This is a genomic window from Nocardioides potassii, from assembly GCF_021648885.1.
Classification (GTDB): domain Bacteria; phylum Actinomycetota; class Actinomycetes; order Propionibacteriales; family Nocardioidaceae; genus Nocardioides; species Nocardioides potassii.
Genome location: NZ_JAKJHZ010000005.1, coordinates 897,810 through 954,693 on the forward strand (window position 1 = coordinate 897,810; position 56,884 = coordinate 954,693).

Annotated in this window: 53 protein-coding genes and 1 riboswitch (2 of these 54 only partly in view); of the genes, 23 read left to right on the plus strand and 30 right to left on the minus strand. The window is 71.8% G+C overall.

Annotation, left to right across the window (positions count from 1 at the left end; translation table 11 throughout):
* Together L2K70_RS08865 and L2K70_RS08870 are read right to left on the minus strand one after the other, a co-directional pair.
* A protein-coding gene (locus L2K70_RS08865; protein WP_236401401.1) for a type IV toxin-antitoxin system AbiEi family antitoxin domain-containing protein crosses the window boundary here: on the minus strand, positions 1-142 show its start. It extends 818 nt beyond the left edge of the window; the window shows 142 of its 960 coding nt (coding positions 1-142); its start codon is at positions 140-142; its stop codon lies off the left edge, out of view.
* 212 nt (positions 143-354) lie between these two features.
* Entirely contained in the window at positions 355-1,821 is a 1,467-nt protein-coding gene (locus L2K70_RS08870) for a KamA family radical SAM protein (RefSeq protein ID WP_236401403.1), read from the minus strand.
* Positions 1,822-1,963: 142 nt separating this feature from the next.
* On the opposite strand from L2K70_RS08870, the gene kdd reads away from it, so the two are divergent.
* From kdd to L2K70_RS08905, 7 genes are all read left to right on the plus strand, one after another.
* Positions 1,964-3,043: an L-erythro-3,5-diaminohexanoate dehydrogenase gene (gene kdd, locus L2K70_RS08875; RefSeq protein WP_236401404.1), complete on the plus strand. Its 1,080-nt coding sequence runs from the start codon at positions 1,964-1,966 to the stop codon at positions 3,041-3,043.
* Positions 3,043-4,689: a lysine 5,6-aminomutase subunit alpha gene (gene kamD, locus L2K70_RS08880; protein WP_236401406.1), complete on the plus strand. Its 1,647-nt coding sequence runs from the start codon at positions 3,043-3,045 to the stop codon at positions 4,687-4,689. The genes kdd and kamD overlap by 1 nt, the downstream gene beginning before the upstream one ends.
* Positions 4,686-5,423 carry a lysine 5,6-aminomutase subunit beta gene (gene kamE, locus L2K70_RS08885; protein ID WP_236401409.1) on the plus strand — a complete coding sequence of 246 codons (738 nt, stop codon included), beginning with the start codon at positions 4,686-4,688 and terminating at the stop codon, positions 5,421-5,423. The genes kamD and kamE overlap by 4 nt, the downstream gene beginning before the upstream one ends.
* On the plus strand, positions 5,420-5,827 hold the full coding sequence (gene kal, locus L2K70_RS08890; RefSeq protein ID WP_236401411.1) for a 3-aminobutyryl-CoA ammonia lyase: 408 nt from the start codon (positions 5,420-5,422) through the stop codon (positions 5,825-5,827). Before kamE ends, kal begins: the two co-directional genes overlap by 4 nt.
* A 420-nt stretch (positions 5,828-6,247) precedes the next feature.
* Positions 6,248-7,795, plus strand: coding sequence for an apolipoprotein N-acyltransferase (gene lnt / locus L2K70_RS08895; RefSeq protein ID WP_236401413.1), 1,548 nt, complete (start codon positions 6,248-6,250; stop codon positions 7,793-7,795).
* 26 nt (positions 7,796-7,821) lie between these two features.
* A complete protein-coding gene (locus L2K70_RS08900; RefSeq protein ID WP_236401561.1) occupies positions 7,822-8,544 on the plus strand; it encodes a polyprenol monophosphomannose synthase in 723 nt (240 codons plus the stop codon).
* Entirely contained in the window at positions 8,541-9,086 is a 546-nt protein-coding gene (locus L2K70_RS08905; RefSeq protein ID WP_236401415.1) for an FxsA family protein, read from the plus strand. The genes L2K70_RS08900 and L2K70_RS08905 overlap by 4 nt, the downstream gene beginning before the upstream one ends.
* A 17-nt stretch (positions 9,087-9,103) precedes the next feature.
* On the opposite strand, the gene L2K70_RS08910 is transcribed toward L2K70_RS08905, so the two are convergent.
* From L2K70_RS08910 to L2K70_RS08920, 3 genes are all read right to left on the minus strand, one after another.
* Positions 9,104-9,484 (minus strand): RNA polymerase-binding protein RbpA, encoded by a 381-nt coding sequence (locus L2K70_RS08910; protein WP_236401417.1) that lies wholly within the window; start codon positions 9,482-9,484, stop codon positions 9,104-9,106.
* A 255-nt stretch (positions 9,485-9,739) separates the two neighbouring features.
* The gene (locus tag L2K70_RS08915; protein WP_236401419.1) at positions 9,740-11,098 is read right to left on the minus strand and encodes an MFS transporter; all 1,359 of its coding nucleotides are present in this window, start codon (positions 11,096-11,098) and stop codon (positions 9,740-9,742) included.
* Complete coding sequence (locus L2K70_RS08920; protein ID WP_236401421.1) at positions 11,095-11,904, minus strand: glycerophosphodiester phosphodiesterase family protein; 810 nt, start codon at positions 11,902-11,904, stop codon at positions 11,095-11,097. Before L2K70_RS08920 ends, L2K70_RS08915 begins: the two co-directional genes overlap by 4 nt.
* A 35-nt stretch (positions 11,905-11,939) precedes the next feature.
* Between L2K70_RS08920 and L2K70_RS08925 the strand changes: the two genes are divergently transcribed.
* Positions 11,940-12,200 (plus strand): TFIIB-type zinc ribbon-containing protein, encoded by a 261-nt coding sequence (locus L2K70_RS08925; RefSeq protein WP_236401423.1) that lies wholly within the window; start codon positions 11,940-11,942, stop codon positions 12,198-12,200.
* A gap of 17 nt (positions 12,201-12,217) precedes the next feature.
* Here L2K70_RS08925 and L2K70_RS08930 read toward each other — a convergent pair whose 3' ends face one another.
* Positions 12,218-13,741, minus strand: a complete 1,524-nt coding sequence (locus tag L2K70_RS08930; RefSeq protein ID WP_236401424.1) for a helix-turn-helix domain-containing protein — start codon at positions 13,739-13,741, stop codon at positions 12,218-12,220.
* A 70-nt stretch (positions 13,742-13,811) separates the two neighbouring features.
* Complete coding sequence (locus L2K70_RS08935; RefSeq protein ID WP_236401426.1) at positions 13,812-15,230, minus strand: SGNH/GDSL hydrolase family protein; 1,419 nt, start codon at positions 15,228-15,230, stop codon at positions 13,812-13,814.
* 88 nt (positions 15,231-15,318) lie between these two features.
* Between L2K70_RS08935 and L2K70_RS08940 the strand changes: the two genes are divergently transcribed.
* A complete protein-coding gene (locus L2K70_RS08940; RefSeq protein WP_236401427.1) occupies positions 15,319-16,335 on the plus strand; it encodes a zinc-dependent alcohol dehydrogenase family protein in 1,017 nt (338 codons plus the stop codon).
* Positions 16,332-18,122 carry an alkaline phosphatase D family protein gene (locus L2K70_RS08945; protein ID WP_236401430.1) on the plus strand — a complete coding sequence of 597 codons (1,791 nt, stop codon included), beginning with the start codon at positions 16,332-16,334 and terminating at the stop codon, positions 18,120-18,122. The genes L2K70_RS08940 and L2K70_RS08945 overlap by 4 nt, the downstream gene beginning before the upstream one ends.
* Here L2K70_RS08945 and L2K70_RS08950 read toward each other — a convergent pair whose 3' ends face one another.
* Positions 18,123-18,353, minus strand: a complete 231-nt coding sequence (locus tag L2K70_RS08950) for a hypothetical protein (protein WP_236401432.1) — start codon at positions 18,351-18,353, stop codon at positions 18,123-18,125.
* A gap of 122 nt (positions 18,354-18,475) precedes the next feature.
* On the opposite strand from L2K70_RS08950, the gene L2K70_RS08955 reads away from it, so the two are divergent.
* Positions 18,476-19,582 carry a DNA glycosylase AlkZ-like family protein gene (locus tag L2K70_RS08955; RefSeq protein WP_236401434.1) on the plus strand — a complete coding sequence of 369 codons (1,107 nt, stop codon included), beginning with the start codon at positions 18,476-18,478 and terminating at the stop codon, positions 19,580-19,582.
* Here the strand turns inward: L2K70_RS08955 and L2K70_RS08960 are convergent.
* From L2K70_RS08960 to L2K70_RS08970, 3 genes are read right to left on the minus strand one after another with little or no spacing between them, the layout of a single operon-like run.
* Positions 19,569-20,189, minus strand: a complete 621-nt coding sequence (locus L2K70_RS08960; RefSeq protein ID WP_236401436.1) for a CG0192-related protein — start codon at positions 20,187-20,189, stop codon at positions 19,569-19,571. The genes L2K70_RS08955 and L2K70_RS08960 overlap by 14 nt on opposite strands.
* Before the next feature lie 23 nt (positions 20,190-20,212).
* Positions 20,213-21,016: an SRPBCC family protein gene (locus L2K70_RS08965; protein WP_236401437.1), complete on the minus strand. Its 804-nt coding sequence runs from the start codon at positions 21,014-21,016 to the stop codon at positions 20,213-20,215.
* Positions 21,017-21,025: 9 nt separating this feature from the next.
* Positions 21,026-21,505, minus strand: a complete 480-nt coding sequence (locus L2K70_RS08970; protein ID WP_236401439.1) for a pyridoxamine 5'-phosphate oxidase family protein — start codon at positions 21,503-21,505, stop codon at positions 21,026-21,028.
* Positions 21,506-21,669: 164 nt separating this feature from the next.
* On the opposite strand from L2K70_RS08970, the gene L2K70_RS08975 reads away from it, so the two are divergent.
* Complete coding sequence (locus L2K70_RS08975) at positions 21,670-24,033, plus strand: ATP-binding cassette domain-containing protein (protein WP_236401440.1); 2,364 nt, start codon at positions 21,670-21,672, stop codon at positions 24,031-24,033.
* 11 nt (positions 24,034-24,044) lie between these two features.
* On the opposite strand, the gene L2K70_RS08980 is transcribed toward L2K70_RS08975, so the two are convergent.
* Positions 24,045-24,836 (minus strand): Fpg/Nei family DNA glycosylase, encoded by a 792-nt coding sequence (locus L2K70_RS08980; RefSeq protein ID WP_236401441.1) that lies wholly within the window; start codon positions 24,834-24,836, stop codon positions 24,045-24,047.
* Positions 24,837-24,898: 62 nt separating this feature from the next.
* Between L2K70_RS08980 and mmuM the strand changes: the two genes are divergently transcribed.
* On the plus strand, positions 24,899-25,804 hold the full coding sequence (gene mmuM / locus L2K70_RS08985; RefSeq protein WP_236401442.1) for a homocysteine S-methyltransferase: 906 nt from the start codon (positions 24,899-24,901) through the stop codon (positions 25,802-25,804).
* 42 nt (positions 25,805-25,846) lie between these two features.
* On the opposite strand, the gene helR is transcribed toward mmuM, so the two are convergent.
* Positions 25,847-28,024: an RNA polymerase recycling motor ATPase HelR gene (helR, locus tag L2K70_RS08990; protein WP_236401562.1), complete on the minus strand. Its 2,178-nt coding sequence runs from the start codon at positions 28,022-28,024 to the stop codon at positions 25,847-25,849.
* Between the two features lie 67 nt (positions 28,025-28,091).
* On the opposite strand from helR, the gene L2K70_RS08995 reads away from it, so the two are divergent.
* Entirely contained in the window at positions 28,092-28,526 is a 435-nt protein-coding gene (locus L2K70_RS08995; protein ID WP_236401444.1) for a PaaI family thioesterase, read from the plus strand.
* Between the two features lie 4 nt (positions 28,527-28,530).
* Here L2K70_RS08995 and L2K70_RS09000 read toward each other — a convergent pair whose 3' ends face one another.
* Positions 28,531-29,331: an alpha/beta hydrolase gene (locus L2K70_RS09000; RefSeq protein WP_236401446.1), complete on the minus strand. Its 801-nt coding sequence runs from the start codon at positions 29,329-29,331 to the stop codon at positions 28,531-28,533.
* A 22-nt stretch (positions 29,332-29,353) separates the two neighbouring features.
* On the opposite strand from L2K70_RS09000, the gene L2K70_RS09005 reads away from it, so the two are divergent.
* A complete protein-coding gene (locus tag L2K70_RS09005) occupies positions 29,354-30,592 on the plus strand; it encodes an MFS transporter (protein ID WP_236401447.1) in 1,239 nt (412 codons plus the stop codon).
* A gap of 6 nt (positions 30,593-30,598) precedes the next feature.
* Here L2K70_RS09005 and L2K70_RS09010 read toward each other — a convergent pair whose 3' ends face one another.
* The 3 genes from L2K70_RS09010 to L2K70_RS09020 all read right to left on the minus strand — a co-directional run bounded on the left by L2K70_RS09010 (position 30,599) and on the right by L2K70_RS09020 (position 32,355).
* On the minus strand, positions 30,599-31,300 hold the full coding sequence (locus L2K70_RS09010) for a 4a-hydroxytetrahydrobiopterin dehydratase (protein ID WP_236401449.1): 702 nt from the start codon (positions 31,298-31,300) through the stop codon (positions 30,599-30,601).
* 198 nt (positions 31,301-31,498) lie between these two features.
* The gene (locus L2K70_RS09015; protein WP_236401452.1) at positions 31,499-32,023 is read right to left on the minus strand and encodes an SRPBCC domain-containing protein; all 525 of its coding nucleotides are present in this window, start codon (positions 32,021-32,023) and stop codon (positions 31,499-31,501) included.
* 2 nt (positions 32,024-32,025) lie between these two features.
* Complete coding sequence (locus L2K70_RS09020) at positions 32,026-32,355, minus strand: ArsR/SmtB family transcription factor (RefSeq protein WP_236401453.1); 330 nt, start codon at positions 32,353-32,355, stop codon at positions 32,026-32,028.
* A gap of 64 nt (positions 32,356-32,419) precedes the next feature.
* Here L2K70_RS09020 and L2K70_RS09025 point away from each other — a divergent pair, with 64 nt between their 5' ends.
* On the plus strand, positions 32,420-34,129 hold the full coding sequence (locus L2K70_RS09025) for a cation:proton antiporter (protein ID WP_236401456.1): 1,710 nt from the start codon (positions 32,420-32,422) through the stop codon (positions 34,127-34,129).
* 3 nt (positions 34,130-34,132) lie between these two features.
* Here the strand turns inward: L2K70_RS09025 and L2K70_RS09030 are convergent, their stop codons facing one another.
* Positions 34,133-35,404, minus strand: coding sequence for a calcium-binding protein (locus tag L2K70_RS09030; RefSeq protein ID WP_236401458.1), 1,272 nt, complete (start codon positions 35,402-35,404; stop codon positions 34,133-34,135).
* A 105-nt stretch (positions 35,405-35,509) separates the two neighbouring features.
* On the opposite strand from L2K70_RS09030, the gene L2K70_RS09035 reads away from it, so the two are divergent.
* Together L2K70_RS09035 and L2K70_RS09040 are read left to right on the plus strand one after the other, a co-directional pair.
* Entirely contained in the window at positions 35,510-36,349 is an 840-nt protein-coding gene (locus L2K70_RS09035; RefSeq protein WP_236401460.1) for an aldo/keto reductase, read from the plus strand.
* A gap of 25 nt (positions 36,350-36,374) precedes the next feature.
* On the plus strand, positions 36,375-37,112 hold the full coding sequence (locus L2K70_RS09040; RefSeq protein WP_236401462.1) for a peptidylprolyl isomerase: 738 nt from the start codon (positions 36,375-36,377) through the stop codon (positions 37,110-37,112).
* Here L2K70_RS09040 and L2K70_RS09045 read toward each other — a convergent pair.
* Both L2K70_RS09045 and L2K70_RS09050 read right to left on the minus strand, forming a co-directional pair.
* On the minus strand, positions 37,099-37,566 hold the full coding sequence (locus tag L2K70_RS09045; protein WP_236401464.1) for an OsmC family protein: 468 nt from the start codon (positions 37,564-37,566) through the stop codon (positions 37,099-37,101). The genes L2K70_RS09040 and L2K70_RS09045 overlap by 14 nt on opposite strands.
* A gap of 47 nt (positions 37,567-37,613) precedes the next feature.
* Positions 37,614-37,757 (minus strand): hypothetical protein, encoded by a 144-nt coding sequence (locus L2K70_RS09050; protein WP_236401466.1) that lies wholly within the window; start codon positions 37,755-37,757, stop codon positions 37,614-37,616.
* A gap of 172 nt (positions 37,758-37,929) precedes the next feature.
* On the opposite strand from L2K70_RS09050, the gene L2K70_RS09055 reads away from it, so the two are divergent.
* From L2K70_RS09055 to L2K70_RS09075, 5 genes are all read left to right on the plus strand, one after another.
* A complete protein-coding gene (locus L2K70_RS09055; protein WP_236401468.1) occupies positions 37,930-38,769 on the plus strand; it encodes a formate dehydrogenase accessory sulfurtransferase FdhD in 840 nt (279 codons plus the stop codon).
* A gap of 64 nt (positions 38,770-38,833) precedes the next feature.
* Positions 38,834-40,030 carry an exonuclease SbcCD subunit D gene (locus tag L2K70_RS09060; protein WP_236401470.1) on the plus strand — a complete coding sequence of 399 codons (1,197 nt, stop codon included), beginning with the start codon at positions 38,834-38,836 and terminating at the stop codon, positions 40,028-40,030.
* The gene (locus L2K70_RS09065; RefSeq protein WP_236401472.1) at positions 40,027-43,023 is read left to right on the plus strand and encodes an AAA family ATPase; all 2,997 of its coding nucleotides are present in this window, start codon (positions 40,027-40,029) and stop codon (positions 43,021-43,023) included. Before L2K70_RS09060 ends, L2K70_RS09065 begins: the two co-directional genes overlap by 4 nt.
* A 22-nt stretch (positions 43,024-43,045) precedes the next feature.
* The gene (locus tag L2K70_RS09070; RefSeq protein WP_236401474.1) at positions 43,046-44,563 is read left to right on the plus strand and encodes a TldD/PmbA family protein; all 1,518 of its coding nucleotides are present in this window, start codon (positions 43,046-43,048) and stop codon (positions 44,561-44,563) included.
* Entirely contained in the window at positions 44,563-45,960 is a 1,398-nt protein-coding gene (locus tag L2K70_RS09075) for a metallopeptidase TldD-related protein (protein WP_236401476.1), read from the plus strand. The genes L2K70_RS09070 and L2K70_RS09075 overlap by 1 nt, the downstream gene beginning before the upstream one ends.
* Before the next feature lie 12 nt (positions 45,961-45,972).
* Here L2K70_RS09075 and L2K70_RS09080 read toward each other — a convergent pair whose 3' ends face one another.
* The 10 genes from L2K70_RS09080 to L2K70_RS09125 form a co-directional block, all read right to left on the minus strand.
* Entirely contained in the window at positions 45,973-46,254 is a 282-nt protein-coding gene (locus L2K70_RS09080; protein ID WP_236401478.1) for a hypothetical protein, read from the minus strand.
* Complete coding sequence (locus tag L2K70_RS09085; RefSeq protein ID WP_236401479.1) at positions 46,251-47,525, minus strand: hypothetical protein; 1,275 nt, start codon at positions 47,523-47,525, stop codon at positions 46,251-46,253. Before L2K70_RS09085 ends, L2K70_RS09080 begins: the two co-directional genes overlap by 4 nt.
* Positions 47,526-47,535: 10 nt before the next feature.
* Complete coding sequence (locus tag L2K70_RS09090) at positions 47,536-48,732, minus strand: SPFH domain-containing protein (protein WP_236401481.1); 1,197 nt, start codon at positions 48,730-48,732, stop codon at positions 47,536-47,538.
* Positions 48,733-48,830: 98 nt separating this feature from the next.
* Complete coding sequence (locus L2K70_RS09095; RefSeq protein WP_236401483.1) at positions 48,831-50,171, minus strand: glycoside hydrolase domain-containing protein; 1,341 nt, start codon at positions 50,169-50,171, stop codon at positions 48,831-48,833.
* A 35-nt stretch (positions 50,172-50,206) separates the two neighbouring features.
* On the minus strand, positions 50,207-51,496 hold the full coding sequence (locus L2K70_RS09100; RefSeq protein ID WP_236401485.1) for a serine hydrolase domain-containing protein: 1,290 nt from the start codon (positions 51,494-51,496) through the stop codon (positions 50,207-50,209).
* 37 nt (positions 51,497-51,533) lie between these two features.
* Entirely contained in the window at positions 51,534-54,359 is a 2,826-nt protein-coding gene (gene gcvP, locus L2K70_RS09105) for an aminomethyl-transferring glycine dehydrogenase (RefSeq protein ID WP_308195774.1), read from the minus strand.
* A 118-nt stretch (positions 54,360-54,477) separates the two neighbouring features.
* Positions 54,478-54,585, minus strand: a riboswitch (glycine riboswitch).
* 94 nt (positions 54,586-54,679) lie between these two features.
* A complete protein-coding gene (locus L2K70_RS09110; protein WP_443689303.1) occupies positions 54,680-55,264 on the minus strand; it encodes a MerR family transcriptional regulator in 585 nt (194 codons plus the stop codon).
* A 228-nt stretch (positions 55,265-55,492) separates the two neighbouring features.
* A complete protein-coding gene (locus L2K70_RS09115) occupies positions 55,493-55,960 on the minus strand; it encodes a bifunctional nuclease family protein (protein WP_236401487.1) in 468 nt (155 codons plus the stop codon).
* Between the two features lie 98 nt (positions 55,961-56,058).
* On the minus strand, positions 56,059-56,799 hold the full coding sequence (ftsR, locus tag L2K70_RS09120) for a transcriptional regulator FtsR (protein WP_236401488.1): 741 nt from the start codon (positions 56,797-56,799) through the stop codon (positions 56,059-56,061).
* 4 nt (positions 56,800-56,803) lie between these two features.
* On the minus strand, positions 56,804-56,884 hold the end of the coding sequence (locus L2K70_RS09125) for a zinc-ribbon and FHA domain-containing protein (RefSeq protein WP_236401489.1). Its footprint extends 444 nt past the window's final position; the window shows 81 of its 525 coding nt (coding positions 445-525); its start codon lies beyond the right edge, outside the window — the gene reads right to left on this strand; the stop codon is at positions 56,804-56,806.

Genomic DNA, 56,884 nt, shown 5'->3' on the forward strand with positions numbered 1-56,884 from the left:
CGTAGGCTCCGTAACGGATCCGATGGATGAGCCCGCTCCTCACCGCACGCGCGATGTCACGGTCTGTCCAGCCACTGGCGATGAGCTGTCGCCGGAGCTTGATGTCGTGCAGATCGATCGGGAAGGAGCTGGTCCGCGTCATGGACCCACCGTCGGCCCGCTCGGCGATGCTCGCGCGCCCTCGGGGCGAGTGCCTGTGGACGAGGTCGATCAGCGGCCGCTGTGGACGATTCGTGGCGCAGTTCTTGCCGTCGGAGCGTCCGGTAGGGGAAGTCTTGCGCGGACTAGCCGTTGCAACGCCCAGTCCGCGCAGGAGTCACCGCCCCAGCGGTGACTCCCGCATCCGGACCGGCCTCAGTAGGCCTGGAGGGCGGCGGTACGGCGGGAGGCCTCGGCCATCTCGGCGGCCTTGAGGGAGGCCTCGTCGAGGCGGCCGTGCTGCTCCCACCACTGCTGGCCGGACTCGGGGAGGGTGTGGATCGGGTCGTAGTACTCGTAGTAGCGCGACAGGGCCTCGGCGTCGTCGGCCTCGATGGACGTGCGGTAGTTCTTCGTCCAGTAGGAGATGCCGTGCTCAGTGTCGTAGTCGGCGTTCTGGTGCACCCAGCGCTTGCCGACGAACGGCACGTCGCACACGATGCGCGGCGTCGCGAAGCCCGGCAGGTAGCCCATGATGTGGTGCTGGAGGCGCTGGGCGTCGGCGAGCGAGACCCGCCAGTGCTCCGAGAACGGGATCATGTCGCACATGTAGAAGTAGTAGGGCATGATCTGCGCGCCGTCGAGGAGGCGGAAGCACAGGTCGAGGAGGGTGTGCGGGTCGGCGTTCACGCCGTTGAGCAGCACCCCCTGGTTGCGTACGTCGCGCAGGCCGGCGTCGAGCATCGCCCGGGCCGCCTCGGCGACGACCGGCGTCACCGAGTTCGCGTGGTTCGCGTGGGTGTGCATCGCGAGCGAGACGCCCCGCGAGCGGGCGACGGCGGCCACGCGGGCCACGCCCTCGACCACGTCGGGCTGCAGCCAGTGCTGCGGCAGGCCGATCAGCGCCTTGGTGGCCAGGCGGATGTCGCGGATGTTCTCGACCTCGAGGACCGACATGAGGAACGCCTCCAGGCGGGGCCACGGCATGTTGGCCACGTCGCCACCCGAGACCACCACGTCGCGGACCGACGGGGTGCGCTGGAGGTAGGCGATCATGTCGCCGAGCCGGTCGTTGGGCTTGCCGGCGAACTTCAGCTTCTCGATGACCGGGGTCGAGTTGCCGACCAGGTCCATGCGGGTGCAGTGGCCGCAGTACTGCGGGCAGGTCGGCAGCAGCTCGGCGAGCACCTTGGTGGGGTAGCGGTGGGTCAGCCCCTCGGTGGCCCACATGTCGTGCTCGTGGAGGGAGTCGCGCGCGGCGTGCGGGTGCGACGGCCAGTCGGTGCGACGGTCGCTGAAGACCGGCAGCATGTAGTGGCGCACGGGGTCGGCGTAGAACGCCTCCGTCAGCGAGCCGGGGCCGGCGGGGGAGAGGTGCGGCACCATCGTGTTCATCATCTGCGGCGGCACGAGCATGGACATGGTCGCCCGCTCGGCCTGGTCCCGCTCGAGGTCGGCGTAGAAGCGCTCGTCGAGCAGGTCGCCCATCAGCTCGCGCAGCTGCCTGACGTTCTTGACGCAGTGGGCGCGCTGCCACTGCACGGAGGCCCAGTCCTCGGCGGTGACGTCGGCCCAGCCCGGGAAGCGCGTCCAGTCGGGCTCGACGAGCTCGACCCGCTGGTAGGGGTAGGGCTGTCCGGTGGCGAGGGCGCCGTCCAGCTGGGTGGCGGTCTCGATGCTCATGGGCTCTCCTTGCAGGCATGACGGCGCGCCGGTTGTGTGTGCGGCGACACATCTGGGAGAGTACGCGGAGAACCTGCGGCGAGTCCAATGCCACGCCGCAAGATTTGCGGCTTTGCCCGCGTGAGCAAGAAGGATGACCTGCATGACCTCCCCCTCGGACATCCAGACGGACCGCCGGACCGGTGACCCCACCGGCCTGCACCGCGTCCTCGACGACGCCGCGGTCCTCCCGCAGGCCGCGCGGCGCCTCGACACCCGCGCCGAGCTGTGGCCCGACGAGGTCCGGGTCCGCGTCGAGCGGCTCAACCTCGACGCCGCGTCGTTCCGCCAGCTCGAGCGCGCGCACACCACCTACGGCGAGACCGACGGTGACGCCGTGCGCGCCGAGGTCCTCGACATCGTGGCCACCCGCGGCAAGATGCAGAACCCCGAGACCGGCTCCGGCGGCATGCTCGTCGGCACGGTCGAGGAGGTCGGTCCGGAGTCGCCCCTCGGCCTGCGGGTCGGTGACAAGGTCGCCACGCTCGTCAGCCTGACGCTCACCCCGCTCGTGATCGAGGACGGACTCGCCGCCTGGGACGGCCGCAGCGAGCAGGTCCCGTGCGACGGCTACGCCGTGCTCTTCGGCCGCTCCATCGCCGCCGTCATCCCCGACGACCTCGACCCCGCGCTCTCGCTGAGCGTGATGGACGTGTGCGGCGCACCGGCGCTCACCGCGCGCGTCGTGGGGGAGTACGTCGACCGGGGCAAGGCCCCGGTGGTCGTGGTCGTCGGCGGAGCGGGCAAGTCCGGCTCCCTCAGCCTGGCCGCCGCGCGCCAGGCGGGCGCGGCCCGCACCATCGGCGTCGTACCGCACGCAGGTGAGCACGAGCTGCTCACGGGGGCTGGCATCGCCGACGTCGTCACGATCGCCGACGCCCGTGACCCGATCGCGCTGCGCGACGCCGTCACCGAGGCAGGTGGCCCGGCCGACGTCACCGTCGTGTGCGTCGACGTCCCCGGCTGCGAGGGCGGCGCGATCCTCGCGACGGCGGAGGGCGGCACGGTCGTCTTCTTCTCGATGGCCACGAGCTTCAGCGCTGCCGCGCTCGGCGCCGAGGGGCTGGCCGCGGACGTGCGGATGCTCGTCGGCAACGGCTACGTCCCCGGCCACGCGGCCCACGCCATGGAGCTCCTCCGCGGCGACGCCGGGGTCCGAGGCCTGTTCGAGCGGAGGCTCTGATGGCCCTGACGAGGAACAAGCAGAGCCAGCTCGGCATCGACTCCGCCGACGTACGCCGGGCGCGCACCCTCGCCCGCCAGGTCGGCAAGCCGATCGTCGACCTCGCCACGCAGCACACGACGGTGAGCGTCGAGCGGGCGACCCTGCGTCTGGCCGGCCTCGGTGGCGCGGACCCCGACGGCACGCCGTGGGTCAACCGCCTCGCGGACGCCGTACGCGCCGACGTGGGGCTCGAGCACGGCGTCAGCCTCCCGGTCTGGGACGCGCTCCTGCGCGGCGAGGGCGACGACCTGCTGACCCTGGCCCAGAAGGCCGCCGCCGGCTCGGTCACGTTCCGCCTGCCCGAGGGCAAGGACGCGACGCGAGCCCGGACGGCCTCCCGCAAGGCGGTCGCCGCCGGGATCAAGCAGATCGACCGTCAGCGCGCGGCCCGCGAGAAGATGATCGCGAAGGTGGGCGACGCCCCGAGCAAGCCGTGGATCTACCTCATCGTCGCCACGGGCGACATCCACGAGGACATCCCGCAGGCCCAGGCCGCGGCGCGCGAGGGCGCCGACGTCATCGCGGTGATCCGCTCGACCGGGCAGTCGCTGCTCGACTTCGTCCCCGAGGGCGCGACGCGCGAGGGCTTCGCCGGCACCTACGCCACCCAGGAGAACTTCCGCCTGATGCGGGCCGCCCTCGACGAGACGTCGAAGGAGCTCGGCCGCTACGTCCGGCTCACCAACTACGCCTCCGGCCTCTGCATGCCGGAGATCGCGACGCTGGCCGGCCTCGAGCGGCTCGACATGATGCTCAACGACTCGATGTACGGCATCCTCTTCCGCGACATCAACCCGATCCGTACCTTCGTCGACCAGCGCTTCAGCCGCCAGATCCACGCGCGCGCCGGCATCATCATCAACACCGGTGAGGACAACTACCTCACCACCGCCGACGCCGTCGAGGCCGCGCACACGGTGACGACCAGCCAGCTGCTCAACGAGTACTTCGCCAAGGAGGCCGGGCTCGAGGACTGGCAGCTCGGCCTGGGCCACGCCTTCGAGATCGACCCGGAGGTGCCGGACTCGTTCCGCCTCGAGCTCGCCCACGCGATGCTCGCGCGCGAGCTGTTCCCCGACGCGCCGCTGAAGTGGATGCCGCCGACGCGCCACATGACCGGCGACATCTTCAAGGGCTACCTCCTCGACGGGTTCTTCAACCTCGTCGGCGCCATGACCGGCCAGGGGATCCTGCTGGTCGGGATGATGACCGAGGCCGTCGTGACGCCGTGGATCTCCGACCGCGACCTGGCCCTGCAGAACGTCCGCTACGTGATGAACGCCGCCGGCAACCTGCACGAGGACTTCCACCCGTCGCCCGACGGGTTCATCGCCACCCGGGCCCGTGAGGTGCTCGGCCTGGCGGTCGGGCTGATGGAGGAGATCAAGGCCGACCGCAGCGTCCCGGGGCAGCCGCCGCTGTTGTCCGCGATCGCCGACGGCACCTTCGGCCTGATGAAGCGCCCCGCCGACAAGGGCCGCGGCCTGGACGGCGTCGCGAGGAAGTCGGCCGACTACTACAACCCCGCGACCAAGATCCTGGAGTCCCCGTTGGTCGACGAGCGAGCGCTGCGAGTGTCTCGAGACCGAGGAGCGAAGCGATGAGCCTGATCAGGCCCTACGGCGACACGACCGGCGACGGCATGGTGCAGCTGTCCTTCACGCTGCCGATCGCCCACTCCAAGGTGGCGGAGGGCGCCGCGGTGCAGCTCGCCAACAAGATGGGCATGGACCCCGCACTCGTCGTGCACTCCAAGGCGATGGGGGAGGGCTTCACCTTCTTCGTCGTCTACGGCCGGGTCAACCACCTCGTCGACCCCAGCACGGTCGAGGTCGTCGAGCGCGACTACCCGCTCCTCACGCCGAAGGAGGCCAACGCCGCCATCAAGCGCTCGCTGCGCCGGCGCCTGGTCGTCGTGGGCGGCTGCATCGGCACCGACGCGCACACCGTGGGGATCGACGCGATCCTCAACATCAAGGGCTTCGCCGGCGAGAAGGGCCTGGAGTACTACCGCGAGCTCAAGGTGGTCAACCTCGGCGCCCAGGTCTCCGTGCCGCAGCTCGTCGAGGCCGCCCGCGAGGAGAAGGCGGACGCCGTCCTCGTCTCCCAGGTCGTCACCCAGCGCGACGCCCACCTGCTCAACACCCGCGAGATGTCCGCCGCGTTCCGCGAGGCCTACCCGGCGGCCAAGCGGCCGCTGCTCGTCGTCGGCGGGCCCCGCTTCGACGAGACCATGGCGGGCGAGCTCGGCGTCGACCGCGTCTTCACCCGCGGTACGACGCCCGGCGAGGTCGCGTCCTACATCGTCCACCGACTCACGAACAGGACCGCCTCATGAGCGACGGCTCCAGCACGTCTCGCGTCGGCACCGTGGTGACCCACCGCCGCTACGTCCCCTACTCGCACGCCCACTACGCCGGCAACCTCGTGGACGGCGCCTACAGCCTCGGCCTCTTCGGCGACGTGGCGACCGAGATGTGCATCGTCCTCGACGGCGACGAGGGGCTGTTCGCGTCCTACTCCGACGTCCAGTTCAAGGCCCCCGTCCGGGCCGGCGACGTCCTCGAGATCACTGCCACCCTGGTCCGGGAGGGCACCCGGAGCCGGGTGATGGACTTCGCGGTGCGCGTGGTCGGGCGCGGTGCTCCGACCGAGGCCGCACCCGGCGCCGCCGAGGTGCTCGACCCGCCGGTGGTCGCCACGACCGCGACGGGAACGGTCGTCGTACCCCCCAGGCCCTGATCCCATACGCCACACCGTCGGCGTGTCCTCGGCGACACGCCGATGTCCGCGGAATTTGAACGAGAAAAGTGGCCCCGACTCGCGGCGCTGTGACCTGCGATTACGCACATCGTCGCAGGTCAGGAGCGTGTTGACACTGTCGCCGTGCGGAGAGAGGGTTCCGGGGTCCGCCTGTGCAGCTCGTGGGTGGCGCCTTCGACAGTGGGAGGTCAGACGTGGGGTACGCCGAGCCAGCGATGCCCTCCGTCCGACGTCGGGTCGAGCGCGCCCCGCGGGAGCCGGATGCGGGAGGAGCCACGCGGCCGTAGACAACTTCGCGTCATCACCAGCCAGGTGGTCGCGCGTCGGTCCGAAGCCGCGGCGCTCCTCCCGCACCCTGCAGGTCCGGGGCAGGAGGCCCGGTCGGCTACGGTCTGGGTCGTGCCGCTCCGCTGCCTCGTCGCCCTCGTCGGCGGCTTCGTGCTGGCGGCGGCCTTCGAGCCCGTCGGGTTCGCGTGGCTGATGCCCCCGGCGATGGCCGCCCTCGTCCTCGCGGTGCGCGGCCTCCGCCCGAGCCGCGCCTGGTTCCCCACGCTCCTCTTCGGCATCGCCTTCACCTACGCCGTGATGGTGTGGATGCGCTCGGTCGGGACCGACGCATGGATCGCGATGTGCGCCCTCGAGGCATCGTTCTTCGTGCCGCTCGGGGTCGGCCTGGCCTGGGCGATGCGGTTGCGCGCGTGGCCGCTCTGGACGGCGGTGTGGTTCGTCGGCATCGAGGTGTGGCGCAGCGGCTTCCCCTTCAGCGGCATGCCGTTCGGCCGCCTCGCCTTCGCCACTGCGGACACCCCGTGGGCGCAGGCCCTGCCGTGGATCGGCGTCACGGGCGTGAGCCTGCTCGTCGCCCTCACCGGTACGTCGCTGGCCTGGGTGGTGCTGCACCTGCGCGCTGCTCGGCGGCAGGCCGTGCTGGTCGTGGCCGGGCTCGCCGCCGTCACGGTCGCGCCGGCGCTCGTGCCCTTCCCGGTCACCGAGACCGGCACGACGACCGTGGCTGCCGTCCAGGGCGACGTGCCGGGCGACGGCCTCGACGTGGTCGCGCACCACCGCGAGGTGACGGCCAACCACGTCCGCCTCACCGAGGAGCTGGCCGACGCGGTGGCGGCGGGGGACGAGCGCCGACCGGACCTCGTGGTCTGGCCCGAGAACTCGACGGCCGTCGACCCCTTCCTCGACGAGGGCGTGCACGCCGGCATCATCGCCGCGTCCGACGCGATCGGCGTGCCGATCATCGTCGGCGGGGTCTCGGGCGACCCGCTCGACGAGACCCGCGTCCTCAACCAGGGCATCGTCTACAACCCGGGAGTGGGCGGTGGCGACCGCTACACCAAGCTCCACCCGGTGCCTTACGGCGAGTACATCCCGTTCCGCGGCAGCCTCATCCCGGCGACCTACGGCAAGCTCACGATGGTGCCGCGCGACATGGTCCGCGGCACCAGCCTCGAGCCGATCCGGGTGGGGGACCTCCTCGTCGCCGACGCGATCTGCTTCGACGTGGCGTACGACGACGGCATCGGCGGGCAGGTCGCGCGCGGCGCGGAGCTGGTCACGGTGCAGACCAGCAACGCGATGTTCAGCCGGACGGGCCAGCTCGCGCAGCAGTTCGAGATCAGCCGGCTGCGCGCGCTGGAGACGGGTCGCTGGGTGGTGGTGGCGGCCGTCAACGGCATCTCCGGCGTCGTACGCCCGGACGGGGACGTGGTCGCCTCGGTCCCCGCCCGCGGCCAGGAGGTGCTGGTCGAGACCGTCGGGCTGAGCACGACGATCACACCGGCGGTGCGGCTCGGTGTCTGGCCCTCACGCGCCGTGCTGGCGTTCCTCGTCCTCCACACGGTCGCCGTGCTCATCACCTATCGTCGTCGCCGACGGGGCGACCGCGCCGTCGGTGCCGGTAGCAGACCTGACCATGGGCGGGGTGGAGCAGCGTGAGCGTCGAGGGCCTCGGCCGTGTGGTGATGGTGATCCCGACCTACAACGAGTCGGACAACCTCGAGTGGATCGTCGGCCGCCTCCGCAAGGCGCAGCCGGGCGTCGACGTGATGATCGTGGACGACAACAGCCCCGACGGCACCGGCGACATCGCCGACCGGATGGCAGCCGACGACCCGGCGGTGTCGGTGGTGCACCGCACCGAGAAGGCCGGTCTCGGCGCCGCGTACCTCCACGGCTTCGACGTCGCCCTGCAGGCCGGTTACGACGTGATCGGCGAGATGGACGCCGACGGCTCCCACCAGCCCGAGCAGCTGCACCGCCTCCTCGACGCGCTGCGCACCGCCGACCTGGTGATCGGCTCGCGCTACGTCCCCGGCGGCTCGGTCGTGAACTGGCCGCTGCAGCGGCTCGCGCTCTCGCGCGGCGGCAACCTCTACGTCCGCCTGCTGCTCGGCATCAGGGTCAAGGACGCCACGGCCGGCTTCCGCGTCTTCCGGCGCGCCACGCTCGAGGCGATCGACCTTGCCTCGGTGCTGTCTACTGGATACGTGTTCCAGACCGACCTCGCCTACCGCACGGTGACCCGCGGGCTGACCGTCCGCGAGGTCCCGATCGAATTCATCGAGCGAGTGCGCGGCGACTCCAAGATGAGTGGGCAGGTGGCGAGCGAGTCCCTCAAGCTGATCACCCGCTGGGGCCTGTCGGAGCGGCGCGCGCAGCTCCGCAGGCGTTGGGCACGGTCGTGAGCCACCCCGCGGGACCCGGGCGGGGGATGGGCCGTACGCCGACGCGCCGGCGCGCGTGGGTGCGCCCGGCGCTCGTGGTCGCCTTCGTGGTGGTGCCGCTGGTCGAGATCTGGGCGATCCTCCAGGTCGGCCGGCTCGTCGGGCCGTGGTGGACGATCGCGCTGCTCGTCCTCGACTCGATGATCGGGGCGTGGCTGATCAAGCGCGAGGGCGGTCGTGCGTGGCGCGCGCTGCGCGAGGCGCTCCAGCAGGGACGGATGCCGGCGAAGGAGATCGCCGACGGAGCGCTCATCCTGATCGCAGGGACGCTGATGCTGAGCCCCGGGTTCGTCCTCGACGTCGTCGGGCTCCTGCTGCTGCTGCCGTTCACGCGTCCCGTAGCGCGCCGGCTGCTCACCACCGCGGTCGAGCGGCGGCTCGTCGTGGGGCCGGCGTTCGGAGCCTTCGGCGGAGCGTTCGGCGGGCCGTTCGGGCCGGGAAATGACAGACGCCCCGGAGCCGGGCCTGATGGCCCGGTCGTCCGGGGCGACGTGGTCGACTGAGACGAGCCCAGCCTGCCTCAGCTGACCCGCTTCTTGCGGTTCGCCCGGTGCAGGTGTGCCGGACCGATCTCGCCGCCTCGCAGCAGCTCGAGGCGCTCCTTGAGGATGTCCTCGAGCTCCTTCTCCGAGCGGCGCTCCAGGAGCATGTCCCAGTGCGTACGGGCCGGCTTCTCGACCTTGGCCTCCGGCTCGATACCGGCCGTGCTGAGTGCCTCCGCCCCACAACGGGGGCACTCCCACACCGCCGGGATGTCGGCCTCGACCGACATCGTCACCTCGAAATCGTGTCCCTGCTTGCAGTGATAGCCGACCTGCTGACGAGCAGCGAACTCGATGCCGCGCTCGTCCTCAAAGCTCTGGCCACCGAGCCTCGCGCCACGCAGTGTGCGCTCCGCCACCGTGCCCACCTCCAAATGGGTTTGCTGACCCCGTTGCTTGTGTTCGGGTTGTCCATGAGACGGGCGAACTCGTGGTCCGTGACGCCGTAGGTGTCGGCGCGGCCCGCCTCCGTGATCTTTCAACCGTAGCGAAGGTCCCCGAATTCCGGGATTCGATGAGCATGGATCGGGCGCTCACGCGAGGACAACTGCACCCCTAGGGGTGCAGTGACCCACGGTCACGGGCCGCCGGCGCCGTGACCGGGATCACACCGGTCAGATGACTCGGGGGACGTCGTTCCCGGCTTCGCGGATGCCCCGCGCGGTGTCGACGCGGAGCAGCAGGGCGCCGCCCAGGACGAAGAACGCGATCAGCGCGAAGATCGCCGGGCGGTAGGAGTCGGTGAGCTGGTAGACGAGGCCGAAGACGAGGGTGCCGAACCACGACGTGCCGCGGTCCATCGCGTGGTAGAAGCTGAAGTACTCGGCCTCCTTGCCGCGGGGGATCAGCAGCGAGAAGTAGGACCTGGCCAGTGCTTGGGTGCCGCCCAGGACGATGCCGATCGCGACGCCGAGGACCAGGAAGGGGATCAGTCCCTTCTCCGGCAGGAAGAGCGCGGCGGTCACGATGAGCATCCAGATGACCAGGCCGCCGAGGATCGTGTGCTTGGCGCCGAAGCGCTTGGCGAGCCGCCCGAAGACCAGTGCGCCGCCGAACGCGACGAACTGGACGAGCAGGATCGTGCCGATGAGGACCGACTGGCCGAACCCCAGCTCCTCGGAGCCGTAGGTCGACGCCGACGCGATGACGGTCTGGATGCCGTCGTTGAAGAACAGGTAGGCGACGAGGAAGTTGAGGGCGACGGGGTACCTCGGGAGCTCACGCAGCGTCTTGGCCAGCTGGCCGAAGCTCTCGGCGAAGATCCCCTGGTTGCCGCCGTCCTTCTCGGCGAGCGGGATCGGCTCGTGGTCGTTGAGCCGGAGGTAGGGGATCAGCGTGAAGGCCGCCCACCAGATGCACGCCGACAGCATGCTGATCCGGGCGGCCTCGCCGGTGCTGAGCCCGAACGGCAGGATGGTGACGACGGCGAGGTTCACCGCGAGCAGGAGTCCGCCGCCGAGGTAGCCCCAGGCCCAGCCCCGCGAGGACACCCGGTCGCGGTTCTCCTCGTCGGAGATGAGCGGCAGGATCGAGTCGTTCACGACGAGCGAGGCGCCGAGGAAGATGTTGGCGAGGAAGAAGCCGACGGCTCCGACCTGCCAGTTCTCGCCGGTCGCGAAGAAGATCAGGGACCCGGAGGCCGCACCGAGCCAGGCGAAGACCGCCAGCATGCGCTTCTTGTTGGCCGTCCGGTCGGCGACCGGACCCATCAGCGGCAGCACGATCGCGGAGATGATGGTGGAGATCGTGACCAGGTAGGACGGCAGCGAGCCCGGGGCGACCGAGATGCCGAGGAGCGAGATGCGGTTGTCGACCGCCGCTTCCTTGGCGATCGCGATGATGTAGGGCGCGAACAGGACGGTGCTGACCGTGGTGACGTAGGCGCTGTTGGCCCAGTCGTACCAGTACCAGGCCTTCTGCTCCCGGGCCTGCTCGAGCGGCTTGAGGTTCGCGATGCCGTCCGTCGCGCTCATGCTTCGTCACCTTCCCGGCCGCCGTCGGCGCCGTGCCACTGTCCGCGGGCGCGGAGCACGTCCCTGAGTATGTCCGTGCGATCGGTCATGATGCCGTCGACACCACGGTCGAGGAGGGTGTTCATCTCGATCGGGTCGTCGATGGTCCAGACGTGCACGTGGACACCGGCCTCGTGCGCACGTCGTACGAGTCCCGGGGTGACCACCACCAGCCGACCCTGGCGGTGCGGCACCTGCAGGGCGACCGGACCGCGCCGCGTGAGCCAGCGCGCCAGGCGGCCGCTGGGCGAGAGCACGAACACCGCCACCTCGAGCGGGTGGGCGGACGTGGCCACCCGGCCGGCCGTACGACGTCGGAAGGCGCGCATCCGTGATGCGGAGAAGGAGCCGACGAGCACCCGGTCCCACGCCCGGCGGTCGTCGAGGAAGTCGGCCAGCGCGTCCACCGCGCCCTCGGACTTGAGGTCGATGTTGAAGCGCGCGTCCGGGAACGCGTCGAACAGCTCGGCCAGCGTGGGGACCGGCTCGCGACCACCGATCGTGGCCTGCTGCACCTCCGCGTAGGACGTCTCGGCGATGCTGCCGGTGCGGTCGGTGACGCGGTCGAGGACGGTGTCGTGGAAGGCGAGCAGCACGCCGTCGCTGGTGACGTGGACGTCGGTCTCGAGGTAGGTGTAGCCGAGGTCCACGGCGTGCCGGAAGGCCGCCAGCGTGTTCTCCAGGCCCTCGATCTCCGGGTGGTAGGCGCCGCCGCGGTGGGCGAAGGCGAGGGGGAGCGGGGAGTCGAGGTAGCCCGGGGAGTCCACGCGAGAAGTATGGGGCTGAGGAGTACCTTCGGGGCATGGAGAGCATGACGTGTCCCCGGTGCAGCGCGGAGATGGACGAGCGGAACCTCGGTGAGGCCACCGTCCACCAGTGCCCCGAGGGTCACGGCGTCTTCCTCTCGCGCGCCGACCTCGGCGTGCTCATCGAGGCCGAGACCGACTGGCACGCCCAGGCCGGCCAGCACACCGCCCCGATGCCGCGGATCACCGCCGACATGACGGCGCCGCCGGCCATGGGCAAGCAGTCGCGCGCCTGGGTGGAGACCCTCTTCGGCTGATCTCGACGCTGCGCGTCTCAGATGTCGCGGAAGGTCTCGATGTTGGCGCCGAGCTCGTTGAGGCGCTCGGCGAGGTCCTCGTAGCCGCGGTGGATGACGTACGTCGACCGCAGCACGCTGCGGCCCTTCGAGGCGAGCATCGCGATCAGCAGGACGACGGCCGGGCGCAGCGCGGGCGGGCAGACGATCTCCGCACCGGAGAAGTGCGTCGGACCCTCGACGAGCACGCGGTGCGGGTCCAGGAGCTTGACCTGGGCACCGAGCTTGTTGAGCTCGGTGAGGTAGATCGCCCGGTTCTCGTAGACCCAGTCGTGCAGGAGGGTCTGGCCCTCCGCGACGGCCGCGATCACCGCGAAGAACGGCAGGTTGTCGATGTTGAGGCCGGGGAACGGCATCGGGTGGATCTTGTCGAGCGGCGCGCGCAGCTCGGAGGGCTTCGTGGTGATGTCGACCAGGCGGGTCTCGCCGTTGAGCGCCGCGTACTCCTCGGAGCGCTCGTAGCGGAAGCCCATCTCCTCCAGGGTCGCGAGCTCGATCTCGAGGAACTCGATCGGCACCCGGCGGATGGTGATCGACGACTTGGTGACGATCGCGGCGGCGAGCAGCGACATCGCCTCGATCGGGTCCTCGGCGGGGGCGTAGTCGACGTCGACGTCGATCGACGCCTTGCCGGTGACGCGGAGCGTCGTGGTGCCGATGCCCTCCACCTCGACACCGAGGCGCTGGAGGTAGAAGCACAGGTCCTGGACCATGTAGTTGGACGAGGCGTTCCGGATCACGGTCGTGCCCGGGTGCAGCGCGGCGGCCATCAGCGCGTTCTCGGTGACGGTGTCGCCACGCTCCGTGAGCACGATCGGGCGCTCCGGCTCGATGCTCCGGTTGACCAGGGCGTGGTAGGCGCCGTCGGTCGCCTTGACCTCGAGGCCGAAGGGCCGCAGCGCCGACATGTGCGGCTCGACGGTGCGGGTGCCGAGGTTGCAGCCACCGGCGTAGGGGAGCTCGAACTCGTCCACGCGGTGCAGCAGCGGGCCGAGGAACATGATGACCGAGCGGGTGCGGCGCGCGGCGCCCTCGTCGATCTGCGAGAGGTCGAGGTGGGCGGGCGGGATGATCTCGAGGTCGTTGTCGTCGCCCACCCAGCGGGTCGCGACGCCGAGGGAGTTGAGCACCTCGAGCAGCCGGTTGACCTCCTCGATGCGCGCGACCTTGCGCAGCGTCGTACGCCCCTTGTTGAGCAGCGATGCGCAGAGCAGCGCCACACCGGCGTTCTTCGAGGTCTTGACGTCGATGGAACCGGAGAGCGTGGTCGGCCCGTCGACGCGCAGGTGCGTGGGGCCGGCACCCAGCGCGACGATCTCGGAGTCGAGGGCGGCGCCGATGCGCGCGAGCATCTCGAGCGAGAGGTTCTGGTGGCCCTTCTCGATGCGGTTGATCGCGCTCTGGCTGGTGCCGAGCAGCTCCGCGAGCTGGTGCTGGGTGAGCCCGCGGTGCTTGCGTGCGTCACGGATGAGGTTGCCGATGCGACCCTTGTAGTCAGCCATGCCGACCACGGTATCTCAGATATGAGATAAAGCCACCCAGCCCGTCGGCGTGTGTCCCGTCACCGCCCGGTCATCGCCGGACGCGGACCGTCACGCGCTGCGTCACGCTCGGGGCGACCCGGTCACGGTACGTCACAACGAGGCGGGTCCGGCCGACCCGGAGCCCGCGCACCCTGACCCGGGTCCTGCCGTCGGCGGACGGCCGCACGCGCTTGGCCTCGAGCACCGTGCGGTGACCGGCACGCCGTACGACGAGTCGACCCGCGGGCCGTGTGCCGTTGGACCGGACGACGCGGACGCGCAGCACGACCGCCCTGTCCCGGGCGACCGGGCGGCGCGGCGCGCGCACCCGGAGCTTCGCGGTGACGGCTGCGGGCGAGGTCGTGGGTCCCGCGCCCGCTCCGTAGCTTCCGCCGGCGAGGAGCAGCTCGGCGTAGGCCGCCTGGCCGAGGTCGTTGGGGTGGTACCAGAGGCTGATGTCGGGGCCGCTGAACGCCTCGTTGATCCAGGTCTGGGGGTTGGTGAGGCCCGCGTCGGGCTCGTGGCCGGAGAACTTCTGGGTCACCCCGCCGACGAAGACCATCTGGCCCGGGTGACCGACGTTGGCCGCAGCCGGGACAGTGGCGAGCTCGGCGGTGGCATCGGTGATGAGGCTGCGCACGGCATCACCCGCGGGGTAGGTGCCCGACGGGTCGGTGAGGGTGAAGCCGTTGTCGAGCTGGAGCCACGGGTAACCCAGCTGGACGATCCTGGCGTCCTCGCGCAGGCCACGGGCCCGCAGCGCGGCCACGTCGTCCAGCAGTCCCTGCTTGATCGCCGGCACCCGCGAGCGGGCGGTCTCGACGGCCGTCCTGCACGCCGAGGCGGTGCGCGTGGCGACGACGAAGCAGCTCTGGACGATCGAGGTGAAGCCGGCGTCGTTGCCGCCCATGGTGAAGACGACCAGGTCGGTGTCGGGGGTGACGAAGTCGGCCTGGGGCTTCAGGTTGCGGGTGCAGTCGTAGGTGATCGCGACGCCGGGGACCACGGCGGTCGCCTGGTAGGTCCAGAACTCCTCGGCCGGGAACTCCTTGGTGTTGCACGGGTCGCTCGCGCGGAGGTGGGCGTCGGCCTGTGCGGTGGTGGTGACGCCCGCCGGCGCGGGTGCCACCCGGCCGGACTGGGTGTCCATCACGCGCGGCGTGTGCACGTCCGGCGTACGACCACCGCTGCAGGCGTGGTTGGCAAGGTTGACCGTGAGCCCCTGGTCACGCAGGCCCTTGGCGTACCGCTCCGCCCAGCTCGTCCGGTTGCGGTAGCAGTCGGCCGGCCCGTAGGTCGCGCCGGTCGCGCCGTTGCCGGCGGAGTAGGAGTCGCCTACGACCAGCACGTCGAGGGTCTGGGCGGGCGCGGCGGGCGCTGCCTGGGCCGAGGGGACCGACAGCGCGGTGGCGGCCAGGACGAGCGCGACGAGAGCTCGAGAAACGAATCGGGCGGAGAGGTGGGTCACATCGACAATCAACGACTCGGCAACCGCTCCGTCACGATCCCGAAGGCGTGGGTTCGCCGGTTGTGCTCAACGTGGCAGGATCGCGACCATGCGAGCAACGACCATCCACGCCCCCGGTGACATCCGTTTCGAGGAGGTCCCCGACCCCACGATCGAGGAGCCGACCGACGCGATCATCAAGGTCGTCGCGGGCTGCATCTGCGGGTCCGACCTGTGGCCCTACCGGGGCGAGAACCCCATCAAGGCCGGCAGCACGATCGGCCACGAGTGCATCGGCGTCGTGGAGGAGGTCGGCTCGGCCGTCTCGCGGACCAAGGTCGGCGACTTCGTCATCGTGCCGTTCTGCCACTGCGACAACACCTGCGCGCACTGCGCGGCCGGGATGCAGTCGGCGTGCGTCAACGTCGGGATCACGCAGAGCGGTCAGGGCGAGTACGCCCGGGTCACGCAGGCCGACGGAAGCCTGGTCGCGACCGACGGCATGCCCGACGAGCACCACATCCCCTCGCTGCTGGCCCTCACCGACGTGATGGCGACCGGCTGGCACGCGGCGGTCGCCGCCGGGGTGAAGAAGGGCGACACCGCCGTCGTCGTCGGCGACGGCGCGGTCGGACTGAGCGGTGTGCTCGCCGCTGCCCAGCTCGGCGCCGAGCGCGTGATCGCGATGTCGCGCCACGAGCCGCGCCAGGAGATCGCACGGGCCTTCGGCGCCACCGACATCGTGGCCGAGCGCGGCGAGGAGGGCGAGGCGCGGATCAAGGACCTGACCGACGGTGTGGGCGCGGACGCCGTGCTCGAGTGCGTCGGCACGGACGGGGCGATGAAGACCGCCTTCGCCATCGCGCGGCCGGGCTCGACCGTCGGCTTCGTGGGCGTGCCGCACGGTGTCGAGCTCCCGATCCGCACGATGTTCTCCCAGAACGTCGGCCTCGCCGGCGGCATGGCGCCCGTGCGCCGCTACCTCCCCGACCTCCTCGACCGCGTCCTGACCGGTGCCATCGACCCGGGCAAGGTCTTCGACCTGACGCTGCCGATGTCGGAGTCCGCCGAGGGCTACCGGGCGATGGACGAGCGGCGCGCGATCAAGGTACTGCTGCAGCCGTGAGCGCGACCGACGACCTGCTCGTCCTCGGTCCGCTCCTGCGGTACGTCGACGACACCTCGGCCGCGGTGTGGGTCGAGACGAGCGACCGGGCGACCGTCAGCGTCACCCGCGGCACCGGGCAGTGGAGCGCGCCGACATTCGCCGTGCACGGCCACCACTACGCGCTCGTCGAGCTCGACGGTCTCGAGCCGGGCAGCACCGAGGCCTACACGGTCAGCGTGGACGGGCACACGGTCTGGCCGCAGGTCGCCTCGCCGTTCCCCGCTCCGGTGATCGCGACGCTCGAACCGGGGCGCCCGCTCCGGATGGCGTTCGGGTCGTGCCGCACGTCGGTGTCGCACGACGAGAAGGGCAATCGGACCCACGGTGTCGACGCGATGCGGGCCTGGGCGCTGGAGCTCGCGGGGCAGGTCGAGCCGGTGGACGCGGACGACGACGACCTCGACCCGTCGCGGGTGCCCGACCTGATGCTGCTCCTGGGCGACCAGGTCTACGCCGACGAGACGACCGAGGCGATGCAAGCCTTCATCGAGTCGCGGCGCGACATCGAGCAGCCGCCGTGGAAGGAGCTGCAGGACTACGAGGAGTACGCCCACCTCTACGCGCTCGCGTGGTCGGACCCGGCCAATCGCTGGCTCCTGTCCACCGTTCCGACGTCGATGATCTTCGACGACCACGACATCCGCGACGACTGGAACACCTCGCAGGAGTGGCGTCGACAGATGGAGGCCACGTCGTGGTGGCACGGGCGCATCGTGGCCGGTCTCGCGTCCTACTGGGTCTACCAGCACCTCGGGAACCTGTCGCCCGCCGAGCGCGCCCAGGACGAGATCTGGGCGCAGGTGCGCGCCCACGCCGGTGATGACGAGCACGACCTGGGCGAGGTGCTCGACGCGTTCGCCGACCGCGTCGACCAGCACCCGACGACGTACCGCTGGAGCTACACCCGCGACTTCGACACCCAGGCGCGCCTGGTGGTCGTCGACTCGCGGGCCGCCCGCGAGCTCGAGCCCGACTCGCGCGCCCTGCTGGACCGTGACGAGGCGGCGTGGCTGGACGAGCAGCTGCGCGGCGGGGTCGACCACCTGCTGGTCGGCACGTCGCTGCCGTTCCTGCTCGCCCGCGGGCTGCACCACCTCGAGGCCTTCAGCGAGGCCCTCGCCGACGGCGCCTGGGGCGAGCGCGGCGGCCGGTTCGGCGAGAAGGTGCGCCAGGCCGTCGACCTCGAGCACTGGGGCGCGTTCCAGAAGAGCTTCCAGGAGGTCGCCCACCAGGTGATGGAGGTCGCCGCGGGGGAGCGCGGCCCGGCGCCGTCGACGGTGACGTTCCTGTCCGGCGACGTGCACCACAGCTACGTCAGCGAGGCGCGACCGACCCGCCACGCGCGGCGCGAGCACCGCGACAAGCCGCTCAGCTCCACGATCCTGCAGGCCGTCTGCTCACCGATCCGCAACCCGCTCTCGCGCAACATGCGCTTCGCGACCGCGGTGCTGTCGTACGGCGTCGCTGGTCCGATCGGGCGGCTGGCGTCGAGGTCGACCCGGGTGCCCGACGCGCCGCTGACCTGGCACTACGCCGAGGGGCCGTGGTTCGACAACAACCTCGCGTGCCTGCAGCTGAAGGGGCCGAGCCTGCGGATGTGGTGGGTCACCGGCAAGGTGGTGGGCGGCGACCACGACCGGCCGCGGCTGGCGAAGGTGGCGCACTACGCGCTGGACGACGACGGCAACCCGCCGCCGAAGGAGGGCGTGGTCTCGAAGGCCACGCGCCGGTTCAGGAAGCCCTGATCAGACGGCGCTGAGCGCCCGGTCGTGCGTGCACGCGCACGTGTCGGAGCACGGCAGGTAGGTGTGCCGCGCGTGCCCGCACTCCGAGCACGGCAGGTCGTGCGACAGGTGCACCGACCCCCGACCGGTGTTGGTCTCGACGGTGTCCCACATGGTGATGCCCCCACTAGCCCGCTCGTCGGGCCGGCTCTCGGCCCGTTCGGTGATGTGACGTCGACGGTGCCACCGCATGACGGGACGCTTGGCCGGATTGACGAGATCTACCCGATTTCGTGAGCCAATGACCCGTTCGGGTCACGGGCCGGATGGCCCGATCGCCGCAGCCTGTCGGGACCGACACCTAGGATCGGGCCATGGCTGTCGTGCACGAGCTCACGCCACGACAGGCTCGCCGCATCGCCCTACGCGCGCAGCTGCTCGACGCGGAGCGACCGACCGACGCCCTCGACGTCGTACGGCACCTCGGGTTCCTCCAGGTGGACCTGACCCGCGTGGTCGCCGAGCACGCTCACCTGGCGCTGTGGACGCGCCTGGGCAGCCGGTACGACGCGGAGGACCTCGAGGAGCTCATCGGCGACGGGGCGCTCGTCGAGATCAGGGGTGTCCTGCGGCCCAGCGAGGACGTCGCGCTGTTCGCCGGCGACATGGCCGCGTGGCCGGGCGAGCCCCCGCTCAAGGAGTGGCAGGAGGACCTGCGCGACTGGGTGGCCGCCAACGACGGGTGCCGCCGCGACGTGCTGGCGCTGCTGCGCGCCGAGGGTCCGACCGCGGCACGGGACATCCCCGACACGTGCGAGGTGCCGTGGCGCTCCACGGGGTGGACCAACGACAAGAACGTGATGAAGCTCCTCGAGTGCATGGAGGCGCGCGGGGAGGTCGCGGTCGCCTCGCGCGAGGGGCGCGAGCGGCGGTGGGACCTGGCCGAGCGGATCCACCCCGGTGACCCACCGGTGCCGATCGCCGAGGCGCACCTCGAGCTGGCGAGGCGTCGCCTGAGGGCTGCGGGGATCGCGCGGCCGCGCGCGCTCGAGGACTACGAGGAGAAGCACGACGTCCGGGGAGTGGGCGAGGGGGCGCGGATCGAGGGCGTGCGCGGGGCGTGGCGGGTCGATCCTGCCTACCTCGACGACTACTTCGAGGGACGTACGGCGATCCTGTCCCCGCTCGACCGCCTGGTGTTCGACCGCAAGCGGATGGAGGACGTCTTCGGCTTCGACTACCAGCTGGAGATGTACAAGCCGGCGGCGAAGCGCCAGTGGGGCTACTGGGCGATGCCGGTCCTCGACGGGGACGAGCTGGTCGGGAAGGTCGACGCGACCGCTGATCGCGAGGGCGGCATGCTGATCGTCGACGCGGTGCACGAGGACGGCGAGTGGTCCGCCGCCCGTCGCCGCCGGGTGGACGCCGAGCTGGCCGCGCTGGGGGAGTGGCTCGGCCTCGAGGTCGTCAGGTCGTCCTGAGCACGGCGAGCGTCTCCTCGCCGTCACCGAGGGTCCCGCTGAGGTGGGGGCCCTCGCCCAGCGTCGTACCCACCACGCGGGCGACCACGACGACGAGGTCGCCGGCCCGGACGACGGTGGTGTCGCCGTCGTCGGTCACGTCGTCGATGCTGCTGACGGTGCGCCCCTCGGCGTCGGTGCCGCTCCCACGCACCTCCATCCGGGCGGGGATGTCGACGCGGTTGCCGTCGTCGTCCTCGAAGAACATCTGCGACTGCCGGCCACCGGTCACGATCGCCGTGGCGAGCGTGGACGCCCAGACCGGGTCCCCGCAGCCGTCGTAGACCCAGCGCTCGCCGAGCACCGAGTGCTGCGTGGTGGTGATCAGGTGGTCCTCCGCGCCGGCGAGCGGCTCGGCGCGATACGTCAGCGGCGTCTGGACCACGGCACCGTCGTCGAGGCGCCACAGGATCGTCTCGACGCCGACCTCACCCGCGGGGTCGTCGAGGCGGTACTCGGCGACCTTCTCCGCGATCGTGCGCCCCCGAGCCCACGCCCGGCTCGGCAGCCAGCCCTCGACGATCTCCTGCTTGGTCGGCGACAGCGTCGCGCGGTGCACGATTCCCATGTCCGGAGCCTAGGGCGTGGCGGCTAGACGTCGTATGCGATCGCGAGCGCGGCGGCGAGGCCGTCGGGGTCGGCCACCGAGAGCGTCGCGCCGGGGTGGGTGATCGTCGCGGTCGGGTCGATGGCCGGCACCGGCTCGTGGAAGCGCAGGCAGAGCGCGCGGTCGCCGTTGCTGGTGAACGACACCCCGCGGTCGCTGAACGACAGGTGTGGCGGGCCGGCCGTCTTGACGAAGGAGAAGTCGCCCGTCACCTCGGCGGAGGCGATGTTGCTGCGCGGGGTCAGCAGGCGCCACGGCCCGTAGCGGACGTAGAGCCACGTCGGGCCGAGCTCGACCGAGGTCGACCTCGGCGTGATGCCGAACGGGCGGCCCGCGATCGCGTAGGACCGGGCGAACGCGAAGTCGAAGACCTGGACCGGTTCCTCCTCGGCTGCGAGCCCGCTGCGGTCGCGCACCAGGCCGCGGAGCGCCGCGGCGGCTGGGACCCGGTAGGGCTGGAGCAGGGGAGCGGAGCGTCCGGGCACCCGCAGGAAGGCGCGGCTGCCGCCCCCGGCAGCGGGTACGACGTGGTGGTCCATGGTGACCGCGGCCGGACCGCGGCCCGCGCGCCAGGACCACGTGCGCTCGACCGGGTCGACGGCGGTCACCTCGAAGTCGACGGCCACGCCGGGAGGGCCGTGCACGCGACCGGTCGTGCCGACCGCGATCTCGTCGGCGGACGCCTCGACCGACCGGATCAGCGGCGCCCAGACGTGCCAGGTGGCCGGCGTGGTGAACCGCAGCCACGCGTCATCGGCGGAGGCGATCCCGCGGGCTTCGACGAGCACGTCCCGAGCCTAGAGCTGGACGGTGTCGTTGTCGCCGAGGTCGAGCTCGCTGTCGGTGACCAGGCCCTTCGCCATCTGTACGGCCGCCGCGACCTTGCCCGGGTTCTCCCAGTACTCGGCCGTGTCGCCCTCGATGCGCAGCAGGACGTTGTCGGGGTCCTCGGGGCCACCGGACATGAACGCCCCGGCGGAGGCGTCCCACAGCTCCTGGAGCTTGGCACGGTCGTCGCTGACGTGCGCAGTGCCGGAGAGCGAGACCCAGCCGGCCTTGCTGGAGTACGAGACGTTGACCCGCGGGTCCGCCTCGATCGCGCGCACCTTGTCGCTGCTGCGCTCGGTGATGAACCACGTGGTCGCCGGGTCCTCGAAGTCCTGCATGCCCATCGGCGTGGAGACCAGCGAGCCCTCGATCGACACGTAGGTCAGCACGGCGATGCGGGTCTCCTTCATGATCTCGGCAACGGTCCCTCGGTCGTCGTCAGTCGTCATGCCTCGACCTTGGCACGGTGGACAAACCTTCCACCCCATCCCTGCGGGCGGGCCCCCCTCACCCCATGTCACGTCCGCGCCTCGCCGTACGTCGTACTGGCAGGATGCGACGGGCCACCGCGAGGGGCGGGACAGTCGCCACAGCACAGGGGAGACGTACGAGCATGACCACCACACACCCAGCCGACGACCACGCGCTCATCCGGGTCGAGGGGGCCCGCGAGAACAACCTCAAGAACGTCTCGGTCGACCTGCCGAAGCGACGGCTGACGGTCTTCACCGGCGTCTCCGGGTCGGGCAAGAGCTCGCTGGTGTTCGCGACGATCGCCGCGGAGTCGCAGCGGATGATCAACGAGACCTACAGCGCATTCGTGCAGGGCTTCATGCCGTCGCTGGCGCGGCCCGACGTCGACCACCTCGAAGGCCTGACGACCGCGATCATCGTCGACCAGGAGCGGATGGGCGCCAACCCGCGCTCGACCGTGGGCACCGCGACCGACGCCAACGCCATGCTGCGGATCCTCTTCAGCCGTCTCGGCGACCCGTACGTCGGCCCGCCGACGGCGTACTCCTTCAACGTCCCGACCCGCAAGGCCAGCGGGATGATGACCACCGAGAAGGGCGGGCGCACCGAGCGCCGCATCGCCAAGCAGGAGGTCTACCTCGGCGGCATGTGCCCGCGCTGCGAGGGCATGGGCAAGGTCAACGACATCGACCTGACGGCGCTGTACGACGACGAGAAGTCGCTGAACGAGGGCGCCCTGACGGTGCCGGGCTACTCGATGGACGGGTGGTACGGCCGGCTGTTCGAGGGCATGGGCCTGCCGATGGACAAGCCCATCGGGTCGTTCACCAAGAAGCAGCTCGAGACGATGCTGTGGGCCGAGCCGACCAAGCTCAAGGTCGAGGGAGTGAACCTCACCTTCGAGGGCGTCATCCCCCGGATCCAGAAGTCGATGCTGTCCAAGGACCCGGAGGCGATGCAGCCGCACGTACGACGCTTCGTCGAGCGTGCGGTGACCTTCCAGACGTGCCCGGACTGCGACGGCACTCGCCTGACGCCCGAGGCGCGGAGGTCGAAGATCGACGGGAAGTCGATCGCCGACCTGTGCGAGATGCAGATCAGCGACCTCGCCGAGTGGGTCCGCGACCTCGAGGAGCCGTCCGTCGCGCCGCTGCTCAAGGGCCTGCAGCACCTGCTCGACTCCTTCTCCGAGATCGGCCTGGGCTACCTCTCGCTCGACCGGCCTGCCGGCACCCTCTCGGGTGGCGAGGCGCAGCGCACCAAGATGATCCGCCACCTCGGCTCGTCGCTGACCGACGTGACCTACGTCTTCGACGAGCCCACGATCGGCCTCCACCCGCACGACATCGAGCGGATGAACAACCTGCTCCTCCAGCTGCGCGACAAGGGCAACACCGTGCTCGTGGTCGAGCACAAGCCCGAGACGATCGCGATCGCCGACCACGTCGTCGACATCGGTCCCGCCGCGGGGTCCGCCGGCGGCTCGATCTGCTTCGAGGGCGACGTCGACGGACTGCGTCGCAGCGGCACGATCACCGGCGCGCACCTCGACGACCGCGCGTCGCTCAAGGACGCCGTGCGCACAGCGACCGGTCACCTCGAGGTGCGTGGCGCGAGCACCCACAACCTCAAGGACGTCGACGTCGACGTGCCGCTCGGCCTGCTCACCGTCGTCACCGGCGTCGCCGGGTCGGGCAAGAGCTCGTTGATCCACGGCTCGCTCGCCGGCCGCGACGAGGTGGTCGTGATCGACCAGGGCGCGATCAAGGGGTCGCGGCGCAGCAACCCCGCGACCTACACCGGTCTGCTCGAGCCGATCCGCAAGGCCTTCGCCAAGGCCAACGGCGTCAAGCCGGCGCTCTTCAGCTCCAACTCCGAGGGCGCGTGCCCGACCTGCAACGGTGCGGGCGTGATCTTCACCGAGCTGGGGCCGATGGCGACCGTCGAGTCACCGTGCGAGGAGTGCGAGGGCCGCCGGTTCAAGGCCGAGGTGCTCGAGCACACCCTCGGCGGCAAGGACATCGCCGAGGTCCACGAGATGTCGGTGGTCGAGGCGCTCGAGCTGTTCGGCGACGGCGAGGCGAAGATCCCGGCCGCCACGAAGATCCTCGAACGGCTCGCCGACGTCGGCCTGGGCTACCTCTCGCTCGGCCAACCCCTCACGACGCTGTCCGGCGGCGAGCGGCAGCGGCTCAAGCTCGCCACCCAGATGGGGGAGAAGGGCGACGTCTACATCCTCGACGAGCCCACCACCGGCCTGCACCTCGCGGACGTCGAGAACCTCCTCGGCCTGCTCGACCGGCTGGTCGACTCCGGCAAGTCGGTCATCGTCATCGAGCACCACCAGGCCGTGATGGCGCACGCCGACTGGATCATCGACATCGGCCCGGGCGCCGGCCACGACGGCGGCACGATCGTCTTCGAGGGACCGCCGGCCGACATGGTGGCGGCAAAGCGGCCGACGCTCACCGGCAAGCACCTGGCGGCGTACGTCGGTCGCTGACGCGACGGGCGTCAGGCCTGGCAGACCGGGCACCAGTAGAGCCGGCGCGCGGCGATCAGCGCGTCGAGCACCGGCGTGCCGCAGACCCGGCAGGGCAGCCCGGCCCGTCCGTAGACGTAGTGGGCATCGACGCGACGCGGACGCCCGGCGGGTCGTTCGCGGTCCTCCGCATGCGTCGTGATGATCCGCCCGGCACGGACTCCCGCTCGCAGGAGCACGACGAGGTCGTCCCACAGGGCGTGCAGGACCGTGGCGTCGTGGTCGCGACCGGGACGGTAGGGATCGAGGCGGTGCCGGAACAGCACCTCGGCGCGGTAGACGTTGCCGACGCCGGCGACGACCGACTGGTCCATCAGCAGGGTGGCGATCGGGGCGCGGCTGCGCATCACCCGGGTGACGAACGCGTCGACGTCGGGTCGCCGCCGCAACGGGTCCGGTCCGAGCCGGGCGAGCAGGACCTTCCGCTCCGCAGTCGTGAGCACCTCGCACGCGGTCGGCCCGCGCAGCTCGAACCAGTGGCCGTCGCCGACCAGCCGCAGCCGGAGGGCGCCCCGGGGCTCGGGAGCCGGGAGCAGGCCGTCGCGGAACTTGCCGTAGAGCCCGAGGTGGACGTGCAGCCAGAGGTCGTCGTACCGGTGGAAGAGGTGCTTGCCCCACGCGTCGGTCGCGCCGAGGACGCGGCCGTCGATCAGCCGGGCGCCGTCCTCGAACCTGCCCTGCGGGCTGTCGGCCGACACGTGCTGGCCCACCAGCAGCCGCGCGTGACGGCGAGCGAGGCGGTGGATGGTGTGTCCCTCTGGCACGCGGCGATCGTCGCCGACGAGACCAAGCGCCGGGCACACCCCTCGGGTGCCAGACTCGTCCCGTGACCCGCACCGACCTGAAGAGCGCCATCGCCGACCGCCCCGTCGTCCTCGACGGCGGGCTCGCCACCCTGCTCGAGCGGCACGGCCACGACCTGGCGTCCGACCTCTGGTCGGCCCGGCTGCTGCGCGACGACCCGGCGGCGGTCGAGCGGGCGCACCGCGAGTTCTTCGAGGCCGGCGCCGAAGTGGCCACGACGGCGTCCTACCAGGTGTCCTTCGAGGGCTTCGGCGCCGCCGGGGTGGACCGCGACGAGGTCGAGCTGCTGCTGCGGCGCAGCGTGGCGCTGGCGGCCGCAGCCCGCGACGCGGTCTCGCCGGACGGCTGGGTGGCCGCGTCGGTGGGACCGTACGGCGCCGTGCTGGCAGACGGCTCGGAGTACCGCGGCGACTACGACCTCGACGTCGCGGGGCTCCGCGCGTTCCACCGCCCGCGCCTCGACGTCCTGGCGTCGACGGTGGGGGAGGGGGCCGACGTCCTCGCGTTCGAGACGATCCCGTGCCTGGCCGAGGTGGAGGCGGTGCTTGCCGAGCTCGACGGCACCGGGGTCCCGGCGTGGCTGTCGCTGACGGCCGCCGACGGTCGCACCCGTCAGGGCGAGCACCTGTCGGAGGCGTTCGCGATGGCCGCGGACGTCGCCGAGGTCATCGCCGTCGGGATCAACTGCACGACGCCGCTGGACGCCCGCGACGCCGTACCGACTGCGGGGGCGGCATTCGGGACCGCCGTCGTCTACCCGAACTCAGGGCAGGCCTGGAACGCCGACGCGCGCGAGTGGGAGGGCGAGTCGGCCTTCCACGCCGACGACGTCTCTGCCTGGGTCCTCGCCGGCGCGCGCCTGGTCGGCGGGTGCTGCCGCGTCGGCCCCGAGGACATCACCGCCCTGCGCGCCACCCTCCGCGCCTGAGCGCGGGACGTCATGAGGGCCCGGGGTGCGAACCCGGAGATCTCATGACGTCAGCACGACGAGCTGCCGCGTGGCACGCGTCATGGCGACGTAGCGGTCGACCGCGCCGGTGATCCCGTCGCCGAACCGCTGGGGGCCGACCAGCACGACGAGGTCGAACTCGAGGCCCTTCGCCAGTGTCGGCGTGAGCGAGCGGACGCGGGCGCCGTGCTGGCCGTCGTCGTACGACGGATCGCCGATGACGACCGCCGTGCCCTCCGGGTGCTCGGCGAGCCAGCCCTCGATGATCGCGTCCCGCTCGGAGGCGGGGGAGTGGCGCACGGGAATGCCGCTCTCGCGGATCGAGGTCGGAACGTTGGCCTCCGGCAGGACCGCACGGATGACGGGCTCGGCCGCGGCCATCACCTCGGCAGGCGTGCGGTAGTTCACCGTGAGCGGCGCGACCGTCGCACCCGGGAGGCCGATGCGGTCGAGCCGCTGGGTCCACGACTCGGTGAAGCCGTGCCGGGCCTGGGCGCGGTCGCCGACGATCGTCAGGCTGTGCGCGGGGCAACGACGCAGCAGCATCTGCCACTCGGCGTCGGTGAGCTCCTGCGCCTCGTCGACGACGACGTGGGCGAACGGCCCCGCGAGCAGGTCGACGTCGGCCGACGGCAGCGCGGCATCGTCGACCAGCGCAGACCGGAGGTCGTCGTGCACGAGCATCGACACCAGTCCGTCGCCGAACTCGTCGGCGCCGGACTCGCGGGCGGTCGTCCGCAGGTCGTCGATGACGTCGGCCATGCGGGCCCGCTCGCGAGCCTCTGCCGCGAGGGTACGACGACGGCGCCGGGACGCCTCGGGATCACCGAGCCGCAGCCGTGCGGCGTCGAGCAGCGGCAGGTCGGCGTCCGTCCACGCTCCGGGGTCGGACCTGCGCAGCGCCTGCACCTCGTCGGGCTCGAGCCAGGGGGCGCAGTGGCGGAGGTACGCGGGGACGGTCCACAGGTCGCCGACGAGGTCGGTGTGCTCGATCAGCGGCCACGCACGGTCGAAGGTGTCGCGCAGCTCGCGGTGCCGCTCGAGAACGACCCTGAAGTCCTCCGCGGGCAGCTCGTCGGAGTCGAGCTTGTCGACAAGGATCGTCACGACCTCGTCCCAGACCTCGTCCCGTGCCAGGTTGTGGGGCGTGCCGGGGTCCGCGGAGCGGAAGGCCTCGGCCCACTCGGCGGCGGTGATCTCGACGTCCGCCCATGGCGTCTCGACCAGCAGCGGCTCGGTGGGCGGCTCCTCGTAGAGGGCCACCGCCGGCTCGATCGCCGCGACCATCCGCAGGTCGGCCTTGAGCGCCGCAGTGCGCTCGTCCTCCATGCTGACGGCCACCTCGGGCACGAGATCGCCGATCGTGCAGGTCTGCACGCCCTCCTCGCCGAGGCTCGGCAGCACGTCGCCGACGTACGCCAGGTAGGGCTGGTGGGGCCCGACGAACAGCACCCCGCCGCGCCGGTGGCCGAGCCGCGGGTCGGCGTACAGCAGGTAGGCGGTGCGGTGCAGGGCGACCACCGTCTTGCCGGTGCCGGGCCCGCCGTCGACCACGAGCGCGCCGCGCGAGCCCGCCCGGATGATCGCGTCCTGGTCGGCCTGGATGGTGCCGAGGACGTCGCGCATCCGCGCGGTGCGGGTGCCGCCGAGCGTCGCGATGAAGGCGGACTGGTCGTCGAGCGCGGCGGTGTGGGTGAGGCCCTCCTCGGTGAACGCCTCGTCCCAGAAGTCGACGATGCGGCCACCCGCCCAGCGGTAGCGGCGTCGGCTGACCAGGCCGTGCGGGCGGGCGTGGGTGGCGGCGAAGAACGGCTCGGCTGCGGGCGAGCGCCAGTCGAGCAGCAGCCGCCGGCCGTCCCGGTCGGCGAGGCCGAAGCGGCCGATGTACGTCGGCTCCGGCACGCCCTCGAGGACGATCCGGCCGAGGCAGAGGTCGAGGTCGTGGCGCCGCAGCGCGCGGAGGCGGGCGGTCAGCCGGTGGACCTCCTGGTCGCGCTCCAGGGCTGCCGTTCCGTATCGGGCGGTGCCCTTCCTGGTCTCGGCGAGGGACTGCTCGAGGTCCCCGATCGCCTCCTCGAGGCTGGTCGCGATCGCAGCGAAGTGGGCGCGGTCGGTGTCGATCAGGGCGGGGTCGAGCTTGTGGGCGAGGGCGTCGGGGAGGTCGAAGGGATGGGTGTCCTGGACGGGCTGGAGCGGCATCACGCCGTGCAGTGTGAGGGGCCCACGGGGCCTTGCGGCAAGCCCCCCGATGGCCTATACGTTGAGAGTGGAGGCAGCGCTGGGGTCGGTGCCGATCCTCGCCGCCATGGGCATCCGCCTCGTCGAGGTCGTCCCCGGCCGAGCGGTCGCCGAGCTCCCGCCCGAGCCCAACGTGAACCACTTCGGCGTCACCTACGCCGGCTCCCTCTTCAGCGTCGCCGAGATGCTCGGGGGAGTGCTGTGCCTGGCGACCTTCGACCTCGAGGGCGAGCTCGCCGGCTTCGTGCCGCTGGTCAAGGAGTCGACCATCCGGTTCCGGCGGCCCGCGCTGGGCGTCGTACGGGCCGAGGCGTCGCTGTCCGACGACGACGTCGCCCGGGTCCGCGAGGACGCGCTCTCGACCGGCAAGGGCGAGTTCGTCCTCGAGGCCACGCTCACCGACGCCCGGGGCGAGGTGGTCGCGTCCACGGTCGGCACCTACCAGCTGCGCCGCCTCGGCTGACGCGTCAGCGCCAGAGCCAGCGGAGCGCGTCGGGCAGCACGACACCACCGTGGTTGCCGTCGTGGGCGCCGTCCCCGACGACGAGTCGTACGTCGTAGCCCCGCCGCAGCAGCGCGGCCCCGAGCTCGAGGTTGGCCGCCACCCAGTTGTCGTCGACCTCGTCCCAGCCGAGGTCGCGGTGGCCGACCTGGAGGAGCACCCGGATCGGGCGGACCGGCTCGGACGCGACGAGACGCGGGTAGTCGGCGGCGACCTGCGGAAAGCTGGAGGAGAGCCCGATGACCTTGCCGAAGGCGTCGGGTCGCTGCCAGGCGGCCGTGAACGCCGCGCTGCCACCGCTGCTGAAGCCGCAGATCGCGCGGTCCTCGGGTCGGTCGCTGACCGGGACCAGCTCGCCGACGACCGGCAGCACCTCGTCGACCAGGAAGTCGGCGTACGTCGCGTCCGGAGCGTCGTACTCCGCGTTGCGGTTCCCGGGGTCCACGAAGACGCCGACCACCGGCGGGATCACGGCGGCCGCGACGAGGTTGTCGAGCACGACCGCGGCGCGCATCTCGTCGTCGGGGTCGAGGAAGCCGGCGCCGTCCTGGAAGACGACCACCGGCAGCGGACCGGTCGGCGCGGCTGCGGGCGCGTGCACCCACAGGCTCCTCGTGGTGCCCGGGAAGGCCCGCGAGCCGGTGATCGACAGCTGCGTCGTGCGTCCGCGAGGGACCGGCGAGAGGGTCCCGGAGTCCGGGCCGTGCTCGTACGTCACCTCCGTCTGGTCGATCGGGAGCGACGTGTACGGCACGCGGTGACCCATGCGTCGAACCTAGACTGCGGCCGTGGGCGACGGCGGGTTCTTCATCTCGCGGGCCTTCTCGTACTACTGGCGCGCCGATGCCGTGTCGGTGATGGGCACGTACGTCACCCTCTTCGCGCTGCAAGCACTCGTCGTCCTGACCCTCGACGGGACGGCGTCGGACGTCGGCTGGCTCAACGCGTCTAGGTGGCTGCCCTACCTGGTGTTCGGGCTTGTCATCGGGGCGCTGGTGGACGGTCGGCGGCGGCTGCCGCTGATGATCGGCACCGACCTCGTCCAGGCCGTGCTGCTGCTGGCGATCCCGCTGCTGTGGTGGCTCGACGCCCTGTCACTGGGCGTCCTGCTCGTCATCGTCTTCCTCTACGGCACGGCAGCGGTGGTCAACATGGCCGCCACGATGTCGTTCCTGCCACGGCTGGTGCCTCGCGACCGGCTCCAGCCGGCGCACGCCCGCATCGACGGGGCGGACGCTGTCGCCTCGATGGCAGGTCCTGCCATCGGCGGAGCGCTGGTCAGCGCGATCGGCGCACCGCTCGCCGTGCTCGTCGACTCGCTGACCTACCTCTACTCGGCGATGACGCTGCGCAGGATCAGCCTCGACGAGCCGTCCGCCCGCACGGGCGTCACGGTCCGCGGCGTGCTCGCCGACATCGTCGAGGGCGTGGGCTGGGCCTACGGCCGGTCCGGGCTGCGGACGCTCGCCATCGCGACCCACGTGTGGTTCGTCGGCAACGCCGTCGTCGGCGTCGTGCTCGCGCCGTACGCCTTCCTGGTCCTGGACCTGACGGCGTACCAGTTCGGCCTGGTGGGCGCCGCCGGGGGAGTCGGGGCGGTCCTCGGGGCGACGGTGACCACGGCGGTCGGCCGACGGCTCGGCACCGGCCGGACGATCATCCTGTGCCACACGATCATCACGGTCGGTGTCGTCGTGATGGTGCTGGCGGGGGAGCTGGCGTCTCGCGGTGCCACCGTGGGACTGCTCGTTCTCGGGCAGGCGCTCTACGGCCTGGCGATGGGGATGAGCAACTCACACGAGATGAGCTATCGCCAGCTGGTGACACCGGACGAGCTGCAGGCGCGCACGAACACGACCCTGCGCTCGATCAACCGCGCCGTCATCGTCGTGGTGGCGCCGGTCGCCGGCGTGCTGGCGGACGCGCTCGGCGTACGACCGATGCTGGTCGTCGCGGCCGTCACGTTCGGCCTGGTGGCAGCCGGACTGGCGGCGACGCCGTTCCGCAAGGTGCGCGCGCCGGTCTGAGGAGAGTCAGTCCGTGGCGACGGCGCTCACGTCGACGCAGAGGACACCCCGGTTGCCCTCCTGGTCCGCGATCACCGTGAGCCCGTCGTCGGACTCGAGGACCGTGCCACCGGCCGCGACGACGGCGGCGATCCGCTCGTCGGCGACCTCGGGCGCGACGTAGACCTCGACGTGGAAGAGCTGCCGCGGCGCCTCACCCTTCTCGCGGTCCCCGAACCACAGGTTGGGCACCCGGCCGCCGCCGTCGCGGACCTCGTCGCCGGGCGTGCCACGACCTTGGTCGTCGGGGTTGCCGGTGAGCAGCGCCGCCCACACCGGCGCGATGGTCGCGGAGTCGAACGTGTCGAGGCCGAGCTCGATGGCGGCCACGGCGGACGCGTCGGCGCGCAGGCCGTGGTCGGCGGCGATCTCCGTGATTCTGCGGGCGAGGTCGATGTCCTGCTGGGTGACCCACTCGACGACGTGCTCGGTGCCGTCGTCCTCACGGTAGATCGCGTCGTCGCTGCTGAGCTTGAGGTCGACGTGCTGGGAGCCGATCGAGACCTTCGGGTGGTGCCCGACCTCGTCGCCGGCCTCACCGACCGCCGTGACGAACCGGGCAGCCGCACCGAAGTCGTCGACGACGTACCTGGCGTGGATTCCCTGGGCGAGCTTGCGCCACTCGGTCAGGTCGGCCTCGGCGATCGCGTTCCCCCGCAACATGTCCATGAGCAGCAACCTAGCGCCGCCGACGGACATCGGCGTTGCGCGGCGACAGCGACGCGGCACCCGCGTCAGGATCACCGCACAGCGCCCGAGAGGGGTCGGCCGAGTGTGAACATATCGCCGATAACTGACATTATGTCATTACGCGAGACGGGAAGCTCCCCTCGTCGACATCGGCCGCGGGAGGCGTCGAGACCCGCGTCAGGCGACGGGCGCGCCCTCGTACGTCGTCGTCAGGTCGGTCCACCGGGCGTGCCAGTCCGATGCGGGTCGGTCGGACGCGAAGCCGCCGGGATGCACCGGGTCGTCCGATGCCAGTGAGCTGCGCAGGTCCTCGAGGTGCGCCTGCCAGCCCGCGCCGTAGTAGTGCAGCTCGTCGCCGGGCAGGCCGCGTTCCTCGACCACCATCCGGCAGCCGGAGCCCTCCTCGGTCAGCCAGGCCTCCACCTGGCCCTCCTCGTCGGTGCCGGGCTGGGTCGTCAGCAGCAGGTGGTGCGGCGCCTCGCAGACCTGGATGACGGCCGGCCCCGTCCACGTGCTCGTGAAGACGAGCTGCACCGTGCCGCCCTCGCGCAGGTCCCCCGACACCTCGGCGATCCACCGCGAGAGCCGCCCGGGATCGGTGCACGCCTCCCACAGGTCCTGGATGTCGGTGTCGTAGACGTCCTCGACGCGCACCGCGCCACGGGTGTCGTCGATCCGGCGCATGGTCCCCAAGAGCTTCATCGTCAGTCCTTCGTGTCTCGCCGCGCGCGCTTGCCGCGCGCGATCTCGGTGTGGAGCGCGTCGAGCCGGTTCTCCCAGAGCTCCCGGTAGGACGCCAGCCACTCGTCCACCTCGACCAGGGCCTCCGGACGGAGGCTGTAGATGCGCCGCTGCGCGTCCTGCTCGACCGTCACCAGCCCGGCCTCCCGCAGCACCCTCAGGTGCCTCGAGACGCCCGGGCGTGCGATCGGCAGTGCGTCCGCGAGCTCGTTCACCGTCGCCGGGTGGTCGCGCAGGATCTCCAGCATCGTGCGCCGGCTCCCGTCCCCCAGTGCCTGCAGTACCGCGTCCATGGAACCAAGGTAACCGATCGGGTACGTACCCGCAAGGGTACGTACGAAGCCCTACCCTGAAGCGGTGGAGCTGCTCACCCTCGCCATCGCCGCACTGACGGCCATCGTCGTCGCCGCCGTGCTGTCGCGCCGCACCGGCATCGCCACTCCCCTGGTCCTGCTCGTCATCGGCATCGTCGTCAGCCTCGTCCCCAGCACTCCGGAGTTCTCGCTCGAGCCCGACTGGATCCTGCTCGGCGCGCTGCCCCCGCTGCTGTACGCCACCGCGGTGCAGGTGCCGGTCGTCGACCTGCGGCGCAGCCTGGGCATGATCACGTGGCTGTCGGTGACGCTGGTGGTCGCCTCCGCGCTGGTCGTCGGCGCTGCCGTCCACCTGGTCGTGCCGGAGGTGTCCTTCGCGGCCGGTGTGGCGCTGGGCGCGGTGGTCAGCCCCACCGACGCGGTCGCGGCCACCGCGATCGGCAAGCGTCTCGGACTCCCCCACCGGCTGATGACGGTGCTCGAGGGCGAGAGCCTCTTCAACGACGCGTCGGCCCTCGTGGTGCTGCGCACGGCGCTGCTGGCGATCACCGCCGGCTTCAGCCTCGGCGACGCCGTCCTCGACTTCCTCCGCGCCCTGGGCCTCGCGCTCGTCATCGGGTTCGCCGTGGGTCATGCCACGGTCTGGCTGCGCAGCAAGCTCGCCGACCCGGTCCTGATGACCGCCGTCAGCTTCATCGTGCCGTTCCTCGCCTTCCTCCCCGCCGAGGAGTCCGAGGCCTCGGGCGTGGTGGCCGTCGTCGTCGCCGGCCTCGTCACCGGGCACCACGGCGCCCGCCGGTTCACCGCTCGCGAGCGGCTCACCGAACGCACCAACTGGCTGACCCTCCAGTTCCTCGTCGAGAACGGCGTCTTCCTCCTCATGGGCCTGCAGGTCGAGGGCCTGCTCCGCGACCTCGACGAGTCCAACAGCACGTTCGGCGAGGTGCTCGTCGTCGCGGCGCTCGTGCTCGGTGTCCTCCTCGTGCTGCGCACCGCCTTCGTCGCCGTCCAGGTGCTGGCCTTCCGCCGGCAGCAGCCCAAGCTCGACGCCATGCGCGAGCGGCTCTCCCTCATCAGCGACCGCGTGGACTCGATGGCCGAGGAGCCCCGGGTGGCGGGCGAGCGTGGCCAACGGCGGCTGTCGCAGTTCCGGCGTCGCGTCCAGCGCGGCCAGGCGGACGTCGACTACCAGGAGAGCGAGCCGATCACGGCCCGCGGCGGCGCCGTGCTGTCGTGGGCCGGCATGCGCGGGGTGGTGACCCTCGCGGCGGCACTGACCATCGGCACCGACGTCGACGAGCGCACCCTGCTCATCACGGTCGCGTTCGTCGTCGCGGTCGCGTCCCTGCTGCTGTACGGCGGCACGCTGCCGCTGCTGATCCGCAGTCTCGGCGTCTCGGGCGTCGACCCCGACGAGGAGCGCGACGAGGTCGTCGACCTGTTCGGCGACATCACCGGTCGGGCGTCCGACGCCCTCGGACCGATCGACCGCATCGTCATCGACGGCCAGCGGATCGATCCGGGGGTCGCGGCCGAGCAACTGGGCTGGCTCGAACGGATCGAGGAGCGCCGTGGGGACACCACACCGGAGGCACTCACCCTCGCCTCGCAGCGCATGCTGCTCCACCGTCACTACATCTCGCTGATGCGTGACGCCCTGCACGAGGAGCAGGCGATCGGCGCCTACAGCACCGGAGCGCTCGCCCGCGCGTCCGCCCTCATCGACGCTCAGGAGCTGCGCCTCGAGCGATGAGCGTCAGCGACGGACCTCGCACTGTCGCAGGACCTCGCCGCTGAGGCAGCGGTCCCGGCCGGCGCCGCCGACGAGGTCGTCGCGACCCGGGCCACCCACGAGTAGGTCGTTGCGGGCACCGCCGAACAGACGGTCGCGGCCGCCACGGCCGTACGCGGTCACCTGCATGCCGCCACTCACCGACAGGCGGTCACGGCCCGCGCCGCCGACGTACGTCAACGGGCCGGGGCGTCCCGAGAAGCTGAGCTGCTCGACGCCCTCGTAGCGCGCTCGCTCCACCCCGGCGACCGTCACGTGCTTGCGCGGCACGCTGACGACGTAGCGCGACCCGCGGGGGAACTGCCGCTTCGGCGCCCGCAGCCGGACGGCGTCGCGCCCGTCGCCGCCGTCGACCTCGACCGTCTTCCCACGGACCAGGTCGGCGCTGATCTCGTCGTCGCCCGATCCGCCGTGCACGCTCGCGCCGTAGGACGCGAGGAGGAAGTCGTCGCCCTCGCCGCCGCCGATCGCGCTCCCCTTCCCTTGAGCCGTCACGCCGTCGTCCCCGCCGTCGCCGTAGAACCGGTCGCGGCCCTTCTCCCGCGAGAGGATCAGGTCGTCGCCCTCGCCGCCGCGCGCCACGTCGTCTCCCTCTCCGGGCTGGATGTCGTCGTTGCCGCCGAGACCGCGGATCCGGTCGTCGCCTGCTCCGCCGTCGAAGCGGTCCGGGCCGTTCGAGCCGGTCAGCTCGTCGTCGTACGCCGACCCGACGATGCCGCCGGAGTACGCCGGGACCACGATCGTGTCGTTGCCCTCACCGGTCGCCGTGCCGGCCGACAGGTCGACCACGACCGGACCGGGTGCGCCGTCGAACCACACCGTGTCGTACCTGGCCGGCCGGTCGACGTCGGCGACCTCTGCGGACGCCGGGTCGTCACCCATGTCGATGTAGTCGTCGCCGGGCCCGGGGGTGATGATGTCGCCGTCGTAGCCGTCGTCGGGCACGTACTCACCGTCGCGGCCGCCGAAGATCCGGTCGTCGCCGGGGCCGCCGACCAGTGTGTCGCCGCCGCCGGACCCGCAGATCGTGTCGTTGCCCGCGCCGCCGTCGATCCGGTCGGGGGCGATGCCGCCGAGGATCACGTCGTCACCCGGCGTCCCCACGGTCTGCACACCGGGCGTGACCACGATCGTGGGCACCTTCCCGTCGCACGTCGTCTCGGCCGTGGCCGGGCCGGTGGTCAGGCCGACGACACCGAACGGCGCCAGCGCGATCAGTGAGACAGCGGCAGGCATGCGTCGCATGGTTCTCCTCGAGGTGGGGCCCCCGGTCGGGGCAGCGAGAGTCTGACGCAGCGAGCGGGCCAGGAGTTGTGTGGAGAGCCGTCCTAGGTTGGACGCATGGCCCAGATCCCGACGTACGACCTGAACGACGGCACCTCGCTCCCCGCGATCGGCTTCGGCACCTATCCGCTGCGCGGCGAGGACGGCACCGCGGCCATGGTGTCCGCCCTGGAGGCGGGCTACCGGATGCTCGACACGGCGGTGAACTACGAGAACGAGACCGAGGTCGGCGAGGCGCTGCGTCGCTCCGGCCTGGCGCGCGACGAGGTCGTCGTGGCCAGCAAGATCCCCGGCCGCCACCACGCGTACGACGACGCGATCGCGTCCGTGCGCGGATCGATCGAGCGTCTCGGCGTGGAGCGCACGGACCTGCACCTGATCCACTGGCCCAACCCGTCGCAGGGCACGTACGTCGAGGCATGGCGTGCACTCGTGCAGCTGCAGGAGGACGGCCTGGTGCGCTCGATCGGCGTCTCCAACTTCACCGAGGAGCACCTCGCCCGGATCATCGACGACACCGGCGTCGTGCCGGCGGTCAACCAGGTCGAGCTGCACCCGCGCTTCCCGCAGGACCACATGCGCGAGGTCCACCACCGGCTCGGCATCCGCACCGAGGCGTGGAGCCCGATGGGCAAGCGCCGCGCTCCGCTCGACGAGGCCGCGGTCACCTCAGCGGCCGAGGCGCACGGCGTCTCCCCCGGCCAGGTCATCCTGCGCTGGCACGTGCAGCTCGGCTCGCTCCCGATCCCCAAGTCGGCCGATCCGGGGCGGCAGCGGCAGAACCTCGACGTGTTCGGCTTCGAGCTCAGCAGCGCCGAGATCGACGCGATCAGTGGTCTGGCGGAGGACGACGGGCGGCTCTTCGGCGGCGATCCGGACACCCACGAGGAGATGTGAGGGGACGCTCGTTAGAGTCGCGGGCATGCTGAAGACCACCGCACTCAAGCGCGGCGCGGCCGTCGCCGCCTGCTTGTCCGTCCTCGCGTTCGCCGGCTGCGGCAACGAGGGCGACGGCAACGACACCGCGACGGACACGACGAGCGAGAGCCCCAGCCAGAGCCCCTCGACCTCGGAGTCCAGCGAGGCCGGCGGGGACACCACGACGTGCGAGTACACCTCCGACGGCCAGGAGCCGGCGCGCGACGTCGACCCGCCGAAGCCCGAGGCCCCCGCCGAGGACACGCTCGACGCCACGATCACCACCAACTTCGGCGACATCGGCCTCACCCTCGACGCGGCGTCCGCACCGTGCACCGTCAACTCGTTCGTGTCGCTGGCCGACCAGGGCTTCTACGACGACACGCCCTGCCCGCGCATCGGCGACCAGGAGGGCTTCGGCATCCTCCAGTGCGGTGACCCGACCGGCACCGGCGCGGGCGGTGCGGGGTACTCCTTCCCCGACGAGCTCAGCGGCGACGAGACCTACCCCGCCGGCACGCTCGCGATGGCCAACGCCGGCCCCGACACGAACGGATCGCAGTTCTTCCTGGTCTTCCGCGACTCGCAGTTCCCGCCGAGCTACACGGTCTTCGGCACGATCGACGACGCCGGGCTCCAGACGCTCCAGGCCATCGCCAAGGAGGGCAACGACGCCTCCAACCCCGCGGGCGGGGGCGCGCCCAACAAGCCGGTGACCATCGAGAAGGTCACGGTCGGCTGAGCTCCTCGCCGGCGTCGAGGTAGACCACGTCCGCACCGAGCTGCACGGTCCGCGAGACCGTGCAGAGGCGGTCGCGGGACATCTCGATCGCGCCCCGCACGCGCGCGCGGGCCGCATCGCCGTCGGGACCGTCGGGGAAGGCGATGTCGAAGCTGACCCGTACCCCCGTCAGGTGGTTGCCGTGCTCGTCGCGGACCTTGGTGCCGTCGGCGTGGACGTCGTACGTCGTGCTGGTGGTGCGCTTGTGGGTGATCGCCTCGACGTCCATCGCGCTGCACCCGGCGATCGCGGCGAGCAGGAGCTCCACGGGCGTGAAGTCGGGGTCCTCTCCCCCGGTGCCCATGAACGTCTCCCCACCGCGGACGTTGGTCGCCTTGAAGCGTCCGGGGCCGATGCGGGTGAGCTCGACGCTGCGCGGGTCGCCGGTCGTGCCGTCCGGGGTCTGGTCGTCCATGCACGACACCCTGCCAGAGCGCGCTCCGGCAGGGTGTCGGTCCGCGGTCAGCGCGCGGTACGACGTGCCGCGCGGCGGGCGCGGCGCTCCTCGCGGCGGGCGATCTCCACGTCGCGCAGGAGCGCGCGGTCCTCGGCCGAGTGAGCCCGCGCGTCGACGAGGCTGAAGGCGAGGTGCAGCTGCGTGGTCATGGGAGATCTGTCCTTCCGAGGGCTTCCGGCCCTCATGTGCGTGACGGTGGAGTAAGAAGTACCCGCTCCTTTGCGGCCCTTACATGGTAGAGAACCGCGCGCCCCGCTCCGGCATTCCCGGCGTCGTGATCTCGGACACCGGTCGTGACCGCGTCGGGGCTAGGGTGCGAGCGTGACCATCGAGCGTGCGAGGCGGCCCGGACCGTCGGTGAGGACCCGCGTCGTCGAGCACGCCGGCCACGGCGACGAGGCGGCCGAGATCGCGCGCGAGGACCGGCTCGTGACCGAGGAGCCCCTCGAGATCCGCGTCCGGACCGGTGGCCTCGAGCCGCGGCGGGCCTGGGTCACGATGCGCACCCCGGGCCACGACTTCGAGCTCGCTGCCGGCTGGCTGGTCAACGAGGGCGTGGCGGCACCGGGAGCGATCGAGCAGGTCGCCTACTGCACCGACACCGACCTCGACCCGGAGCAGGAGTTCAACGTCGTCACCGTCGCCCTGCGCGGCGCGGCCGACCTGCCGCACCGCCACACCGCCGCGTCCGCGGGCTCATCGGCGTGCGGCGTGTGCGGGAAGGACAGCGTGGCGGAGGCCCTGCAGGTCCGGTCCGCCGCACCGTGGCCGGGAGCGCGCCCCGACGCGGACGTCGTACGACGGCTGCCGGAGGCGCTGCGTGAGCGACAGGACCTCTTCGCCCGGACGGGCGGCGTGCACGCGGCCGGCCTGGCCGAGGCCGACGGGACGCTGCTGGTGGTGCGCGAGGACGTCGGGCGGCACAACGCCGTCGACAAGGTCGTCGGTGCCCGGGTGCTCGCGGGCGAGCCTGCGGCGGCTGCGTGCCTCGTGCTGAGCGGCCGCGTGGGCTTCGAGCTGGTGCAGAAGGCAGCGGCGAGCGGGATCGGCTCGATCGTGGCCGTCGGGGCGCCCACGAGCCTCGCCGCGAGGCTGGCGAACGAGGCCGGGATCGCGCTCTGGGGCTTCACCTCGCCGGGTCGTTCGGTGAACTACTGCTGAGCCTTGATCCTCGCTGGCGGCGTGGTGGCCCGCGGGTGTCGGTGCCGCGTCATACGGTCGCCCCGTGCGCATCCTCCACACGTCCGACTGGCACCTGGGGAGGTCCTTCCACCGTGAGGACCTCCTGGGCCACCAGGGTGCGTTCATCGACCACCTGATCGACGTCGTGGAGGCCGAGAAGGTCGACGTCGTCGTCGTCTCGGGCGACGTCTACGACAGGGCGCTCCCGCACGTCGACGCCGTCGCCCTCGCCGACGAGACCTTCGCCCGTCTCGCCGCCTCCCGTGCCCGCGTCGTGGTCAGCAGCGGCAACCATGACAGCGCCCAGCGGCTCGGGTTCGGCGCGCGCCTGATGGACCACGCCGGCGTCCACGTCCGCACCGACGCCTCGTCGGTCGGCACGCCCGTCGTGCTCAAGGACCGCCACGGCGACGTGGCCATCCACGCGATCCCCTACCTCGACCCGTCCGCGCTCCTCGACCCCTGGTCGCTGGGCCACCGCAGCCACGAGGCGGCGCTGGCCGAGGCCATGAGGCGCGTCCGCGCCGACCTCGCGTCCCGCGGTCCGAAGGCGCGTTCCGTGGTGCTCGCCCACGCCTTCGTCGCCGGCGCCGAGCCGTCGGAGTCCGAGCGGGACATCAGCGTCGGTGGCGTGTCCCGTGTGGCGACCAGCGTCTTCGACGGCATCGACTACACCGCGCTCGGCCACCTCCACGGCTCGCACGTCCTCTCCCCCGGCCTGCGCTACTCCGGCTCGCCGTTGGCCTACTCGTTCTCCGAGGCCGACCAGGTCAAGGGGTCGTGGCTGGTCGAGCTCACCGCCAAGGGCTTCGGCAGCGCGAGCTGGATCGACGCCCCGGTCCCCCGCCGGCTCTCGCGCATCACGGGCAGGCTCGCCGAGCTCCTGAAGGACCCGACCCTCGCCGACCGCGAGGACGACTGGCTCCAGGTGACCCTCACCGACGTCCCGCGACCGGCCCGCGCGATGGAGCAGCTGCGGCGACGGTTCCCGCACACGCTGGTGCTGCAGTTCCCGCCGCCCGCCGCGGACCCGAAGGCACCGCCGCGTCCGGCCTCGGGCACGAGCGACCACGCGATCGCCCTCGACTTCGTCCGCCACGTGCGCGGCAGCAAGGCCACCAAGGCCGAGGCCGCGCTGCTCCAGGAGGCCGTCGACGGCTGCTGCCACGACCCCGACCAGGACGTGCTGATCGGCGTCGCCGAGAAGGCCGCAACAGTCGAGGCGGGTGGGGCCGGGTGAGGCTGCACCACCTCGAGGTCACCGCCTTCGGTCCTTTCGCCGGGACCACCACCGTCGACTTCGACGCGCTCTCCGACGCCGGCCTGTTCCTGCTGAGCGGGCCGACCGGAGCGGGCAAGTCGAGCGTGCTCGACGCGGTCTGCTTCGCCCTCTACGGCGACGTGCCGGGCGACCGCGCCGCCGCCAAGCGGCTCCGGTCCGACCACGCCGCCGACGACGTCGTGCCGCGCGTGGTGCTGGAGGCCACCCTGTCCGGGAGGCGCTTCCGGATCGACCGCTCGCCCGCCTGGACGCGCGCGAAGAAGCGGGGGTCCGGCACGACCACCGAGCAGGCCCGGGTCGTCATCTCCGAGCGGCGTGCCGGGACTGGTGACGGGGCAGGCGACGACGCGGAGTGGACCCCGCTCAGCACCAGGCTGGACGAGACCGGCCACCTGGTCACCCGCCTGGTCGGCATGACGCTCCCGCAGTTCTGCCAGGTCGCGATGCTGCCGCAGGGCCGCTTCCAGGCCTTCCTCCGAGCGCGCTCGGAGGAGCGGCACGACCTGCTCCAGCAGGTCTTCCAGACCGGCCGCTTCGACGACATCGAGCGGTGGCTGCGTGACCGCCGCGTCGAGCTCCGTCGTACGTCGCAGCAGCACGAGGCGGTCGTCGCCGACCTCGTGAGCCGGGTGAGCGAGGTCGCCGGAAGCGCTGCGCCCGACGGATGGACCGGGGACGCAGACGGGCTGCGCGCGTGGATGGGCGAGCTCACCACGTCTGCGGTCAGCGCCTCGGTCGCCCAGACCCTCCTCGTCGACGCCGCCTCCGCGGCCGAGGTCGCGGCCTCGGAGGAGTCCGCGGCCGGCATCGAGCTCGCCGGACGGCGGTCCACCTACGCTGCCGCCAGACGCGCCCGCGCCGGGCTCGACGCCGCTCAGGTCGAGCACGAGACCCGTCTGGACCGCGTCACCCAGGCGCAGCGCGCGGCTGGCGTACGCCCCCTCCACGAGCTCGCGGTCAGTGCCCGCGCGGAGGTGCGCCAGCTCGACCAGCTGAGCCGCGCCGCGCGCGACCGGTTGGCCGAGATGCTCGGCGTGACCCCGCTCGACGACCAGGAGATCGCCGAGCACCAACGCGCCGCCACCAGCACGCTCACCGAGATCGCGCGGGTGCGTCCCTTCCGGAGGCAGGCCTCCGACCTCGAGCGCCAGCTCGGCCGGCTGACCCGCGCGCGCGACGAGGCCGGCACCGAGCTCCTCCGCGTGCAGACGCGCGCGGAGGAGGTCCCGCAGGTGCTGGCTGCCCTCGAGCCCCGTCTGCAGGCGGCGCGCGAGTCCAAGGCGCTCGCCGAGGCGCTCACCGCCGATCTCGAGGTGCTGCGCTCGCGCACGCGCGCGGCCCGCACCGCGGAGTCGCTCACCACCCAGCTGCGAGGTGCGGAGCAGGCTCTCGCCGAGGCGACGCAGGCCCGACTGCTGGCGCGCGAGGCGCTGGTCGAGATCCGTGAGCAGCGACTCGACGGGATGGCGGCCGAGATCGCGGGCAAGCTCGCCGTCGGCGCCGACTGCCCGGTCTGCGGCTCGACCGACCACCCCCACCCGGCCAAGGCCGCTCCCGGCGCCCCCGACGAGGCGACCGAGCGCGAGGCGCGACGCGAGGTCGACGACCTCGAGGTGGTGGTCGAGGCACACGCCCAGCAGGTCCGCGGGATCGAGGCGCAGCGAGCGGCCGCGCTCGCCGAGTCCGGGGACTCCGTGGAGCACCTGCTCGTCGAGGAGGAGGCCACCCTGGCCAACCTCGAGCGCGCCCGCAGCGAGGCCTCCACGGTGGAGGCCTGGGTGGCCCGCGTGGAGGCGCTCACCTCCGAGCGCGACGCGCTGGCGCAGGAGCAGGCGGCGTTGAGCGCCACCACGACCCGCCTCGACACCGAGATCGCGGTGCTGGTCGCGAAGATCGAGGGGCTGCTCGAGCAGGTGGGGGCCGTCGTCCCGGACGCGGCGGACCTCGACGACCTCACCGCACACCTGCAGGAGGTCGAGCAGCTTGCCCGGGACTGCCTCGCCCAGACCGCCGAGCTGGGCCGCGCCCGCGCCACCGCCGCCAGCACCCAGGAGGCCGCCGACAGCGTCGCGGCAGCGGCCGGCTTCGACTCCTCCGCCTGGGCCGCCGCGGCTTGGCTCACCGACGCCGAGATCGCCGACCTCCAGCAGCAGATCGACCGTCACGAGCGCGAGGCGGCGCGCGTCGACGACCTGCTCGCCGATCAGCAGCTGGTCGAGTCCGCCGCGAGCGACCCGCCCGACCTCGAGGCCCTCGCTCAAGCGCACCACCGTGCCAAGGAGCACGCGGCGCAGGCCCGCGAGACCGACATGCGGCTGCGAGACCGGGGCCGTCGCCTGCGCGGGCTGTCCGACGAGATGGACGACGCCCTGTCCGCCTGGGCGCCGGTGCGCGCCGAGCTCGACCTCACGGCCGACCTGGCTGCCCTCGTCGAGGGCAAGCACGCCGACAACCGGTTCCAGATGCGTCTGTCCGCCTACGTCCTGGCCCACCGGCTGGGCCAGGTGGTCGACGCCGCCAACCTCCGGCTCGCGACCATGAGCGGCCAGCGCTACTCGCTCGTGCACACCGGTCAGCGCGGCGCCGGCGAGACCCGCGGCGGTCTCAGCCTGCTGGTGCGCGACGACTGGACCGGCGACTCACGGGATCCCGCGACCCTGTCGGGCGGCGAGACGTTCGTGGTGTCCCTGGCGCTCGCGCTGGGCCTCGCCGACGTGATCACCGACGAGGCCGGCGGCACCGACCTCGACACGCTGTTCGTCGACGAGGGCTTCGGCTCCCTCGACTCCGAGACCCTCGAGGACGTGATGGACACCCTCGACACGCTGCGCGACGGCGGCCGGGTCGTGGGCGTGGTCAGCCACGTGCCCGAGCTCCAGACCCGCATCCCGACGCAGCTGCGCGTGCACCGCAGCCGCAACGGCAGCCACACCTCGCTCAGCCTCGGCTAGCCCGTCCGCTAGGTTCGGGAGCATGAGTGCGCCCGGGCTCGACCCGACCTTCAACGACCTGCCGCACCGCCGGCTCGGCGACGTGGCCCTCGCCCGGGCGCAGGAGCTCGGCGCCAGCCACGCGGACTTCCGGTTCGAGCGCAACCGCTACCAGTACCTCGGCGCGCGCGACGGTGTCCTGCAGACGGCGAGCGACGCCGAGGACCTCGGCTTCGCCGTCCGCGTCGTGCACGGCGGCGCCTGGGGCTTCGCCTCGGGTGTCGTGCTGACCGACGACGAGGCACGCCGGGTAGCCGAGACCGCGGTGTCGGTCGCCAAGGTCGCCGCGTCGATGACCACCACGCCCGTCGAGCTGGCCGCCGAGCCGGTCCACGACGACGTCACCTGGATCTCGGGCTACGACGTCAACCCGCTCGAGGTGCCCACCCGCGAGAAGGCCGCGCTGCTGGTCGACTGGACCGATCGGCTCCGCACGGGAGTGGTCGCGCACGCCACCGCGTTCCTGCAGCAGGTGCAGGAGAACAAGTACTACGCCGACCTCGCCGGCACCCGGACGACCCAGCAGCGCGTACGGCTCCAGCCGGGGTTCGAGGCGACCGGCGAGGACGCCGACACCGGCATCTTCGACTCGATGGCCTCGATCGCCCCGCCGGTCGGTCGCGGCTGGGAGTACCTCGACGGCTCGCACTGGGACTGGGACACCGAGATCGCCGAGGTGCCCGACCTCCTCGCGGAGAAGCTCAAGGCGCCGAGCGTCGAGTCGGGGACCTACGACCTCGTCGTCGACCCGTCGAACCTCTGGCTCACGATCCACGAGTCCATCGGCCACGCGACCGAGCTCGACCGCGCGCTCGGTTACGAGGCCAACTACGCCGGCACGTCGTTCGCGACCTACGACAAGCTCGGCACGCTCCAGTACGGCTCGCCGGTGATGAACGTCCAGGGCGACCGCACGCAGGCACACGGCCTGGCCACCGTCGGTTTCGACGACGAGGGCGTGCAGACGCAGACCTGGGACATCGTCCGCGACGGCGTCCTCGTGGGCTACCAGCTCGACCGGTCGATGGGCCACCTCAAGCCCGAGCTCAACGGCGGGCGGTCCAACGGCTGCGCGTACGCCGACTCCCCCGGCCACATCCCCATCCAGCGGATGGCCAACGTCTCGCTGATGCCCGGGACCGACGGCCTCTCCACCGACGACCTCATCGGCAAGGTCGAGCGCGGGATCTACGTCGTCGGTGACAAGTCGTGGAGCATCGACATGCAGCGGTTCAACTTCCAGTTCACCGGGCAGCGGTTCTACAGGATCACCGACGGCAGGCTGGACGGGATGCTGCGCGACGTGGCCTACCAGGCGACCACCACGGACTTCTGGGGCTCGATGGAGGCCGTGGGCGGCCAGGGCACCTGGGTCCTCGGCGGCGCCTTCAACTGCGGCAAGGCCCAGCCCGGGCAGGTGGCGGCCGTCAGCCACGGCTGTCCGAGTGCCCTGTTCCGCGGGGTCAACATCCTCAACACGATCGACGAGGCGGGACACTGATGACCACGCTGCGCACCACTCCCCAGCAGCTCGTCGAGCACGCGCTCGCGACCTCGACGGCCGACGACTGCATCGTCATCGTCCGCGACTCCACGAGCGCCAACCTGCGCTGGGCCAACAACACCCTCACGACCAACGGCGTGATGACCGAGGTCGCCGTGACCGTGGTCAGCTTCGCCTCGGTCGACGGCGGGATCGCCACGGGATCGGTCTCCGGGAGCGCGGCCACGACCGACCAGGTCGGTGCTCTCGTCGAGGCCGCCGACGCCGCGGCGCGCGCGGGGTCACCGGCCGAGGACGCCGCCGAGCTGGTCGCCGACCGGACGTCCCCCGACTGGGACACCGAGCCGGAGACCACCGACATCGGCGTCTACGACGCCTTCGCTCCCGCCCTCGGTGAGGCGTTCCGCGAGGCCACGGGCGAGGACCGGTTGCTCTACGGCTTCGTGAACCACGAGGTCACGACGGTCTACCTGGGCTCCTCGCGTGGGCTGCGCCTGCGCCACGTGCAACCGACCGGCCACTACGCGTGCACGGGCAAGGACACCTCACTCACCCGCAGCGCCTGGACCGGTGGCGCCACGCGCGACTTCCGGGACGTCGACGCCGCCGCGATGGCCGCGACCGTCAAGCAGCGACTCGCGTGGGCGGAGCGACGGGTCGACCTGCCGGCCGGCCGCTACGACACGATCCTGCCGCCCTCGTCGGTCGCCGACCTGATGATCGACGCGTACTGGGGCGCGGGTGCCCGCGTCGCCCACGAGGGCGAGTCGGTCTACAGCCGGCGCGGTGGCGGCACCCGCATCCACGACAAGGTCGCCGCCCCCGGCGTGAGCCTGTTCTCCGACCCGGCCTACGCCGGCCTCGAGTGCGCGCCGTTCGTCATCGCGGGTGCGTCGGACAACACCGACTCGGTCTTCGACAACGGGCTCGCGCTCGAGCGCACCGACTGGATCCAGGACGGCCTGCTGACCGGCCTCATCCAGACCCGCCACTCCGCCGGGATGACCGGTCAGCCGGTGACGCCGATGATCGACAACCTCGTCCTCGAGGTCGGCGACGGCGCCGGCACGATCGACGACCTGGTCGCCGGCACGCAGCGGGGCCTGCTGCTCACCTGCCTCTGGTACATCCGCGAGGTGGACCCGCAGACCATGCTGCTCACCGGACTGACCCGCGACGGGGTGTACGTCGTCGAGGACGGCGAGATCGTCGGCGCGGCCAACAACTTCCGCTGGAACGAGAGCCCGATCGACCTGCTCAACCGCTTCAGCGCCGCCACCACGTCGGTCCCGAGCTTCAGTCGCGAGTGGGGCGACGACTACTTCTCCCGCACCGCCACCCCGGCCCTTCGCATCCCCGACTTCAACATGTCCAGCGTCTCCCAAGGCGTCTGAGGATGCTCCTGCTCAGGTGAGGCGCTGGACGCGCTGGCGGTGCTGGGACTTGTTGTCGCCGTCGATGTCGGAGTCGCGGGTGCGGGAGATGTGGTCGACCTTCTCCTGGCTGCCCCGGACGGGCTGGGCGGCGATGAGGGTGTCGCGCTCGTAGGCGTGGGACTTGTCGGTGTTGCGGTAGTAGCGGTAGAGCGCCCAGTAGGTCGCCGCACCGCCCGCGGGACCGGCCGCGAGGATCCACGCAGGCACGCCGTCGCTCGCCATCACCACCACGTGGGCCAGGTCGACGATCATGACGTCGCCACCAGGAGCCAGCCGGCGATGCCCTCGAGGAACGTGCCGACCGTGAAGGCCGCCGCGAGCAGCCGCCACTGCGAGACGGGGACGCTGCCCATGGTCTCCCCCGTCCGGGCGTTGACCGCGATGTAGTGCAGCATCCTGGTGTTCTCCTGGTAGTAGGAGTAGAGCCACACCGGCAGGTACATCGAGACCCACCGCGACCCGCCCACGTCCACCTTCTCGGCCTCCCAGCGCACGCCGCGGTCGAACTGCCCCAGCGAGCCCTCGACCTGTGAGCGCCCGATCGAGAGCAGCTGGTCCTGCAGCACCGGCTCGAGGTCCGCGACGTCGAGGTCGCGCTTCTCGCTGGTGAAGCCGACGAGGTAGCTGGAGTTCCACTGGACGGCGTTCTTGGTGTCGAACGGCAGCACCGTGTTGACGATGTTGTTGGTCGTCGAGCCGTCGAAGTTCGCCCGGTCGGCCGCGCCCTCGACCGTCAGGTCGTCGACGGTGAAGGCGACCGACCGGTCGACGCGGTAGACGTCGGCGGCGTAGTAGGTGGTCGAGCTGTCCCCGTGCTTCTCGGTCCAGCGGCGGGTCTGCACCTCCCCCTGGCCGACGTACGACGCCTCGGCGCTCGCGTCGATGACGAGGTAGGGCAGGTAGACGCCGAGGACGTTGTCCGGGACGAACTCCTTCTTGAAGCGCGGGTGCGCGAACAACCGCCGCTTGGAGGCGAACTCGCGGATCTTCTCGACCGCCTCCGCGTGGGTCAGCCGGAACGGCAGCACCGCGTCGGGCACCGCGCCGTTGGGCGTGCGCTGGTTGACGTTGAGCGTGTGGCGGCACCAGTGGCACCGCGCGTTCATCGCGTGCGCGGTGTCCACGACGACGTCGGCACCGCAACCGGTGCAGGTCATGGTGATCACGTCCTCGTCGGACGAGATCTCCCCGGCTCCCCCGGCGATGACCGTCCCCTCGAGCTGGTCGATGCCGACCCCGAGGCCGAACTCCTCCTCGACCCGCGCCTCGGACAACTCGTGGCGGCAGAACAGGCAGATCAGCCGGCCGGTCGAGGCGCGCTGGCGCACGTCGGTCGACCCGCACTTGGGGCACCGGTTGACGCCGTCGGCCAACGACTCGTTGACCATCTCGATGCTCGGGCCGGGCTCGGGCTCGGCGCGAGCAGCCGCCAGCTCCTCCTCGAGCGAGAGCGGTGGCCCGTCGAAGACCGGGGCGTCCGGGTCGCGCGGAGGCGGGTCGGACGGCGACCCCGGGGACGACACGTCGGACGGCTCAGAGGCCAAGAGCCTTGGCCTTCGCCGCGTCGTAGTCCTCCTGCGTGATGAGACCGCCGTCGAGCATGTCCTTGGCGCGCTTGAGCACGGCGACCGGGTCCTCGGCGGCGGGCTCGGCCGGAGTGGCGGGAGCAGCCGGCGCCGCAGCAGGTGCGGCCGGCGCGGGTTGGCTGGTCGGCTGCTGGAGCCCGCCGAGCCCCATCCCGCCCGTGGCCATGCCCATCCCGATCAGGCCGCCCGGTCCGGCGTTCTCCCCGGCCGCCTCGATGCCGGCCGCGACCGACGCCTGCAGGTTGGAGTTGCCGCGCGAGCCGGACAGGGCGTCGGCGCGCTGGACGTTCTTGAGCAGCTCGCGGGTGTTCTCGTCGTACTCGATCGAGATGATCGCGGTCTTGACGATCTCCAGGCCGCGGTCGGTGCGCCACCGGTAGTTCTCCTCGACCGCCGCGGAGAGCGACTGCGCGAACCCGATGGAGTCCTGCTGCAGCCGCGCTATCCGGTTCCCCTTGGCGGGGTCGTTGGTGTACATCGAGAACGCGGGCGCGAGCGAGCCGACGACCTCGTTGAAGAGCTGCTCGCCGGCCGGGTTGTCGATGTCGGTGAAGTCGAAGACGCCTCCCCCGGTGATCACGTCGGCGGACACGAAGTTGCGGATGAAGGTCAGCGGGTCGGTGATCTTCAGGGTGTACGTGCCGCGGGTGATGGCACCGACCTGGGTGTTGAGGAAGGCGTCGTCCCAGTAGATCTCGGACTGCGTGCCGAACTTGTTGTTGGGCAGCTCCTTCAGCGTCACGAAGACCGCGGTCTGCTGGCTGCTCGGTCGGCCACCGAACTTGAAGCGCTCCCAGCTCTGCTTGATCAGCGAGTCGACCAGGCCGCCACCGGAGAAGACCGACTGCGAAGCGGTCTCGTCGGAGTCCCACACGTAGCCGCCGGGCTGGGCGGCGAAGCCGGTGAACGCGCCGTCCTGCAGCAGGACCAGGCCGTAGCCCTCGGGCACCACGATCTTGGAGCCGTTGGTGATGACCCCGTCGGAGGCGCCGGCGTTGGCGCCCCGGCCCTGGTTCTGGTCGCGGCGCACAGCGGGGAAGACCGCTGCGGTGGCGGGCAGCCCGTCGGGCACCGTGTAGAAGTCGAGCCACTGGTCGGCCAGCGTGCCGCCGATCGCACCGCTCACTGCCTGGAAGAGTCCCATGCCGTCCGTCCCTCAAACGTCCCGTGCGGGTGCCCTGCCGCCCCCGACCGCCGCCACACTAGCGCTCGTCGCGATGTCCGGGCAGGTGCTTCGCGACCTCAGCGTGCCCCGGTCTGGAGCGCGGTCCAGGTCTCCTTCGTGACGACGCCGGTCGGGTCCAGGCCGACCCGGCGCTGGTAGCGGGCGACCGCCACGGCGGTGCGGTCCGTGACGACCCCCGTGGAGCTCGCCGAGCGGATGCCGGCGGCCCGCAGGGCGCGCTGGAGGCGCAGGGCCGACTTCCCGGACGAGCCGACCTTCATCAGCGGCGACGAGCCGCGGGCGAAGAGAGCCGTCCAGGTCGCCGCATCCGGCTTGCCCGTCTCGACCAGGTCGGAGCGGCGCTGGAACCTCTCCAGCGCACGTACGACGTCCCGGTCGAGGCGGCCGTCGAGCTTCCCCTTGTAGCGGGCGTTCGTGCGCAGCAGGCACTGGAGCGCCGTGACCCGGTCGCCGCGGCCGCCGGGCTTGAGGCGAGGGTAGGTCGGGAAGTCGAGGCGGGTCCGGCCGCATCCGAGCGTCTTCCGGGGCGCCTGCGAGCCGCCGTCGAGGTCGAGGAAGTTGCGGTCGACCGTGAGCGGGACACCGCCGTAGGCGAGCGTCGTGTGGGCCTCGTACTGGTGGACGCGCTCGCCCTGCCAGCTGTCGGCCCGCACCCACCGTGGGTCGATGTCGGCGTCGGCCTCGCCGTTGTACCAGGCGTACCAGACCTGGTCGGGCATCTCGTACGACCCCGGCGAGAGGTTGGCCGCGTTGTCCAGGACATGGATCCCGGCCGACACGCTGGAGTAGACGCCCGAGCGCCGGCCCATCGCGTGCAGCTGGGAGGTCCAGCCACTGAGGAAGCGCAGCGCCGAGCGGCGGCAGTGGGTGTCCGCGACGTCCCACCCGCCCTCGAGGTCGTACCAGAGCGTGGTGGAGGCCGGGAGCCCGAGCTCGCCCGCGCGTGCCACCGCCGCGGCGGCCTCGGCGCGGCCCCGGGCGTCGGCGGCGGCGTAGTCGCCGGCCGGGTTCGCGTCGATGCGGTCGGCGTAGGAGGAGCACGCGGTCTGCGGCCCGACCCAGATCGGCAGCACCCGCCAGCCATTGCGTCGCTGCTGGGCGACCCAGGTGGCGTCGAGGTGCGGCTGGCCCGGGTCGGTTGCCGTCGGCTGGCACGAGGCGGTGGAACCGCCGATGTAGACGCCGACGCCCCAGAACGGCGACGACGTGAGCCACGCGTCCATCTCCTCCTGGGTGGGCGCGCAGCGGGCGTCGAAGGCGTAGCCGGTGAGGCCGTCGGGACGGCGGTCCGCCGCCTGGGCGGCGCCGCCCCCGAGCAGCGTGGTGCAGACGGCGAGCGCAAGGGCCACGACGGCGGCGCGCGCAGGCAGGACGGGCAGGACAGGCAGGACAGGCATGGTGGTTCTCCCCCGAGACGACATGTCCGGAGACCCTAGCGCGGGTGCCCGCCGGGGATGTCGACGTAGGGGTCGTAGGGCGTGCGCGTGTAGACGAACGTCGCGCACTCGAGGTGGCTGATCGACCCGCTCGAGCGCCGTACGACGTCGAGCGTCTCGCCGCGGTGGTAGCCCATCACGCCCGTCAGGACGCCCTCCCCGGTGAGCTCGAACCGCTCCCACAGCAGCCCGCCGCGGGCCATCTGCCGCAGCTCCAGCCCCTGGTTGTGCCAGCGCATCTCGTAGGCCGTGTTGCCCCAGAACCACACGCCCGGGACGCCGATCACCTCGCTCGGCAGCGCGGTGGTCGGACGCCACGGTGCCGGCCGCTCGTCGGAGGCGTCCGGGTCGCCCTCGATGAGCGAGATCGCGAGCTCCCTGGGCGAGATGCCGGTCGTCGCGTTGGTGAGCACCACCGACCCGATGCCGCTGTCCGGGTCGACCTGCAGCGACGCCATGAAGCCGGGCATCGAGCCGTCGTGGCCGACGAGGCGGCCGCCGGGGTGGACGCCCAGCATCAGGCCCAGCCCGTAGGTCGGCGTGACCGGTCGCCCCATCTCCTCCAGCGTCGAGGGCGCGATCACCTGCGGGTGCACACCCGCAAGCACCTGGCCCCACGTCACGAGGTCGGCCAGCGTGGACCAGAGCTGGCCCGCCGGCGCCATCGCGCCCGTCTCGGTCAGCGGCTCGTGCACCCGGATGCCGGTGAAGTGGTCGACGCTCCAGCCGGCCTGCGCACCGGGCCGAGGCAGGTACGACGTCGAGCGCATGCCCAGCGGCCGGAAGAGCCGGTCGTTGACGAGGTCGCGCCACCGGCCACCGAACCTCCGCGCGACCACCTCGCCGAGCAGGCCGTAGCCCAGGTTGGAGTAGTGGAACCACTCCCCCGGCCCGGCCACGCGTCCGGAGCCGTCGTTGGCGGCCACCAGGGTGGCGAAGTCGCTGCCGCGGGTGCGTTCCCACCACTGCCCACGCGGCTCGCTCTGCATGCCCGAGACGTGTGCGAGCGCGTCGCGCACGGTCACCTCGCCGTAGCCGATCTCGCCGAGGTGGACCGACAGATGGTCATCGAGGTCGAGCAGCCCCTCGTCACGTGCCTGCATCACCAGGACCGCGGTCATCGTCTTGGTGATCGAGCCGATGCGGTACTGCCCGTCGAGACCCGGCGCGTCACCGGCGCCGCCGGCCCACACCGCGCCGTAGCGGTCGAAGACGGCGCCGACCACCGACGTCAGCCGGCCGTCGGCCTGCGCGACGTCCAGCAGCCGCTGCCGTTGGTCACTCACGGCACCGACCCTAGCTGCGGCCGGTCGCCGCGAGTACTCAGTCCGCGAATGCCTCCGGCGGCGGGCACGCGCACACCAGGTTGCGGTCGCCGTACGCCTGGTCGATGCGGGCCACGGCCGGCCAGTACTTGTCGGGGTCGATGCCCTGCGGGAACACCGCGACCTCGCGGGAGTAGGTGCGGTCCCACTCGCCGACGAGCGCGCGGGCCGTGTGCGGCGCGTGGCGCAGCGGCGAGTCCTCCGGCGTCCACTCCCCCGCCTCGACCCGAGCGATCTCGCCGCGGATCGCGATCATCGCGTCGCAGAAGCGGTCGATCTCGGCGAGGTCCTCGGACTCGGTCGGCTCCACCATCAGCGTCCCCGCGACCGGGAACGACATGGTCGGTGCGTGGAAGCCGTAGTCGACGAGCCGCTTGGCCACGTCGTCGACGCTGACGCCGCTCGACCTGGAGATCCCGCGCAGGTCGAGGATGCACTCGTGCGCGACGAGGTCGCCGTGGCCGCGGTAGAGCACCGGGAAGTGCTCGCTCAGGCGGTGGGCGATGTAGTTGGCCGACAGCACCGCGACGGCGGTCGCCCGGGTGAGGCCCGGGCCGCCCATCATCCGCATGTAGGCCCAGGTGATCGGCAGGATCCCGGCGGAGCCGTAGGGCGCGGCACTGATCGGGCCGATGCCGACGCGCTTGGAGTCCTCGGGGTGCGAGGCGTGCGAGGGCAGGTACGGCGCGAGGTGCTCGCGGACCGCGACCGGTCCGACGCCCGGGCCGCCGCCGCCGTGCGGGATGCAGAACGTCTTGTGCAGGTTGAGGTGCGACACGTCGCCACCGAACTCGCCGGGACGGGCGTAGCCGAGCAGCGCGTTGAGGTTCGCTCCGTCGACGTAGACCTGGCCGCCGTGGTCGTGCACGATCTTGCAGAGGTCGGTGATCGTGTCCTCGTAGGCCCCGTGGGTCGAGGGGTAGGTGACCATGATCGCGGCCAGGGTGTCGGCGTGCTGGTCGCACTTGGCGAGCAGGTCGTCGAGGTCGACCGACCCGTCGTCGGAAGCCTTCACCACGACGACCTTCATGCCCGCCATCACCGCGGAGGCCGCGTTGGTTCCATGGGCCGACGACGGGATCAGGCACACGTTGCGCTCGGTGTCGCCGTTGGCTCGGTGGTAGCCGCGGATCGCCAGGAGCCCGGCGAGCTCGCCCTGCGAGCCGGCGTTGGGCTGCACCGAGACCTTGTCGTAGCCGGTGACCTCGGCGAGCCAGCGCTCGACGTCGTCGACGAGCTCGCGGTAGCCGGTCGCGTCCTGCGCGGGCGCGAAGGGGTGGAGGTCGGCGAAGCCCGGCAGGCTCACCGGCTCCATCTCGGTCGTGGCGTTGAGCTTCATCGTGCACGAGCCGAGCGGGATCATCCCGCGGTCGAGCGCGTAGTCGCGCGACGAGAGCTTGTGCAGGTAGCGCAGCATCTGGGTCTCGCTGCGGTGGGAGTTGAAGACCTCGTGGGTGAGGTAGTCGGTGGTGCGGGCCAGCTCCTGCGGCAGGCCGGACGCCGTGTCGGAGTCGCCGCCGGTCGGTACGCCGAACGCGCGGAGCACCGCCGCGACCGTGGACGGGCTGGTGCGCTCGGACGTCGAGAGGCCCACGTGGTCCTCGTCGACCAGCCTCAGGTGCAGGCCGTCGCTGCGGGCGGCGCCGACGACCTCGGCGGCACGACCGGGCACCGACACGGTCAGGGTGTCGAACCAGGTGTCGTTGACGACCTCGACGCCGCCGGCGCGCAGGGTGGCCGCGATCCGGCTGGCGTGGTCGTGGGTCCGCTGGGCGATGCGACGCAGGCCGTCGGGCCCGTGGTAGACGGCGTACATCGACGCGACGACGGCCAGCAGCACCTGCGCGGTGCAGATGTTGGAGGTCGCCTTGTCACGCCGGATGTGCTGCTCACGCGTCTGCAGGGCGAGCCGGTAGGCCGGACGGCCCTCGGCGTCGACGGAGACGCCGACCAGCCGGCCTGGCAGGTGGCGCTCCAGGCCCGCCGAGACGGACATGAAGCCGGCGTGCGGTCCGCCGTAGAACAAGGGGACGCCGAAGCGCTGGGACGAGCCGATGACGACGTCGGCGCCGAACGTGCCGGGTGCCTCGAGCAGGGTCAGGGCCAGGATGTCGGCGGCGACGACGGCGAGGCCGCCGCGCTCGTGGACGGCGTCGATCACGGAGCGGGGGTCCCGCACCGCTCCGGAGGCACCCGGGTACTGCACCAGGACGCCGGAGACGTCGCCGTCGGGGAGGCCGTCGGCGAGGTCGGCGACGACGACCTCGATGCCGAGGCCCTCGGCACGGGTGCGGACCACGTCGATGGTCTGGGGCAGCGCGTCGGCGTCGACGACGAACGGGCCGGAGGCGTTGCGCTGCGCCCGGCGCACGAGCGTCATCGCCTCGGCAGCCGCGGTGCCCTCGTCGAGCAGCGAGGCGTTGGCGGTGGGCAGGCCGGTCAGGTCGGCGACGACGGTCTGGAAGTTGAGCAGGGCCTCGAGCCGGCCCTGGGAGATCTCCGGCTGGTAGGGCGTGTAGGCGGTGTACCAGGACGGGTCCTCGAGCACGTTGCGCCGGATGACGGCCGGGGTGATCGTCGCGTGGTAGCCCAGGCCGATCATCGCCTCGGCGGGTCGGTTCTGCGAGGCGAGGGTGCGCAGGGCACGGGCAGTGGCCTCCTCGTCGAGCGGGTCGGGCAGGTCGAGCGCCGCCGCAGTCCGGATGCCGCCGGGGACCGCGGCCGACATCAGTGACTCCAGCGACTCGTGGCCGATCGCCTCGAGCATGTGAGAGACGGCGGCATCGTCCGGCCCGATGTGGCGGGCGACGAACTCACCGAGCACCGCGCTGTCGCCTGAGACGTCGCTCGAGGTGTCGTGGGAGGGGGTGGGGTCCGGCACGGGCACTCCTTGAGGTCACTCGGCTGACCTCCCCACTGTCGGCCAGGAGGCCTCCAGAGTGCCAACCCGTGCGGTCCTGGGTGCCTGAGAGGTTCCGGGAGGATTTGCCCCTTCGGCGCACTGCGACCGGTCCGAGGACCCGCCGCAACGACTCTCCCGCACGGGATGTCGGCGCCGTCAGTCTAGCGATACGCAACAGAAATGACCGAAGCCGCCCGGTGACCGGGCGGCTTCGCCGCGACGTGCGGGGTGGTGTGGGTGCGTCAGCCGGTCTGACGGGCGGCGCGACGCGCGGCGAGCTCGTCGCCGGCGACGGTGGCGGGCGCCTCGTCGGCGGTCCGCTCGCTCGGCAGCTCGGCCAGCGTGCCCTCGATCTCGCGCCAGACGCCACCGATGGCGATGCCGAAGACGCCCTGACCGCCCTGGAGCAGGTCGATGACCTCGTCGTTGCTGGTGCACTCGTAGACCGAGGCGCCGTCGCTCATCAGGGTGACGCGGGTCAGGTCGTCGGTGCCGCGCTCGCGCAGGTGGGCGGTGGCGGTCCGGATCTGCTGGAGCGAGATGCCCGCGTCGAGCAGCCGCTTGACGACCTTGAGGATCAGGATGTCGCGGAAGGAGTAGAGCCGCTGCGAGCCGGAGCCGGCCGCGCCGCGCACGCTCGGCTCGACGAGGCCGGTGCGGGCCCAGTAGTCGAGCTGGCGGTAGGTGATGCCGGCGGCGTTGCACGCCGTCGGCCCGCGGTAGCCGGTGTCGCTCGGGAGCGGGGACACGTCGTCGTCGAAGAGCAGCCCCTGCTCCTCGGCCAGACCGGCGGCCTCGGCCGCAGCCTGCGCCACGGCGGGATCCACGCCCGGGTCGTTCTCGTTGCTAGCCACAGCCAAGCCTCCACGTCGGTTCCTTCGCTGAGCAGCAACTCCTGGGGGAAGGGTCCGCGTGAGCCGGTCGGGCTGGCACCACAACGGTGGAGTTACAACGAAGACATCTCAAGGTAAGCCCGTGAGTTCGGGTTGTCCATCCGCCACGCGGCGTGTCGCAACCCTCAACCTCTACTTGAGAGTGAGGGTCGAGCAGCGGTCCTACGGGGACTCGAAGTCGTCGGGCGAGACGTGGTCGAGGAACTCGCGGAACCGCTCCACCTCGTCCTCCTGCTCGGCGGGCACGGCGAGACCGGCCTCGTCGAGGACCGCTTCGGCGCACACGATGCGGCTGCCCGTGCGGAGCGCGAGCGCGATCGAGTCGGACGGGCGGGCCCCGACCTCCGCGCCGCCGTCGAAGACGAGCTGGGCGAAGAAGATGCTGTCCTGCATGTCGACGATCCGCACCTCGACCAGTCGCTGGCCGGTCGCCTCCAGGACGTCGCGCATGAGGTCGTGGGTCAGGGGCCTGGGGGGCGTCACTCCCTGCTGGGCGAACGCGATCGCCGTGGCCTCCACGGCGCCGATCCAGATGGGCAGGTAGCGCTCACCCGTGACCTCCCGCAGCAGCACGATCGGCTGGTTGGAGGGCATCTCGACCCGGACTCCGACGACGTCCATCTCGCGCATGCAGCCACCCTACCCACGTGCGGTGAGGATGATGATCCCTGTCTCCGACGGTCGGCTCGGGTCCGCTGCGCGTCCCGGACCGTACGGTCGGTCGGGGGTCAGCCGCGGTCGAGGCCGACCTTGACCAGCGTCGCGTGCAGGCGTACCGACAGGGCGGCGATCTCCGACGTGGCGTCCTCGGCCCGGCCGCGAGCGGCGGCGTCGCGACCCCGCGCGAGGGGGGCGACGACCTGCTGGACGAGCCCGACCTCGCGGTCGGCGGACGTCTTGAACGCACGCAGGTGACGCGGCTCGAAGCCGAAGTCGGCGAGCTCACGGGCGGTCTGGGCGACCACGAGGGCGTCGCTGTCGAAGTGACCGGTGCCGGTGTGGGCGCTGACGAGGCCGAACTGCTCGAGCTGGCCCAGCAGCTCCTCGGATATCCCGGCCACCTTGAGCAGCTCGCGGCGCGAGAGCCGCAGGTCGCTGGTCCGGCGGAACGACTCCGGGCTGGGCAGGCCGTCTGCGGCCAGCGCCACCTTCGGGACGGTGGGGACGACCGAGTCGATTGCCGGCGGCTCCATCCCACGGTCGATGGCGTCGAGGTGCTCGCCGATCACCTTGAGCGGCAGGTAGTGGTCGCGCTGCATCAGCAGGATGTAGCGCAGCCGGGCGACGTCGTCACCGGAGAACTTCCGGTAGCCCGCGGCGGTGCGCTCGGGCTTGACCAGACCCTGCTCCTCGAGGAAGCGGATCTTGGGGATCGTCACCCCGGGGAAGTCGGGGCGGAGCTGGTCGAGGACCTGCCCGATGTTGTAGCGGGCGCCGCGACTCGCGCCGGCGGACGTCGAGGCAGTCAACGGCTCAGCTGTCCGGGTGGGAGGAGAAGAACACCAGGCGGTACTTGCCGATCTGCACCTCGTCGCCGTCGTTGAGGGCGACCGA

Coding starts and splice junctions, on each gene's coding strand:
- kamD (WP_236401406.1), top strand. CDS start 3,043: ATGGCCCTGACGAGGAACAAGCAGAGCCAGCTCGGCATCGACTCCGCC.
- L2K70_RS09095 (WP_236401483.1), bottom strand. CDS start 50,171: ATGCCTGTCCTGCCTGTCCTGCCCGTCCTGCCTGCGCGCGCCGCCGTC.
- L2K70_RS09010 (WP_236401449.1), bottom strand. CDS start 31,300: ATGGACATGTTGCGGGGGAACGCGATCGCCGAGGCCGACCTGACCGAG.
- L2K70_RS09090 (WP_236401481.1), bottom strand. CDS start 48,732: ATGGGACTCTTCCAGGCAGTGAGCGGTGCGATCGGCGGCACGCTGGCC.
- L2K70_RS09015 (WP_236401452.1), bottom strand. CDS start 32,023: ATGAAGCTCTTGGGGACCATGCGCCGGATCGACGACACCCGTGGCGCG.
- helR (WP_236401562.1), bottom strand. CDS start 28,024: ATGCCGCTCCAGCCCGTCCAGGACACCCATCCCTTCGACCTCCCCGAC.
- L2K70_RS08900 (WP_236401561.1), top strand. CDS start 7,822: ATGGTGATCCCGACCTACAACGAGTCGGACAACCTCGAGTGGATCGTC.
- L2K70_RS09080 (WP_236401478.1), bottom strand. CDS start 46,254: ATGATCGTCGACCTGGCCCACGTGGTGGTGATGGCGAGCGACGGCGTG.
- L2K70_RS08955 (WP_236401434.1), top strand. CDS start 18,476: ATGGCTGTCGTGCACGAGCTCACGCCACGACAGGCTCGCCGCATCGCC.
- L2K70_RS09040 (WP_236401462.1), top strand. CDS start 36,375: ATGCTGAAGACCACCGCACTCAAGCGCGGCGCGGCCGTCGCCGCCTGC.
- kdd (WP_236401404.1), top strand. CDS start 1,964: ATGACCTCCCCCTCGGACATCCAGACGGACCGCCGGACCGGTGACCCC.
- L2K70_RS09115 (WP_236401487.1), bottom strand. CDS start 55,960: ATGCGCGAGATGGACGTCGTCGGAGTCCGGGTCGAGATGCCCTCCAAC.
- L2K70_RS09045 (WP_236401464.1), bottom strand. CDS start 37,566: ATGGACGACCAGACCCCGGACGGCACGACCGGCGACCCGCGCAGCGTC.
- L2K70_RS08950 (WP_236401432.1), bottom strand. CDS start 18,353: ATGCGGTGGCACCGTCGACGTCACATCACCGAACGGGCCGAGAGCCGG.
- L2K70_RS08975 (WP_236401440.1), top strand. CDS start 21,670: ATGACCACCACACACCCAGCCGACGACCACGCGCTCATCCGGGTCGAG.
- L2K70_RS09070 (WP_236401474.1), top strand. CDS start 43,046: ATGAGTGCGCCCGGGCTCGACCCGACCTTCAACGACCTGCCGCACCGC.
- L2K70_RS08870 (WP_236401403.1), bottom strand. CDS start 1,821: ATGAGCATCGAGACCGCCACCCAGCTGGACGGCGCCCTCGCCACCGGA.
- L2K70_RS08925 (WP_236401423.1), top strand. CDS start 11,940: ATGGAGAGCATGACGTGTCCCCGGTGCAGCGCGGAGATGGACGAGCGG.
- L2K70_RS09035 (WP_236401460.1), top strand. CDS start 35,510: ATGGCCCAGATCCCGACGTACGACCTGAACGACGGCACCTCGCTCCCC.
- L2K70_RS09050 (WP_236401466.1), bottom strand. CDS start 37,757: ATGACCACGCAGCTGCACCTCGCCTTCAGCCTCGTCGACGCGCGGGCT.
- L2K70_RS08930 (WP_236401424.1), bottom strand. CDS start 13,741: ATGGCTGACTACAAGGGTCGCATCGGCAACCTCATCCGTGACGCACGC.
- L2K70_RS08960 (WP_236401436.1), bottom strand. CDS start 20,189: ATGGGAATCGTGCACCGCGCGACGCTGTCGCCGACCAAGCAGGAGATC.
- kamE (WP_236401409.1), top strand. CDS start 4,686: ATGAGCCTGATCAGGCCCTACGGCGACACGACCGGCGACGGCATGGTG.
- L2K70_RS08915 (WP_236401419.1), bottom strand. CDS start 11,098: ATGAGCGCGACGGACGGCATCGCGAACCTCAAGCCGCTCGAGCAGGCC.
- L2K70_RS09030 (WP_236401458.1), bottom strand. CDS start 35,404: ATGCCTGCCGCTGTCTCACTGATCGCGCTGGCGCCGTTCGGTGTCGTC.
- L2K70_RS08940 (WP_236401427.1), top strand. CDS start 15,319: ATGCGAGCAACGACCATCCACGCCCCCGGTGACATCCGTTTCGAGGAG.
- L2K70_RS09075 (WP_236401476.1), top strand. CDS start 44,563: ATGACCACGCTGCGCACCACTCCCCAGCAGCTCGTCGAGCACGCGCTC.
- L2K70_RS09020 (WP_236401453.1), bottom strand. CDS start 32,355: ATGGACGCGGTACTGCAGGCACTGGGGGACGGGAGCCGGCGCACGATG.
- L2K70_RS09000 (WP_236401446.1), bottom strand. CDS start 29,331: ATGGGTCACCGCGTGCCGTACACGTCGCTCCCGATCGACCAGACGGAG.
- L2K70_RS08970 (WP_236401439.1), bottom strand. CDS start 21,505: ATGACGACTGACGACGACCGAGGGACCGTTGCCGAGATCATGAAGGAG.
- kal (WP_236401411.1), top strand. CDS start 5,420: ATGAGCGACGGCTCCAGCACGTCTCGCGTCGGCACCGTGGTGACCCAC.